We start from the raw sequence: 55721 nt of genomic DNA, 5'->3' as shown, positions 1-55721 counted from the left end.
CATGAAACAGCGTGTGGCAGCCAAGCTTCGGGCCACGCGTGCCGTCGATTTCCAGATCGCCGTTGTTGAGCGAACCACCGAAACCGGCTTCGACGAACAGGAAGTCGGTGATGTTGGCCGTCCAGGAAAAGCCGGCATAGATCTGCGAGGCTTCGCCGGCAGTGGCGATGTCTGCGCCGACGTGAACGCGCGGACGGACCAGCTTCTCAAAACCTTGCGCTTCGTCGTGATTCCAAGGGTCGAAAAACACCATGCCGGTGACGAAAGAACCTTTTTCGTCGTTGGTCGGTGTCTTGTCGGCAGCAACAAGCGCGCCAAAGCGAATTTCGTCAAAAATTGGCTTCTGGGAGACTTCCATGTCCGCAGCGAAGGTCGCGGTCACTGAGATCATCAGAGCGCTGGCTGCGAGGAGGGAAGTGATGGATTTCGACGCCGCGGCTTTCGACATGTATGGATGCACCCTTGCAAGATCCGCTCGAGAACAGACACGCTCTCGTCTTAGTGTGCAGACCATAGGCCGCTGAATTGTGATCACGCAACTGAAAACAGGACGTGATCACGCGCAATGTCAAAATGTTGCGCAAGTGTTGCAGGAACGGGACGTTTCAGCCGAAACGATGGATTTCACAGTAACTTTTGCAGGGGCTAAATCTCTTTTGAGACGAATGGCTTGCCGTATTTAAGCTGGCATATTGCCACAATTGCCTTGTCAGGCCCGACAATCAGCAGCCGGTGCCGCCCGCGGCCCAGCGTAGGACGTCAGCTTTGATTCGTCCACCTGCCGGACCCTGCATGAGCGGCCCAAAAGCGTCGAGACGCGCAGGGCTGCCTTCTGCCTGCACGACCAGCAAAGGACGTGATTCGGGGCTGTGGCGTGGAACGGCGAGGATGCGCGGGCGACCGGAGAAGGAGTTCAGCTCCGGTGCGAGGCGATAGTCGCGGAAAGCCGGGTCGTTGGATTTGAACCAGCAGGTATTCGCTGCAACGGCAACACGTTCCATCGTCGGCAGGGCGGCACGCTGCGGCGATGATGCCGCAGGTTTCTTGTCCGACTGGCAGCCGGCGAGAAGTCCGAGAGTGGCAACAAGAATGCCGGAAGCGGCATATGTGCGAAGGCGCATGCTGGTACTCCCGGCAGGTTTCAAGATCAGGCTGCGATGACGTCGAGGGCGGACGCGAAAATGCCGCGACCGTCCTTGCCGCCATGGGCGTGCTCGATCAGGTTTTCCGGGTGTGGCATCATGCCGAGAACGTTGCCGCGGGCATTGATGATACCGGCGATATCGTTCAGCGAGCCGTTCGGGTTGGTGCCTTCGGCATATTTGAACACGACCTGGCCATTGCCTTCCAGCGATGCCAGAGTCTCTGCATCGGCGAAATAGTTGCCGTCGTGATGCGCGACCGGGCAGCGGATGACCTGACCCTGTTCATAGGTGCGGGTGAAGTCGGTATCGGCATTGACGATCTCGAGTTTCACTTCCTTGGAAACGAACAGAAGCGAGGAATTGCGCATCAACGCGCCGGGCAGAAGCTGCGCTTCAACGAGGATCTGAAAGCCATTGCAGACGCCCAGAACCTTGACACCCTTTTCCGCTTTCTCGCGGATCGCCTGCATGACCGGCATGCGAGCGGCAATGGCACCGCAGCGCAGATAGTCGCCATAGGAGAAACCGCCCGGAATGACGATCAGGTCGATGTCATTGGGGATTTCCGTTTCCGTCTGCCAGATGGTGACGGGCTCATGACCGGAAATCTTGGTGAGGGCGGCGATCATGTCGCGGTCGCGATTGAGACCGGGAAGCTGGACAACGGCGGACTTCATGGGTGTGGTTCAAACCTTGCCTGTGCCTCGGAGAGCTCGCGCAACTCGAGGCGGTTTTCAATACGGTCGAGGCGCAACTCATGCCGCGCCAAGGTCGTGTGGATACTTTGGATATCCTGATGAAGGGCCACCATTGCTCCCCTCATCGCATTCATCTCGGCTTTTAACTCGCGTTGGCCGAGTTTTACATCAGAAATGTCGGCCTGCATGCGCTTCATCAGTTCATACATCAACTCATTGGTGATGTCGGCCATGGCGTCCTCCGCAACCGTCAGTCGATTGCGATAGTATAGTTCTCGATCACCGTGTTTGCCAGAAGCTTGTCGCACATGGCCTTGAGGTCGGCTTCGGCCTTTGCCTTGTCGCCTTCTAGTTCCAGATCGAAAACCTTGCCCTGACGGACCTGGCCGACGCCGGAAAAGCCGAGACTGCCGAGCGCGCCTTCAATGGCCTTGCCCTGCGGATCGAGAACACCGTTCTTCAATGTGACGGTTACCCGTGCCTTGATCACTTGATCGCTCCTGATTGCTTACTGGACCAGAACCGGGCCGGTGCCGCGGATCGGTTCGTTTTCGTTGATGATGCCGAGGCGGCGGGCCACTTCGGAATAGGCTTCGACAAGACCGCCGAGATCCTGACGGAAACGGTCCTTGTCCATCTTTTCGCGGGTCTCGATATCCCACAGACGGCAGCTGTCCGGCGAGATTTCGTCCGCCAGGATGATGCGCATCATGTCGCCTTCGAACAGGCGGCCGCATTCGATCTTGAAATCGACGAGCTGAATGCCGACGCCGAGGAAAAGACCGGAAAGGAAATCATTGACGCGGATGGCGAGTGCCATCACGTCGTCCAGTTCGGCCGGGTTGGCCCAGCCGAATGCGGTGATGTGCTCTTCCGACACCATCGGGTCGTTGAGCTGGTCCGACTTGTAATAGAACTCGATGATCGAGCGCGGCAGAACCGTGCCTTCCTCGATGCCGAGGCGGGTGGCAAGCGAACCGGCGGCGACATTGCGCACGACGATCTCAAGCGGGATCATCTCGACTTCCTTGATCAACTGCTCGCGCATGTTGAGGCGGCGGATGAAATGCGTCGGAATGCCGATCTTGTTGAGATGCGTGAACAGGTATTCGGAAATACGGTTGTTCAACACACCCTTGCCGTCGATGACATCATGCTTCTTCTTGTTGAAGGCGGTGGCATCGTCCTTGAAGAACTGGATCAGCGTGCCTGGCTCGGGGCCTTCATACAGGATCTTGGCCTTGCCTTCGTAGATACGGCGGCGACGGTTCATTCGATTTGTCTCGTTGTTGGCGCGCTCGCGTGGGCGCGATGGAAACTATTGAAGCGGTCCCTTAACGGAAAAGTACGGCTTTCACAATGCGGGCCGGAAACTTCTCAACCGTGATGGTGCGCTCGTGCGACCTGCTGGATGCGGTTTGCCTCTCACCCCGCTGATGACGGTTTCGTCCGGCCATCATCCAGCAGTCATCTTGTGCGGCGCTTGCTTGGGCGCAATGAGAGCTAGAACCTTAATTGCGACGGTAATTCGACCTGCGGAAGCTTCACCATCCGAAAACGGCATGCCTGACGCAAATCAGGTCTCCGGCGCCTTCAGCTTGGCAAGGAACTGCGCGAACACCATCGTGCCTTCCGGCCAGGGGCCGTGACCCGACTCTGCGTTGATATGACCAGACTCGCCGGCATCGACCAGAGCCGAACCCCAGGCATTGGCGATCTCGTCAGCGTGCTCGTACGATCCGAACGGATCGTTGCGGCTGGCAATCGTCAGCGTGGGGAAAGGCAGTGGATCGCGCGGGTAGGGGCCGAAGGTCATCAGATGTTTCGGCCGGATCGCCGGGTTGGCGACATCAGGCGGCGCCACGAAGAAGGCGCCGGCGATCGGCTTTTCGAAATGCGGGATGGCATGGATTGCTGTGGCCACGCCCAGCGAATGGGCGACCAGCACGACAGGCTTTGTCGAGGCATTGACCTCTTCCACCAGCCGCGCGACCCAATCTTCCTTCACCGGCTTTGCCCATTCCGCCTGTTCGACACGGCGTGCGGAGGCAAGTTTCTGCTCCCAGCGGGTCTGCCAGTGGGTCGGGCCGGAATTGGTATAGCCGGGAACGATGAGGATTTCTGCGTCTGAAGCTTTCATGCCGCTTATCTGTGTTCGCTCGTCAGGGAGATCAACCCTCGGCGCACCGAGGGTTGATCGATCTTGGTGGTGAAATTACGCCTCGCCAAATACGCGACGGAAAATCGTGTCGACATGCTTGGTGTGGTAGCCGAGGTCGAACTTTTCGCGGATGTCGTTTTCCGAAAGCGCTGCGCGCACTTCCGCATCGGCCAGCAGCTCTTCCAAAAAGTCCTTGCCCTGTTCCCAGACCTTCATGGCGTTGCGCTGCACCAGACGGTAAGCGTCTTCACGCGAGGTGCCGGCCTGCGTCAGTGCCAGCAGCACGCGCTGCGAATGCACGAGGCCGCGGAACTTGTTCATGTTCTTCATCATGTTGTCGGGATAAACGACAAGCTTTTCGATGACGCCGGCCAGACGGTTCAGCGCGAAATCGAGGGTCACGGTCGTGTCAGGACCTATGGCGCGCTCGACGCTGGAATGGCTGATGTCACGCTCGTGCCAGAGGGCGACATTTTCCATGGCCGGGACGACCGACATGCGCACCAGACGGGCGAGGCCCGTTAGGTTTTCGGTCAGGACTGGGTTGCGCTTGTGCGGCATGGCCGACGAACCCTTCTGGCCCGGAGAGAAGAACTCTTCGGCTTCCAGAACTTCGGTGCGCTGCATGTGGCGGATTTCGATCGCGACATTTTCGATCGACGAGGCGATGACGCCGAGCGTTGCGAAGAACATCGCGTGACGGTCACGCGGGATGACCTGCGTCGAGACCGGCTCGGCGATGAGGCCCAGCTGCTCGCAGACATATTCTTCCACGCGCGGGTCGATATTGGCAAATGTGCCGACGGCACCGGAAATGGCACCGGTGGCGATTTCGGCGCGTGCTGCAACGAGGCGCGTGCGGTTGCGGTCCATCTCGGCGTAGAAACGGGCAAGCGTCAGGCCCATCGTCGTCGGCTCGGCATGGATGCCGTGGCTGCGGCCGATACGCACCGTGTCCTTGTGTTCGAAGGCGCGGGTCTTCAAAGCTGCCAGAACGCGGTCGACGCCGGCCAGCAGGATGTCGGTTGCGCGCACCAGCTGGATGTTCAGCGTGGTGTCGAGCACGTCGGACGAGGTCATGCCCTGATGGACGAAGCGGCTGTCGGGACCGATGAATTCGGCCAGATGCGTCAGGAAGGCGATGACGTCATGCTTGGTGACGGCTTCGATCTCGTCGATGCGATCGACGTTGAAGGTGGCGGCATTGCCCTTTTCCCAGATCGTTTCGGCGGCCGATTTCGGAATGACACCGAGTTCGGCCAGTGCCGTGCAGGCATGTGCCTCGATTTCGAACCAGATACGGAACTTCGTTTCCGGCGACCAGATGGCGACCATTTCGGGGCGCGAATAACGGGGGATCATGGGCGGAGCCTTCCTGACGTCTTGAGAGTTGGCGTCCCTGTAGCAAAGTGTTCCCGGAATCTCAACGCATGCGACGAAGCATGATCCATGTGCCGGCAAACAGGAACAAGGGCCCGAGCGGCAGATAGAGGCGCGTAGCCATCACGGCGAACTGGTAAAATGCCGAGGCCGAGGTGAATATGAACTGCAGGAACCAGATGCCGCTGAGTGTTTCCGCATGCCATTGGGCGTAAAAGGAGCGGTATTCCAGCGCGAACAGGCCAGCGGTGACAAAGACGGTCGCGGCGGCCAGACCGGCAAACGCCAGAACAGCCAGAACGCGCCGTCTTATGACGATGCGTTGGAAAAAATGGCCAACCAGGTCGGCCAGCCACCAACCCAATACGCCACCGGCGAAAAACACCAGCAGGATCGTCGGTAGATGAAAGCTTTCCACGCGTCCGCGCAGCAACAGGCCGGCGGTCGCGGTGATCATCATCGCCAAACCCCAAAGGAAGGCCGCTGCCGTCGAGCAGCCGATCGCCTTCATCCGGGGCAGGGCGGCGGGCATCAGGCCCGCGCGGTTTCGGCGTTGCGGCGCAGGATGTCGATCTCGGTGCGATAGGCGACCTTGTCGGCCTTGCCGAAGATCGCCGAACCGGCGACGAACACATTGGCGCCGGCCTTTGCGGCTGCACCGATCGTCTCAGCCGTGATGCCGCCATCGACCTGGATTTCGATCGGACGGTCACCGATCAGCGCCTTGGTGGCGGCTATCTTGTCGAGCATGGCCGGAATGAATTTCTGGCCGCCGAAACCGGGATTGACGCTCATGATCAGGATGAGGTCGATATCGTCCAGCACGTTTTCGAACACCGACAGCGGTGTTGCCGGATTGAGCGTGACGCCGACCTTCTTGCCGAGGCCGCGAATGGTCTGAAGAGAACGGTGCATGTGCGGGCCAGCCTCCGCATGCACGGTGATGCTGTCGCAGCCAGCCTTGGCGAAGGCTTCGAGATAGGGATCGACCGGCGCGATCATCAGATGGCAATCGAAGAAGGCCTTGGTATACGGGCGAAGCGCCTTGATGACATCCGGGCCGAAGGAGATGTTGGGGACAAAATGGCCGTCCATGATGTCGAGATGGATCCAGTCGGCGCCGGCTTCGACTACATCGCGGACTTCCTCACCCAGACGAGAGAAATCAGCGGCAAGAACGGAAGGGGCGATACGGATCGGCAGCGTCATGCGAAAAATCTCCGGCGGCGACTTGAATTTTGGTGGCCTTAGCAAAGTGACTGACCCGAGACAATGACCGCAAACCGTATCAATCGGTTCGCATGCGCGGGTCGAGAAAATTGTTGTCGCGCCATTCGAGCAGGCGCAGCGGATTGGCCTGCAATTCGTGGTCCGTACCAAAACCGACCGGGCCGATGACGGTTGCAAACGACTGACCGGACAGGTGGTCCGCAACGCTGCCGCTGGTCGCGGCCTGACGCACGATTTCAACCGCGGCATAGGCAGGCAGCGCATATCCGTCCGGTTCTGCACCACGTTCGCGGAATTCGCCGACGACGATCTTGGCTTCCGGCAAGGTCGTATAATCCGGCAGGGTGACCGCCAGAGTGCCGTCACGCAACGCAATGGGCCGATTGGCGGCTTTCAGCGCGTCGCCGCCGATCACCGTCAGGGAAATCTTGTCGGCCGCGGCGTCGCGGGCGATGGTAGCGGTGTCATTGTGATCGCCGCCGACAAAAACATGGGTGGCGCCGGCCTTGGCGAGACGGCGCACCAGCGCCAGTTGCTGCTCCTGACCGGGACGATAGGTGTCGGTGAAGACGGGTTTTATACCGCCCGCTTCCAGCTTCTGGCGGATGACGCTGGCAAGATCACGGCCATAGATCGTCCCGTCTTCGACAAGTGCGATCGGACGGTTCTGCCACTGGCCCAGCATCACTTCCGCAAGCTTTTCCGCTTCGTCGCCATCCGCCGGCGCCATTCGGAAGAACGGCCATTGGTAACGCTGCGCATCCTCCATCAGGATTTTCGAGCGCACCGACAAGGTGATGGCGGCGATGCCGGCATCCTTCAGATCCGGCAGGGATTCAGACAGGGTCTCGACGCAGAGAAAACCGATGGCGGCCACGGCCTTTTCTGCGCGCAACCGCTCGGCGATGACTTTTCCAGCACCCTGATCGCAGGTCTCATTGATTTCCACCAGTCGATCACCGGCCTTGGCTGCTGCGGCGCGGGCGCCTTCCAGCACCTGTGTACCAAGGCCTGCATAGGGACCGCTCTGCGGCGCGACGACACCGATGGTGGCCGCAATGGTCGGGCCAGCGCTCGCCAGCAACAGGCCGGCAACGGCAAATATCGGGGCTTTTAACGTCACGATCATGGTGTTCAACTGTTTCACTCTGCCGGTTCGTGCAATCTGGATCTGTCAACCGGTTGCGTCAAAGGTATTCGCCTATAACACGAAGATGTTTGCCATGGACAATGGCAGCGATGAAATCCTATCGATAGGCGGGTTGATTGGAGTTCCGCATGGATATCGTTGCAATCGAGGAATTGTTCGAAGGGCTCGGGCCTGTCACCGTCAAGCGAATGTTCGGCGGCAAGGGCATCTATCACCACGGACTGATCTTTGCGCTGGAACTGCGCGATACGCTGATGTTGAAGGCCGATGCCGTCAGCGGGCCGCAATTTGCAGCGGCGGGTGCCGAGCAGTGGAGTTACGAGGGCAAGAAGGGCAAGCCGGTGCTGATGCCCTATTGGACGGTGCCGGATGAAGCGCTGGATGATCCCGACGAGATGACGAAATGGGCGCGGCTGGCTTATGAGGCGGCCATCAGGGCGCAGGCGCAATAGGAACGTTTTCGGATATGGTCGATGTGAAAGTGAAATCGCGGCCGGTGGGGGCGCTGGCCAAGGTCGGGCGACATGGGCATCCGCGTCTGACGAGCGAGACGGGTGGCGAACTGGATGTCATCACCAGCGCTTCGATGCCGGGCTTCAACCCTTTGGACCTGCTCTATTCGTCGCTTGCCGCCTGTCTCGTTCTGAGCGCACGGATCGCTGCGAGCCGGCTTGGCATTCTCGACAAGCTGGATGAGGTTGCCGTGCACGTGACCGGGCAGAAGAGCCCTGGAGAGCCGGCGCGGGTCGAAAATTTTGATGTGAAATTCGAGCTGTCGGGGGATTTCGACGCGCAACAACGCGCCGAAATCATTCACATGGCGGAAGAAATCTGCACCGTCAGCAACACGCTGCTGGCAAAGCCGACGATCCGCATCATTTGACGCTCATTCGTCGTCATCCGGGATGTGGCTGTCGACGCCGCCAGCGGTGATGCGGCTGACGACGCGGCCGACGCCGGGCACACGCTGCACGGTGGCAACGATACGGCGGATGAGGGCGTCGTCATCGACCATGCCTTCCAGCACGACGGTCGTGTCATCGACATGGAGATCGATCATCTCCATCTGCAGGTCTTCGAGATTTTCGAGCGCATCGCTGATGCGTTCCTCCAGATCGTCGTCATTCTCGCGGCCGACAGTTTCCGGCAGGCCGCGGTCGCGCAGCCGGTTTTCCTGACCGTCGGCCTCGATGCCATCGACGCGAAAACCGCCATTGCGCTCGCGGTCGAAATTGCCGGATGCGCCATAGGCGGCATTGTCCACCTGTTTCGATGTCGCGCCCGGCTTGTCGGCATAGGGCCAGCCCTCATCGATATCGCGCGCCTCGTAGTCGCGAAAATCCTCTTCGCGCGACAGGTCGTTTTCGCTTTTCTTCAATGCCATGACAGCCTCCTGATTTTGGTCTCGGGAGGCATAACGTGCAGGTCGGCGGATTGTTCGACGTCGCGATTAATCGCGTGACGCTTTTTCCCATTTCTTGATCAGCCGCTCGCGTTTCAGGCGTGACAGGCGCCTGAGCCAGAAGATGCCATCGAGCTGGTCGATCTCGTGCTGGATGCAGATGGCGAGAAAACCTTCGGCATCTTCTTCGTGGGCGACGCCATCGAGATCCTGGTAGCGAAAACGGATCTGTTTCGGGCGTTCCACTTCATCGGTAAAGCCCGGCATGGAAACGCTGCCTTCCATATGCCGCATCACCTCTTCCGACGACGCCAGCACCTCCGGATTGGCATAGATGCGCACGCCATCCTGCGGCGAAAGCTCGATCACGGTGAGCCGCAAAAGCGTGCCGACATGGGCGGCGGTGATGCCGACACCGGGGGCGGCGCGCATGGTTTCCAAGAGGTCGTCGGCGAGGGTACGAAGGTCATCGTCGAAGCGCGTGACGGGCAGGCAGGGCTGGCTCAGCAACGGATCGGGATAGGACAGGATTTTCAGGCGTGTCACGCGGCACCTTGGCGAGAAACTATCGGTTTTTGGCTTGGCCAAAACGAGGCTGGACCCCGCTTTGGAATTGTTCTAGCAGATATCGGCGTGCGGCGGGAACCAAACCCGGCTGTTTGCGCTATCCAGTTGTTGAAAATCGGTTTTCTGCTGCAGATTCGTTCGAAAAGGCGAATGGCGGCGGGATTCTTCTTATGTGAGGGCGGCCTTATGACGAATATCGAAGACGATCGCCTTCGCCCGACCGCCGAAGAGTTTTCCGACGACATCTATTCCGAAGACGGTTCCATTCGCTCCGATGTGCTGGCCATGGTCGGCGCGGCGATCGCGGACCGCGATGTGCTGTTCCTGCGCCAGAACGTGGCGCGGCTGCACGAATCCGAACTCGGCGACCTTCTCGAAGCCATCCAGCCGGATCAGCGCATGGCGCTGGTGCGCCTTCTCGGCGACGATTTCGACCTGACCGCACTGACCGAGGTGGACGAGGCGATCCGCCTCGAAATCGTCGACCAGATGCCGAATGCGCAGATTGCCGCCGCCATCGGCGATCTCGATTCGGACGATGCCGTCTACATTCTCGAAGACCTTGACAAGGAAGACCGCGAGGAAATTCTTGCACAGTTGCCGTTTACCGAGCGGGTGCGCCTCAGCCGCGCGCTGGATTACCCGGAAAGCTCGGCCGGTCGCCGTATGCAGACCGAATTCGTGGCGGTGCCGCCGTTCTGGACGATCGGCCAGACCATCGACTACATGCGCGACGAAGAGGATCTGCCGGAAAGTTTTACGCAGATCTTTGTCATCGATCCGACCTTCAAGCTGCTGGGCATCATCGATCTCGACCGCATCCTGCGCACCAAGCGTCAGGTGAAGATCGAAACGATCATGCGCGAGACCAATTACCCGATCCCGGCCGACATGGACCAGGAAGAGGCGGCACAGCTGTTCGAGCAATATGACCTTCTCTCCGCCGCCGTCGTGGACGACAACGGCCGTCTGGTCGGCGTGCTGACCATCGACGATATCGTCGACGTCATGCAGGAAGAGGCCGAAGAGGACATCATGCGCCTCGGCGGTGTCGGCGATGAAGAACTGTCTGACTCGGTTGCCGATACCTCGCGGTCACGCGTGCCGTGGTTGCTGGTGAACCTTGTAACGGCTTTCATGGCAGCCTCCGTCATCGGCCTTTTCGATGCCACCATCCAGCAGATCGTCGCACTCGCGGTGCTGATGCCGATCGTTGCCGGCATGGGCGGCAATGCCGCTTCTCAGACGATGACGGTGACGGTGCGGGCGCTTGCCACCCGCGATCTCGACATTCACAATTCCTGGCGCATCATCCGCCGTGAAGCGGGTGTGGGCCTGCTCAACGGTGTATTGTTCGGCGTGCTGATCGGCATCGTCGCCGGCGCCTGGTTTCAGGATCCCAATATCGGCGGTATCATTGCCACGGCCATGCTGATCAACATGATGGCGGCAGCGCTGGCGGGCATCATGGTGCCGCTTCTTCTCGACAAATACGGTGCCGACCCGGCGGTGGCCTCTGCGGTGTTCGTGACGACCATCACCGATATCACCGGCTTCTTCGCATTTCTCGGCCTCGCGACATGGTGGTTTGCCATCGGCTGAGGGCGAAAATTGACTTGTACGTAAAGGTCAATTAGTTTTAGCCCTCTGAAAAGGGCAAGCACGTGCACAAGTATTATAGCATAACGGAACTCACCCGCGAATTCGGCGTTTCGACGCGCACCCTCCGCTTCTACGAGGACGAGGGCCTGATCCATCCCGAGCGCCGGGGCCGCACACGCCTGTTCCGCGCCGCCGATCGCCGCCTCATTCAGGAAATTTTGCGTGGCCGCCGTATCGGCTTCACCATCGCCGAAATCCGCGAGATCGTGCAGGTCTACAAGGAGCCGCCGGGCGAGATGGGTCAGCTGAAACTGCTGATGAAGCGGCTCGACGAAAAACGCGACGATCTGCGCCAGAAGCGCAAGGATATCGAAGAGACGCTGGTCGAACTCGACAATGTCGAGGAAGCCTGCCTGACACGTCTCGCCGAAATCGGCGTTGGCACCTGATCTTTCGAAGCCCGGTCAGCGGGCGATCATCGAACATTCCTGCGCCAGCGATTGCACGCGCTCGTCCGTCTGCGGGTTGATCTGGCCCGTGTTCATCGGCACCAGCAGCGACTGCTGCTGAAGGCGCTCACCCGTACACGCGCAGAACCTCTGGCACATGCCGATATCCTCGCCCTGAGCAGAACAGCCGCTCTCGCAGCTGCGCGTGTAGCTCGTCATCGGGTCTGGCGCCGGTGCCGGATGGATCAGCGAAAACAGATAGACGAGGCCGATCAGCACCGGCTGATGGATCAGGTAGAAGGCAAGGCTGTGCTGCCCGGCCCGCCCGAGAACGTTCGGCTTGGTCTGGACCTTGGCCAAGTGCGTCAACCAGCCGCGGGTAACCGCCAGCTTGCCGATGGCAATGCCGAGAAGCGGCGCTGCGAGCCAGGGGAACAGCGGCACGAAATCGTTGGAGCGCGGTGGCGTGGCGGCAAAACCAGTCCAGTTGAGAATACGCGGATTGAAGAACTCGCTGCTGAAAATGCCCGGAGAGACATAGCCGTTGATGTAACCCGCCGCTGCAATGGCGATGGCGATCAAGGCCGTGACGACGGCCGGCAGGCGCAGGAAGGCGAGACCAATCAGGCCCGACAGCGCAATATTGTGCAGGATGCCAAAATGGATCCATTCATCCGGCAGGGCGAACAGCGTGCCGAGACTGATGACGAGGGCAGCCCCCGCCACCATGCCGAATCGTTTTGCAAAGGATTGCCAGCGAATGGCCGAAAGATGCGCCAGAACGAGGCTGAAACCGGCCAGAAACAGGAAGGAACTGGCGATGCAGCGGGCATAAAGTTTCCACGCGCCCTGCGTTGCCGTTTCCGGATCGATATAACCGAAAAAGCCGAGGTCCCAGGTGAAATGGTAGGAGGCCATGGCGATCAGTGCCAGACCGCGTAGGGTGTCGATCAGAAGGATGCGCGGCCTTTTGGGCGCGCCCGAAATCGTCTCTGCAATTGCCACGAAAACTCTTTCCGGCTGGATATGTCGTTCAGGGCCGTTCGTCTTCCATCACCGCTAGACGCGCCTCCGAAAAATACTGGCGGCGTGTCAGGGCGACGATGACGACGATCGTCATTGCCATGAACATATAGGGCCCGGCGAACCAACCGAGATAGCCGATCGACAGAAAAAATGCGCGAAGCCCCGAATTGAAGTGGCTGGCGGCAATCGTGTTCATGCGGATCACCTGATCGGCAGCGCGTTCGGCGGCTTCGCGGTTGCCGTTGGTCTCGTGCATCATCGGCAGCGCGCCGAACAGGATCGTGCAGTAGTTGAACAACCGGTAGGACCAGCCGAACTTGAAGAAGGCATAACCGAAGATGACGGTGAGGCCGGCGACCTTCAGTTCGAACGAGGTGCGTCCGCCATAGGATGCGATGGCGAGGTCCCGGAAGACGGCTTCGACCTGATCGGTGGCGCCCAGAAGCGCGAAACAGCCGCCGATGGCCAGAATCGATGTCGATGCGAAAAACGCGGTACCGTTCTGTAGTCCGGCAAGGATCTGCGTATCGATCATCTTCAGGTCGCGGGTCAGCGAATTGTAGATCCAGTTCCTGCGACGTGCCGCCATCACCCGGTTGAGGCTCTGGCGCGGCAGGTATTTGCCGCCGGAGCCGGCGGAGAACCAGCTGTAGAGCGCCCACAGGACGAGAAACAGGACAAGAGCGATATAGTCGGCATTCGACATGGGCGGAACCAGAACTGGAAAGGACCGAATTTCAACGAATTCTTCTGTAATGCTTCAGTTCGCCATGCCCGGCAAGCGGCAAGCATGATCACGATCATCCTATCCACATTGCGCGGGCGTAATTTTGTTCCTATGTCGCTGCGACAAAACCCGATGTCGGGCGATCGCCGTGACGTGTCTTTCGTCAAGCGTAGCCTGACCTCATCATTCTCGCGATATGGATAGCCATGTTTCTCTCCGTCTTCGACGTCTTCAAGATCGGCATCGGCCCTTCGAGTTCCCACACGATGGGACCGATGTCGGCCGCCAACCGCTTTCTCGACCTGATCCTGTCGGATGACTGGCCAAGGCCCGCAGGCGCGCATGTGGCGGCCCTGAAGGTCAGCCTGCACGGATCGCTCGCCTTTACCGGCATCGGCCATGGCACGGGCAGGGCAGTTGTGCTCGGCCTGATGGGCGAGGCGCCGCAGAGCGTCGATCCAGACAAGATGGATGCGATCATCGCCAAGGTGGAGCGTACCGGCCGTGTCACACCGCCCGGCCATCCGGCTTATGATTTTCAGCCGAAGACGGACCTGATCTACGACAAGAAGGTGCCGCTGCCAGGCCACGCCAACGGCATGGCTTTCGAGGCGCTCGACAAGGATGGTCGTCTGCTTCTGAAGCGCATCTATTATTCGATCGGCGGCGGTTTCGTGGTGACCGATACCGAGCTGGAAGCCATGCGCGGCCACAAGAAGGTCAGTTCCGACCGTGTGCCCTATCCCTTCGCCTCGGCCAGGGAGATGCTGGAGATGGCACGTGGCGCGGGCCTCAGCATCGCCGCCATGAAACGTGCCAATGAAGAAACCAAGATGAGCCGCACCGAGCTCGACGAAGGGCTCGACCGTATCTGGGATGCGATGAGCCGCTGTATCGATCGCGGCCTGCAGGTGGACGGCATCATGCCCGGCGGCCTGAAGGTCAAGCGCCGCGCCCGCGCCATCCACGAGAAGCTGGAGGCCGAATGGCGCTCCAACCGGCTGAACCCGCTGCTCGCCAATGACTGGCTGTCGGTCTACGCCATGGCCGTGAACGAGGAAAATGCCGGCGGTGGCCGCGTCGTTACCGCCCCGACCAACGGCGCTGCCGGCGTCATTCCGGCGACGGTGCGTTATTTCCTGCATTTCCACGAGGATGCGACGCGCGAGGATGTTCATACCTTCCTGCTGACGGCAGCGGCTGTCGGTGGCATCATCAAGCACAATGCCTCGATTTCCGGCGCCGAGGTCGGCTGTCAGGGCGAGGTGGGGTCGGCGGCCGCGATGGCGGCGGCGGGCCTTGCCGCGGTGATGGATGGCTCGCCCGAGCAGATCGAGAATGCCGCCGAAATCGCGCTGGAACACCATCTCGGCATGACCTGCGATCCGATCGCCGGTCTCGTGCAGGTGCCGTGCATCGAGCGCAACGCGCTGGGAGCGGTCAAGGCGGTCACTGCTGCATCGCTGGCGATCAAGGGTGACGGCACGCATTTCGTGCCGCTCGATGCCTGTATCGAAACCATGCGCCAGACCGGCAACGACATGAGCGAAAAATACAAGGAAACCTCGACCGGCGGCCTCGCCGTCAACGTCGTGGAATGTTGATCGCCAATAGCGGGCCTGTGGATGCAGGCCAGCCATGCCGCGCCCTTGGCTTGACGTGGCGCACTTATGGGTCTTGAAGCAGGGCATGGCACTCAATCTCGTCAAACTCTGCGTCGGCGCCGATTCCATTCAGGATCTGAGGGATTGGGTAGCCGAGCGCGCCTTGAGCGCAATCGCTGCCGGCCTTGAGCCGCATTCGGTGCATACCACCCGCATGGTTCCCAAGCGCGTCGATGAACTGCTGGCCGAAGGATCGCTCTATTGGGTGATCAAGGGGCAGGTTATGGCGCGCCAGAAACTGCTCGGCATCGAGACATTTACCGGCGGTGATGGCATCGGTCGCTGTCATCTCGTTCTTGGGCCGGAAGTGATCGAAACCTTGCCGCAGCCACGGCGCCCGTTCCAGGGCTGGCGTTATCTGACGCCGGAAGATGCGCCGGCCGATCTCGGCAGCCTTGGCGAAGATGTTATGGCGCTGCCGGAAGATCTGCGGCGGGAACTCGCCGAACTCGGCCTTCTCTGAAACGAAAAAAGCGCACCGTCAGGCGCGCTTCAATGGCAATCGGCTCTGCTCAGCGCAGGCGGATATGGATCGGTGCCCGGCCGGAATGGCTGCCGATATGCAGGTGAATGCTGGCCTCCGGCTGCGTGTATCGCCATGCGCGCGCGGCATGCGTCAGAAGCAGGCCGACGAGATCACGCGTCTTTTCTCGCGGCCGGTTCATGCCGAGACCGGCGATCCGCATCGCGGCCTCGTGGAGCGGATGCAACGAAGGGCCGCGGGCATTGCCTTTCAACGTCGTCGGAAATTCACGTTCGATGTTGTTTTCGTTCACTGCCATGTTTGACCTCGTACGCATTACAATTCGAGGGCTGAAACGGCGCCGGGAATAACTCTGCCCCGGCTGCTGCCGCCGGACATGCCGACGGCAGTGTTAAGCCAATGAGATTACTGGAGCGATGCCCAGCACTTGATGCCCTTTTTCTTCAGGGCGTTGCAGGCGTTGACCGCCGTCTTCTGGTCGTCGAAACCGCCGAAGCGGGCACGGTAGAGCTGGCTGCCATTGGTGCTGACGGCAACCGTGAACGGCTTTGCACCGCGCAATGCGCTGCCGCCCTTGTCCTGGGCGCTGGAAAGCAGTTCCATTGCCATGTCCTTGTTCGGCGAGACGCCGATCTGCACAACCCAGCCGGCAATCTGCTGGGCCGAGGATGCCTGTCGATCGGAGCGAGTCGAAGCGGTCGTGACCGCATCGGTCACGGTCGCGACCTTCTGTTCCGATGTCGGTTCCTTCAGGTAGCCGGCAGCGGGTGCGAGACCGCGCGGAGGTACCGGAGCGTTGCTGGCGATTGCCGACGAAACGGCCTCACGAGCGGCCTGCGATTTCGGCTCTGCTGCATAGGCGGATGCGCCTGGAACCTTCTGGTCGTAACGGGCGCCCGGCAGCGGGCCGGCATTCGGCAGGTCCATGGAGGCCAGCTGGCGAACGTCGACCGAAGGCGTGCTCGGCTTCGGCGCATCGACGACCGGAAGCGACGGTGCGGGTGCGGTCTGGGCGATCAGGTTGCTGTTACCGCCACGCGAAGCCTGCGGCAGATAGGTGGCGACCAGCTTGCGCATCTGCGCATCGCGGGCGGCACTGCCCTTGGCGCCGAGAATGACGGCAACGATCGAGCGGCCATCGAGCTGTGCGGAGGTGGCAAGGTTGCTGCCTGCCGCCTGCGTATAACCGGTCTTGATACCGTCAACGCCCTTCACATTGCCGACGAGGCGGTTGTGATTGCCGATGACCTGACGTCCGAATGTGAAGCTGCGGGTGTTGAAGTAGCCGTAATACTGCGGAAAGTGCTGGCGCAGCGCGATGCCGAGGCGGGCCTGATCGCGCGCCGTCGTCATCTGCGCGGTGTTCGGCAGGCCGTGGGCGTTGCGATAGGTGGTGCGCGTCATGCCGAGCGCACGTGCCTTGTTGGTCATCATCTGCCCGAAACGTGTTTCCGAGCCACCCAGGAATTCACCCATGGCCGTGGACATGTCGTTGGCGGAGCGCGTGACCAGCGACAGGATGGCCTGTTCGACACTGACCGAACCGCCGGCGCGAACGCCGAGTTTCGACGGCGGCTCCTTGGCGGCATTGGCAGACACCGTGACGCGGTCACTCAGGGAAATCTTGCCCGATTCCAGTGCTTCGAACGTGAGATAAAGCGTCATCATCTTGGTGAGCGACGCAGGGTAACGAAGGCCGTCGGCATCTTCGTTGTAAAGAACCTTGCCGGTCTTGGCGTCGACGACGATGCCGGCGTATTTTGCAGCAAGAGCGGGACTGACGAAAATCGTCGACGCTACGATCGCCGCTACGAACCGACCGGCAACCCGAGCGGTTTTAGATGCGCCATCCTTGGGGAGAGATGAACTAAAGAGGGTTTTCAACACGCCTGCACTCGCTACTTGCAACTCGATTTCAATAGGTCCGGTCGCGCCCCCGCAGCGTGCCGTTGGGGGCACTTTAGGTCAGCAGCGTTACCAACTCGTTTATGATGAAGCTGTGGTTGCGACGTTCGATCGAATTTTAGCGGTTTATTGGGGTGTTTTTCGTGTCGCGACGCGCTCTTTCACAAAGCGGGCAATCGCGGCATCAATATGGACCCAGTCGCGCAAAAGTGTCGGCGAGAATCGGTAAAGCACGGTCAGGTCCTGGCCAGCGCGAATGTCTCTCTGGCAACTGGCGCTGTTGGTCGCAACGGGGGAAGTCTGTTGGCCGGTCTGTCGTTCGGGGCCTTTGTCGCGCGGCATGAGGCAGCGGACGGCATAGGCATCACCGGTGGAAGTCGGCGCTGTCAGGATGACTTCGTCGCCATAACCGCTATCGGCACGCAGATGGTGCGCAGTGAGCCCATAAGGTCCCGGAATAGCGTCGCCGTCGAACAGTCGTGAATAGATCGGTTCGAGCCGGCCGGACATGTCGCGCGACATCGTGCTCTGTGACAGTTGCAGGAAGATGAGGCCATCGGCGCTGCCCGAATCGTCAAAACGTCGCTTCTGGGCGACGCTGTAGCCCTGCATTTCGGGCCATGTGAGGTAAAGATCGATCCTTTCGCTGTCGCCTGCATGGCGCTGTTCGCTGAAGCGGATGGTGTTGGCCGGCAGGCGCAGTTCATCCTGACCGATTCTGACCCTGATCTCCTCACGGCTGTCGGTATGGCTGCCGAGCGCAAGCTTCGGGCCGATCCAACTGCCGCCGAGATTGACGGCGAAGGTCGCCGCGGCCATCAGGGCGAGGGCAAGGGTGATACCCAGCGCCATGCGATTGCTGATCAGCGGTTCCTGAAAATTGTCCTGCGCCATGATGACCTGCCTGCTTTCGACGAGCCATGGCATATGAGGCTTGCGCGGGGCGGGGCCGGCTGGCGAAAACGAAAAAGTCCGGCGCCACGTTTCCGTGGGCCGGACAAGTCTTCAGTGAGATAGAAAAACTGTTACTGGCTGACGCTGCCGACAGCGATGGCGCGGCCATCCTGCAACTTGACCCAGCGGCCCGGATCGTCGTTCGACTGGCGCTTCAGGTAAGTGTATTCGGTGTCGGCCCAGAGCATGACCTTGTTGCGCATGTTGTCGAGAATGAAGTCGCCGCGATCGGTGCGGACGGTCAGCACGGCATGGCCTTCGCCATTCGGCTGCAGCACGACGGTGATCAGCAGCGCCGAGGCATCAAAACCCTTCTGCATGAGCATCTTGCGCTTCAGCAGAACGAAATCCTCGCAGTCGCCGACAGTCTTCGGGTAGGCCCACTTTTCCTCGACGCCGTAGATTTCCTGGTCAGTCATCGGCTGGATGGCGGTGTTGACGGTGTAGTTGACGTCGAGCAGCGTGCGCCACTTGTCTTCGGTGAGCGCAACCGGGCCGCGGTCGCCATTGGTGCGGACGCATTCGCTGCGATAGGCCTTGCAGAATTCGTAATGGCCGATCGGCGGGTTTGCCTGACCGATGATCTTCATGTCTCCGCTGACGGCAAATGCGGACTGCGTCTGGAAGAGGGCGATGAAGGTGGCGATAGCGGTGATCACCAGGGCTGTGCTTTTCGTCATTTTTCTTGTCTCCCCGTTGGTGAGGAGACAATCGCAGCAAGGTTTTGATCCGGTGGAAAATACCGAAGTAAAAACAAGTGCTTATTTGAATTCAATTCGGCTAAAACATGCAGAAAATTGCAATCGAATTCGACGAAAATTCGCGGTGTATTTTCGCAAAGTTTGTTTCAAATTATAACGAACTGTCGGGTCCTGCGCCCGGCTCATTTGCCTAAATTGCTGACATGGCTGATGTTTTCGGAATGGTGGCAATTGATGGCCGAACCTGCCGGATGCGCTGAGGAGGTCCTGGTTTTCGATGATAAACGCCACGTAAACCGTGTTTTCCATCGTGCCAGACGGCTGTTTCGCGTTGAAACACCCCGTTTTGGGGTCGAAAAATCGTCCCGAAACGAGAAAATAATTCGATATCGGCCGATTATTTTCGAGATTTGCGGCTTTGTCATCCCGTTGCGGCACGAAAAAGCCGGCGGTGAGTGCCGCCGGCTGCGAAAATGTTAAGGCTGAATGGCTGTCTCCGTCGCCTAAAGGAAGGCGCGCAGCGACTCGCGCGACTGGACCGAGGCGAATTCGATCGCCACGCCTTCGATGAAATGGCGGACGATTCGGCCGCGCATGTTGCCGAGCATGACGGGTGTGCCGAGCGCCGGACGGATTTCGATGTCGACGGCCGCGCCTGAGAGCGAGAGATCGACGATCTTGCACGGATATTTGCGGCCATCGTCGAGCACAATCTCGGTGCGGGTGATGCGCGGCGTCAGGCGATCGTGTCGACGATCTTCCGGCAGGCCGAGTTCGTGCTTGTTGGCGAGCCATGTCAGCTGCGCCGCCAGTTTCTCGCGCTTGCGGTCCGTGGCGTTGATCGACATGTAAAAACCATCGGCATTGACGCCGATGACATTGCCTTCGATGCGGCCGAGATTTTCGATATAGGCGATCACGCGTTCATTGGCGGATGGTCGCGCTTCACACGAGAACACCACGTCGCCCGGAGACATCTCCACTGCCGTGCAGGGGAATTCGTCGTGGCTCTCAAGCATCAGGCGCCCGCTCATGCCGACGGTCACCCGCTGGAAGGAACGCTCCTGCGCGCCTTGCGGTGGTGTCGATTGTTGAGCTGGCTGGAAAGAGTACATGCTCGTTCTCTCAAGTCGCGATTTGCATATTCTAAAATGTATGATGCCCATTATGCGCCGAGCGGTGCAGAGCACTGTAATGGATATCGCATCGCGGTTAATAGAACGTTCTGACGGGCTTGTCAGCTTCTTCCAGAAAGCCCGTCATCTACTATTTCGACAGAGAGAAGACGCCGCATGAAGCGGGTAAAACGCTTGCCGTCCGGCTGAATCTCAGCGCTCTCCTCGGCGATACTGCGCGATTCGCCGGCATAAAGGCATGAGATCGTCTCAAGAATAACCCCCGTGCGTGGCTGGCGGGGAAGAATGGCGCCCAGAATCCGGTCCGGCTCCGCCTCAGACGATCGCATCGGCAGAAGCACCATCTGGTAGTCGTGGTTACTCTCGGTGCCGACACCGGTCACATCGGTCACCATCGGACGACCGCGGGCCAGCATCGCCTGAATGCCGATATTGGCCTGCCGACGTTGTGACCTGTGCCACAGGCAGGTGAACGGGCGCCCCCGCAATTCATGGCCGAACAATGCACAGAGGCGTGTGCCAGCCAGGCGAAAAGAGAGAATGCCGGCATCGTTTTTGCCGAGAATAAAAAGGTCGGGAAGCATGTGGCGCACGCGTGCGGGTTCGAACTCCCGCTGCACGGGGAGCTTGCCATCTCGCTTCAGTTCGAGCCAGTAGCTGAATAATTCGTTTCCTGCTGCAGTCTGCATCGTATCCATGTGTCTTATTTCGGAACAAGATTCATTCTTTCCCGAGCCCTTGTGGTTACCGTAGCGAAAACCATGCCAACTGAGCCGACGCTTCCGTTTGTGCTGGCCGTCCTGTAAGGCTTGCGGGTGAAAACGAGCAGGTGATGGATGAGTGACAGACCGGATATGCCCACGCACCCGACGGCGGATGAAGCCCTGAGGGAAGAGGCGCTGATCGAGGATGAGGGCAAGCAGCCGATCTTCAACCTGCCGGGCGTACTGACCGCAACCGTGGCGCTGCTGGGAGCCATCTATCTGGTCGATGCCTATCTGTTGCCGGATCTCTGGCGTGAATGGCTGCTGGTCACTTTCGCCTTTATTCCGCTTCGTTATCTCTACCCATTCGCGGAGGAGGGCATGCGGCAGATCTGGACGCCGGTCACCTATTCGCTGATGCATGGCAGCTTTCAGCATCTTGGCTTCAATGTATTGTGGCTGCTGGCGTTCGGCGCTCCGGTGGTGCGCCGCATCGGTACCGCTCGTTATCTGCTGTTCTGGATATTCTCCGCTGCCGCCTCGGCTTTCTTTCATGCGGGCCTGAACTGGGGTGAGCAGACCGTATTGATAGGCGCATCGGGCGTTATTTCGGCGCTGATGGGCGCCGCCTGCCGATTCGCTTTCCCGAGGCATGGCGGTTACGACCGCACTTTTGGTCATCTTTATCCCCGCCAGTCGATTGTCGGGGCGCTGATGAACCGTACGGTCGCCGTTTTCGTGGGGCTCTGGTTTGCCGGCAACATCCTCATTGCCGTCGGCCTGCCGCTGCTCGACACCGGTTCCGATGCGATCGCATGGGATGCGCATATCGGCGGTTTCCTGTTCGGATATCTCTTGTTCGGATTGTTCGATCGGGTCAGGTAAGGCGAACAGCTCACAAGATGTTGCTTTTGCGCTGCCAAAGGGGCACCATTCCTATGGTTGCATCGCTGGCCGGGGAGGGCTTTTGGCGGCGCAACGATTGCAAAAAGTGAGGAGAGAACAATGCCCCAGACCGTGAAGAGCATGCTGGATGCAAAGGGTCGCAATGTCGTGTCGGTCAGCCGCGAGCAGACCCTGAGCGAGATCGCGACCATTCTCAACGAAAAACACATCGGTGCCGTCGTGGTGACGAGCCTCGAAGGCCGAATTGCCGGAATTTTTACCGAACGTGACCTTGTCCGCGCCATAGCCGGCGAAGGTGCGGCGGTATTGGAAAAGCCCGTATCATCCGCGATGACAACGAATGTCACCCACTGTCGGGAAGACAATACCAATGACGACCTGATGGAGATGATGACTGCCGGTCGTTTTCGTCACGTGCCGGTGGAAACCGATGGCAAGCTTGCCGGCATCATCTCGATCGGCGACGTGGTGAAATCGCGCATCAGCGAAATCGAGCACGAAGCCGAACAGATCAAGGCCTATATCGCCGGCTGATTATCGGGCGCAGATTTCCTGCATGCGTTTCAACGCGCCGATCTGCGCCTTGGTTTCCTCGTAGCCGCGCCGGATGGCTTCACCGGCGCGGTGGAATTCCGACAGACCGATATCGCTGAGGCGTGGATTGAGCCCCAGATCCGGCGGGTCGCCGGCAAGGCGGGCCCGGGAAATGCGTTCCTGAATTATGTTGAAGGCCTGCACCATCGTGCCGGTCATGCTGATGCGGCTGGCGGCCCGACCGCCGGCATCATCCATGCGCTGACGCTGCTCGATGTCCTGAATGCTGGCATTGTGGCGCACCACGGCGGCGCGGCCAAAGATGTCGTAGTTGAGATTGACGCCGACGACGAGCGGCTGCTCGTAGGCGCGGCAGACGGAGGTCGGCACCGGATTGACCAATGCGCCATCGACCAGCGTGCGATTGTTACATTTGACCGGTTCGAAAATGCCGGGCAGGGCGTAGGAGGCGCGTAAGCCGGTGATCAGCGAGCCGCTGGCGATCCAGACTTCGTGACCGCTCTGCAGTTCTGTGGCAACGGCGACGAAGGGACGGCTCAGGTCCTCGATGGCGATGCCTTCCATATGCTCCTGCATGCGCTTGGTCAGCCGCATTCCGCCAAAAAGTCCGCCGCCGCCGATAGTGAGGTCCAGCAGGCCGGCAATACGGCGCATGGTCAGCGAACGGGCGAAGCTTTCAAGTTCATCCAGCTTGCCGGCAAGGTAACAGCCGCCGACCAGCGCGCCGATCGAGGTGCCGGCGATCATGCCGACTTCGATACCCTCTTCATCCAGCGCCCGCAGCACGCCGATATGCGCCCAGCCGCGCGCGGCACCGCCGCCCAGTGCCAGTGCGATCTTCGCCTTGCGGTGTTGAGTGTGTTCGGGAGGTCTTGCGGGCGGAGCTTCGAGAACAGCCGCACCTCCGGTATCCGATGCGGGAGCGGGGCGCGGTTCGTTTCTGTTCCAGGACCAGTTCATGTCTTCCGCGTCTCCTCCACGCCGGATCATCAACCCAGATGACCATTAGGCGCCCGAATGGGTTTCGAAAGTATTGATCAACGGCAAATGTGACAGGAAACGGGACGAAAGGAAATTGCGTTCCTTAGCTCGCGTAAACGGATCCGGGATCGAAATGGCGTTCGTCGTCGGCAATCTCGACGAAGGCCTTGCCGTCGACCTGCTTGACGCTGCGATAGAAGCACGAACGGCGACCGGTGTGGCAGCTGGCATCATGACCGGCGACGCTGACCTTCAGCCAGACGGCATCCTGATCGCAGTCGGTGCGGATTTCCTCGACCGCCTGCAGATTGCCGGAGGTCTCACCCTTTTTCCAGATTTTTGCGCGCGAGCGGCTGTAGTAATGGGCAATTCCGGTTTCTATCGTCAGCGCCAGCGCTTCGGCATTCATATGCGCGACCATCAGCAATTCGCCGTCGCGCGCATCGGTAACGACGGCGGTGACAAGGCCATGCGCATCGAATCGCGGCGTGAAATCACCGGCCTCTTCGAGTGCATGCTTGTCGGCGGAAGGTGCGGCAAAAGTCAGCGTCATGATAGGCCTCGGACCGGCAGGCTCAGCTGCGGATAAGGGTCAGGAAACGCGCCTGCTCGGCGGCATTGTTCTCGAACTCGGCGGTAAAGGTCGTCGTCAGCGTGGTCGAACCCTGCTTCTGAACGCCGCGCATGGCCATGCACAGATGCTCGGCATCGATCATCACGGCAACGCCACGCGGATCGAGTACGCTCTGGATGGCATCGGCGATCTGTGCGGTGAGTGCTTCCTGCGTCTGCAGGCGGCGACCGAACACTTCGATAAGACGGGCGATCTTCGACAGGCCAAGCACACGACCCTTCGGCAGATAGGCGACATGCGCCTTGCCGATGATCGGCACCATGTGATGCTCACAGTGCGAATAGAACGGGATGTCGCGCACCAGAACCATGTCCTTGTAGCCCGACACTTCTTCGAACGTGCGGCCTAGAATGTCCTCGGGCGACTGCTCATAACCGGAAAACAGTTCGCGATAGGCGGCGGCAACGCGCTTTGGCGTATCGAGCAGGCCTTCGCGCGACGGATCGTCGCCGGTCCAGCGCAGCAACACGCGCACGGCGTCCTCGGCCTCCTGCTGGGTCGGGCGGGCGTCGGCTTGGCCAGCGGCCGGAAAGTTCTTCACAATGGCATCCATTTCAGGTCTCCTGATCCTGATGCGGGTCAAGGCCGCATCCGATCCTAGTGCAGTGACGCCGGGCAATTTAGCCGTTAGACGTCATTTTGGGGCTATCTGACGCCGCCGAAGTCATTTTACAAGACATTGCATTCCGATTTTGACGTTCGTCACGCAAAAGCACATGTCTTGATGCGGGCTTTCAGCGGTAGCATATAATGGTAAAACAATCGGCATGACAGGATCATCTGCGAAGACGCAGTGTTCGACATGCGCCGCGCAGGCGATGGCTGCGAGCAATCCGGAAACTGGTGATTATGGACGACATCTACAATAGCCGCATTCTCGAACTGGCCGGCAATATCGGCTTTTCGGGAGAACTGGAGGATGCTGATGGCGTCTCCGAAAAACATTCGAAACTGTGCGGCTCGAAGGTCAAGGTTTTTGTAAAGCTCGACGGTGGCATCGTTTCCGACTTCCGCCACAAGGTGCGCGCCTGCGCGCTCGGTCAGGCGTCTTCGGCGGCGATGGCCAAACATGTGATCGGTGCAAGCGTTGAAGAACTGCGCCAGGCGCGGGCCGATATGCTCGCCATGCTGAAGGATGGCGGCGAAGGCCCCGAAGGCCGTTTCGAAGAAATGCGGGTTCTCAAACCGGTTAAGGACTACAAGGCCCGCCACGCCTCCACCATGCTCACCTTCGATGCCGTGGTCGACGCGATCGAACAGGCGGAAGCGAAGACCCAATCCACCGCCGCGACGGCCTGAGCCATGTGTGGCGCCTGTGGCCAGCCGGATGAGGACGAGCCCAAGGAGCGCCCAAAATATGCCGGGCGCAACTGGCGCGGCCCGTTTCGCAAGACGCCCGGCCGTCTGTTCGGCATGGGCTTTATCCGTCTCTACCAGCTGACGCTGTCCGGTTTCATCGGTAATGGCTGCCGCCACATCCCGACCTGTTCGGAATACGGATACGAAGCCTTTGCCCGGCACGGTTTCTGGTCCGGCTTCTGGCTGACGCTGTTTCGTGTCGGGCGTTGCGGGCCGGGCGGCACCGGGGGGCTGGATCCTGTGCCGGAAGCGCTGGATGACGATTATCGCAGATGGATGCCCTGGGCACTCTGGCAGTTCGGCAAAAAGGCCTGAAACCTTTACTCGCCAGCGATTTTTGACTAAGACGCCGGCGTTCATTGCCGCAGACGCGGCCCTTTTTTGACCACCCGCATTCGTTGGCGGGACTGGCTAGGAGAATTCAACATGTCCGTTTCCCTTACATTTCCCGATGGTTCCGTCCGCGTTTACGACGCCGGCACGACCGGCTCTGCCGTCGCCGAGTCGATTTCGAAGTCGCTGGCCAAGAAGTCCGTGGCGATCACCATCGATGGCGAGCTGCGCGATCTCTCCGATCCCGTCACAGACGGTGCGATCGAGATCGTTACCCGCACCGATCCGCGTGCACTGGAACTGATCCGTCACGATGCCGCCCACGTCATGGCCGAGGCCGTGCAGGAACTGTGGCCGCATACGCAGGTGACGATCGGCCCGGTCATCGAGAACGGTTTTTATTACGACTTCAAGCGCATCCATCCGGATAGCGGCGAAGACTGGCCCTTCACGCCCGACGATCTGCCGAAGATCGAAAAGAAGATGAAGGAAATCATCCAGAAGAACGCAGCCTTCACCAAGGAAATCTGGACGCGCGAAAAGGCCAAGCAAGTATTTGGCGACAAGGGTGAGGCCTACAAGGTCGAGTTGGTCGACATGATCCCGGAAGGTCAGGATCTGAAGATCTACAATCAGGGCGGCTGGTTCGACCTCTGCCGTGGTCCGCACATGGCCTCGACGGGCCAGATCGGCACGGCCTTCAAGCTGATGAAGGTTGCCGGCGCCTATTGGCGTGGTGATTCCACCAAGCCGATGCTGACGCGCATCTACGGCACGGCATGGGCCAGCCAAGAAGAACTCGACCAGTATCTGCATATTCTGGCTGAAGCCGAAAAGCGCGATCACCGCAAGCTCGGCCGCGAGATGGATCTTTTCCATTTCCAGGAAGAAGGTCCAGGCGTGGTGTTCTGGCACGGCAAGGGCTGGCGCATGTTCCAGACCCTGACATCCTACATGCGCCGCCGTCTGGCCGGCACCTATGAGGAAGTCAACGCGCCGCAGGTGCTCGATGCCTCGCTGTGGGAAACGTCCGGTCACTGGGGCTGGTATCAGGAGAACATGTTTGCGGTGAAATCCGCCTATGCGTTCACGCATGCGGATGACGAGGAAGCCGACAACCGCGTTTTCGCGCTGAAGCCGATGAACTGCCCGGGTCACGTGCAGATCTTCAAGCACGGCCTGAAATCCTATCGCGAACTGCCGATCCGTCTCGCCGAATTCGGTCTCGTGCACCGTTACGAAGCGTCCGGCGCGCTGCATGGTCTGATGCGCGTGCGTGGCTTCACGCAGGACGATGCGCACGTATTCTGCACCGACGAGCAGCTGGCCGACGAATGCCTGCGTATCAACCAGCTGATCCTGTCGGTCTACGAGGATTTTGGCTTCGAGGAAGTCGTGGTCAAGCTCTCGACCCGCCCTGAAAAGCGTGTCGGCACCGACGATCTGTGGGATCGCGCCGAAAGCGTAATGACGGACGTCCTGAAGACGATCGAGGAACAGTCGGGCGGTCGCATCAAGACCGGCATCCTGCCGGGCGAGGGCGCGTTCTACGGTCCAAAGTTCGAATACACGCTGAAGGACGCCATCGGCCGTGAATGGCAGTGCGGCACGACGCAGGTCGACTTCAACCTGCCGGAACGGTTTGGTGCCTTCTACATCGACCAGAACTCGGAAAAGACCCAACCGGTGATGATCCACCGCGCCATCTGCGGTTCGATGGAGCGGTTCCTCGGCATCCTGATCGAGAACTTTGCCGGCCACATGCCGCTGTGGTTCGCGCCGACGCAGGTCGTCGTCGCCACAATCACTTCGGATGCCGACGATTACGGTCGTGAAGTGGCCGAAGCGCTGCGCGATGCCGGTCTGCAGGTCGAAACCGACTTCCGCAATGAGAAGATCAACTACAAGGTCCGCGAACACTCGGTCACCAAGGTTCCGGTGATCATCGTCTGCGGTCGTCAGGAAGCCGAAAACCGCTCGGTCAACATCCGCCGTCTCGGCTCGCAGGCGCAGACGCCGATGTCGCTGGAAGACGCGATCACCTCGCTGTCCGATGAAGCGACACCGCCGGACGTCAAGCGCAAGCTGGCGGCCCGCAAGGCCAAGCTTTCTGCCTGATCTTAAAACAAAACGGCGCCTGTGTCTCACAGGCGCCGTTTTCGATTCATGTTGGACATTCGACGTGATCGGCGAAGCGTTGCCCGGATCATTCGAGGTCGGCGTTGGCCGTCTGGGCGTGTGCCGAAAGCAGAACGTCCACATCGGCGTTCTGGCCCGATTTCACGGTGAAGTCGCGCTGATAGATCTTGTCCTTGTTGCGGGCGACGGCGAGATAGTCGCCTTCGGACAGAACCATGGTCGAAAATGCGCTGACGCTTTCGTTGACGATATCGCCCGATGCGGTCAGCACCGACCATGCGGTATCGGCAATTGCCTCGCCGCCCGGCTGCGAAACCAGCTTCAGGGTGATCTGGGCGGCGCGGTGCTGCAACGTCGCTGTGGTCAGCTTGCCGGCCTCGACCTGAATATCGGCGCGGGCAACCGCGTTGACGCCGCCATATTCCGATACGACGTGATAGGTGCCGGCGTTAAGCCGCACGATGCTGTTCGGTTTGACGTCGGCAATCACCAGTCCGCGTTCGCCATCCTCGCGGGTTTCCGACGAATAGACGGAAAAGCTGAGCTGTGCGGGCGGAATACGGACATCGGAGCCGGTGACGGCGTTGAGCACGAAGCCGCCGGCATCGAGCACGACGGTCTGCTTGCTGACCTGACCGTTTTCCGGCACGGAGAGCTTGCGCGTCACACCGGCCCGGCCGAAGGCGACATTGACGAAATAGTCACCGGGCGCGAGCTGGAAATCGGCAGTGCCGCCATCCGAACTGGCCAGCAGCGGCAACTTGCCATCGGCGCCCGGAATGGGGCCGAAGACGCGCCATGCCAGCCCGTCCTTCATTGCTTCGCCGTCCTTCGTCAGCTTTGCTTCAAAGGCGATGTTACGGGCGGGCACGCCTGCCGGCGCGCCTGGCGTTGCTGAGAAGGCGTTGAGCTTCGGCATCTTGGTCGAGCCGCCGAGCTGCTTGAAATTCTGGAATGCGTCCTGGGCAAAAGACGGCGTGACCGACGCTGTCATCAGCGCGGCGCCAAGCATCACATATGCGGCAATGGAGGTTCTGGTCATTTCGCCCGGATTGACTCTTGCTGTTGCAGACTTCACTTGAAAACCAACGCCAAGGCAAATTCAAGGCCTGTGTCAAAAACGGTCCTGTATGCCGGATGCGTCCGTCATCGAACTGTCAATAATGCGAGTGTGACCATGGGCAATGATATCAAGCTGATCGACTACCTGCGCCAACGCCATTCCACGCCGGTGGCGCAGTATAGGGAGCCCGGTCCTTCGCAGACGGAACTGGAAGAAATTCTCCGTTTTGCGTCACGCGTGCCCGATCATGGCAAGATCGCCCCCTGGCGCTTCATCGTTTATCGCGGTGATTCGCGCGCCAGGCTCGGTAAGGAGTTTCTCCGGCTGTCTCTGGAAAAGGCTCCGGACATGCCAGAGGCTGCGCAGCAGGCGGAACTCAATCGCTTCACCCGCGCGCCTCTGGTCGTCGCCGTGGTGAGCACGGCTGCCCCGCACGGAAAAATCCCCGAATGGGAGCAGGTGCTGTCTGCCGGTGCGCTTTGCCTGAACATGGTGATGGCCTGCGAAGCGCATGGTTATGTCGCCAACTGGCGCACCGAATGGATCACCTATGACGCGCGCGTGCAGTCTGCACTCGGCATCATGGAAGGCGAAAAGGCCGCCGGCTTCATCCATATCGGCTCCAGCGATTTCAATACGCCGGATCGCCCGCGGCCGGAGCTTGCCGATATCGTCACCTGGACGGAGTGAGCATGTTTTACAGCACAGATGACAACCGCCACGGTCTGGCGCATGATCCGTTCAAGGCGATCGTGTCGCCACGGCCGATCGGCTGGATCGGCACCAAGGGGCAGGACGGCTCGTTGAACCTGTCGCCCTATTCGTTCTTCAATGCCATTTCCGACAATCCCAAGCTGGTGATGTTCGCATCGAGCGGCCACAAGGACAGTCTGCGCAATGCCCGCGACACCGGCGTCTTTACCGCCAGTCTCGCCAGCCGCCATCTGGCCGAACAGATGAATGTTTCGTCGATCAGCGTCGAGTACGGCGTCGACGAGTTTGCCATCGCGGGGATGACGCCGAAATTCGGCACGCTGGTCGATGCGCCCTTTGTGGGCGAGGCCTATGCGGCGCTGGAGTGCCGGGTGACCGAGATTGTCGAGCCGAAGACGATCGATGGTTCCAAGGCCGAAGCGATCGTTGTGTTCGGACAGGTGGTCGGCATTCACCTCAGCGAGGACATTCTTCGTGAGGGCAGGGTGGATATGGGCATCGCCCGGCCGCTTGGCCGCATGGGCTATCGCGATTATGCCGATGGCGGTGCCGATGTTTTTGAAATGACAAGGCCTTCGACGCCAAAGCGCTGAGCGGTCAGTCTGCGAAAACCGATTGGATGACCGGCACCTGCCAAGGCGTGCCGGTCATTTTTCCTGAAAAACCTTGCGCCCTGGCGTGCAGGCAGTTTGTCCGGAATGTGTCTGTATCGGGTTCCACTTCAGCGGTGTCGATTGCAACGACGTTTGTTGCTGCCGCTGCGAGCAGCAATGTCGCCCGCGCATTCGAGGCGACGTCGGCGCCAAGTTCTGCCTTTGCCCCCATAGCGACGGCAAGCGCTGCCGAATCCCAGCCGAGACCGATCAGACGGGCGCTCTTGTCCGCAAAACTCGCCGCCGCCAGCAGGCCATGCGGATTGTCACCTGCCATTGCAACGATTCGCGTCGCCCCCGCCGTCATGCCGGCGCGGGCTTCCGCCACCTGCAGAAGAACATCGAGATGCTGCAGGTCCGCGCCATGGCGTGCGCCGGACAGAAAAACGATGCCGGCACCTTTTGCCAGGCAGATGTCGAGCACCTGCGTCATGGCCGATGAAGTTACAGGCGGTAGCAGCGCGGCTCCGCGGTGATCGAGCGCGTCGGAACGTGGAGAATCGGCCACGTCACCACCATCACGCGCCTCCCGAAGGTCGGTGACCAGCGTGCCGGTGCCGGTTTGCGCGGCAGCGGAGAGAGTATTGGCGAATGGCACGATCAGCCATGATGTCGGCAGTAAAACAGACAGAAATACTCTCCGGGCGTGGTTAAGTCTTATGGTGAACCAATCTTAAACGATTTGTCCGTAGCGTGCAGTTCGTAGGGTGAATGCGGCTAACGCTCCTTTTGTATTGGGGTTTCGGGGTGATCGTACAGGCTTTTCTTCGTTGGGCGGAAACCGCCAGACCAGCAGACCGGGCAAAGGCTGCCCATGCGCTGGCACGGGGCTATCTTGCCTCATCCGTGCAGGATGAGAAACGTCAGGCGGCCGTCATGGCGCTGACGCATCTACTGGATGATTCCTCGCCCGTCGTACGCGCCGCACTGGCCGAGGCCGTGGCCGATTCTCCCGATGCGCCGCGTGGTATGATCATGTCGCTCGCCGAAGATCAGCCGCTGATCGCCTCCTCCGTGATCACACGTTCGCCGGTTCTGACCGATACCGATCTGGTCGATCTGGTCGGTCGCGGCAGCATCGTCACGCGGGCGCTCGTCGCTTCACGCCCCAACCTTTCACGCGGCATCGCTGCCGCCATTGCCGAAGTGGCGGGCGAAGAAGAAGCGCTGCTGCTGCTGGAAAATGAAACGGCTTCGATCACGCGTTTTACGCTGCGGCGTATTGCCGAGCGCCACGGCCACAATGCCGATGTGCGCAACATGCTGCTCGATCGCGAAGACCTGAGCGCCGATGCCCGTCACCTGTTGGTCAGCCATATCAGCGAGGCGCTCGCCGCCAGCGGCCTTATGCGCACGACACTGACCGCTTCGCGTATCGAATATGTCACCCGTGAGGCAAGCGAGGCGGCAACAGTCGCCATTGCCGGGACGGTGCGGCATCACGATATCGCGTCTCTGGTCGAACATCTTCGCCAGCAGGGGCGGCTGACGCCGGCATTCCTGATCCATGTCCTGTGTGGCGGCAAGGTGGATTTCTTCTCCGGCGCCATCTGCAATCTCTCCGGTCTTGAAGATCAACGGGTCCGCTCGATCCTCGCCACAGGCCGCATGCACGCCGTGCGGGCGCTGTTCGAAGCCGCAGGGCTTGAGCGGTCCATTGCCGTGGTTTTCGTCGAGGCCGTGCTGTTGTGGCGGGAAGCGGCGCGTTCGCCGATCGGTTTTTCGCTGCAGAGCATCTGCCAGCCTTTGATCGAACGTTTCAGGGCGCAGGCGCAGCCGATGACACCGCTCGCCGAGATGCTCGACATGATCGAAAAACTGCATCTGATGGAAGAGCGCCTGCTGGCGCGCTCCTATGCCAGCGATCTGGCCTTTGCGGCCTGATCGTCAGGCGGTCAGTCCCTGAATTTCTTAGCGACCCAGGAATAGCTGTTTTCCACCAGGCGGACAGGCTTGCCGAGCAGCGTGCGCATGCCGTCGCTGCTCGGCAGGGCCGAGGTTACGCGGTTGATGGCGCGTGCGGCCATGCCGCGCTCTTCCTCGCGTTTTTCCGCCTCCGTTGCGGGTGTCTTTTCAGCCGGTTTGGCCGCAGTCTCGGTGTCCGGCTGTTGCGGGCGCGGCACGATGTTGTCGGCTGTCTCCGGCGCAGTCGGATCCTGACAGACGGCGATGACGACGGGGTAGGAGACGTTGGCGAAGGACGCCAGCTGCTGTTCCGAAACCGCGTTGCACATCTCGATGGAGGGCCAGCGCTGCTGCAGCGTGGCGATATACTGGCAATCCTTCACAGCGTCGTCGCAGCCGAGAATGGTCATGGCGATGATGGCGGCGTTCATAAGCGTCCCGGTTCTGTTTCCTGTCCGAGCTTATGACAAGGATCGTGACGCCAGCAAGGCAGGCTGGCGTCGTGCAGATCAGGAAGAAGCGGCTTCGCGACGCGCCGCCGGTGTTTCGGTCGCTGGAATGTTTGCGGCCTCGGCTTCACGCGGTTCCGACAGCTCCACCTCGCGCACCCATTCGCGCCAGACGGCAACCAGCAGCGCCATTAGCACCGGGCCGATGAACAGGCCGAGAAAACCCATCGTCTTCACGCCGCCGATAAGGCCGAAAAAGGTTGGCAGGAATGGCAGCTTGATCGGGCCGCCGACGAGACGCGGGCGCACCGTCTTGTCGACGATGAACAGCTCGACACTGCCCCAGACAAGAAGTGCAATACCGGCAAACACCGAACCGCTGGCAACGAGGTAGATCGATACGAGCGTGAAGGAGAGCGGCGCACCGCCGGGGATCAGTGCCATGATGCCGGTGATGACGCCAAGCGTCACGGGTGAGGGCACGCCGGCGATCCAGTAGGCGATGCCAAGCACGATGCCCTCGCCGATGGCAATCAGCGTCATGCCTGTGACGGTGGAGCTGATCGTGGCGGGCACGACGCGCGAAATGCGCTCCCAGCGCGACGGCAGGATGCGTTCGCCGATCAGGTCGATCTGGCGGGAGAAGGAAGCGCCGTCGCGATAGACGAAAAACAGCGCGATCAGCATGAACAGCAGCGTCAGCACGAGGTGGAAGGCGCCGCCGCCGGCCGCCACCACCGCGCGGTAGATATTGCCGATATTGGCGCCGCTGACGATCTGGATATATTCGCCGATCGCTCCGGGCTGGCCGATATGGCTGGCCCACTGGACGTTCAGCCAATCACCGACATAAGGCAGGGCGATGATCCATTCCGGTGTCGGCGAACCGATGCGGTTTGCCTCCAGTGCCCAGCCGACCCATTCGCGCACTTCGCCGGTCGTGTAGGAAATCGCGATGCCGATCGGCACAAGCAGGAAGGTGACGATGAACAGGATGGCAATCGTCGCGCCGAGCGTGGTGCTGCCGCCGATGCGGGCAAGAAGGCGACGGTAGAGCGGCCAGCTGGCAAAACCGATGACAAGGGCTGCCAGCACCGGCACGATGAAACCATGGAAGAAATAGATGCCGGCGAAAACGACCAGAACCAGCAGCCAGCGCGCCGCCGAAATCGATGGAATTAAAGCAATACTCGAAGAAGCAACCGGGCCAAGCCAACGCGGTTCTCTGGATGGTGTCTTTTTGTCAGATGCACTCACAGCCGCTTGCTCTTCCCTAAAATGTTGATCAGCATATGGGCCATGTGACCCCGCTGCGCAAGGGAACCCCATGTGGGCCGGATCGCAACCCTCTCTCTTGCGATTGATCAAGTTTACGATAGAAATATGAAGATCGTGACAAACGGGCCGGCTGTGCTTCAGCCATTTCGTCGATGTTTCATGAAACCTTCGGCGTAATCTGGAAAACCGGAAGGTCATGCTCTATCTGCTCACGTGCTAAAGCGCTGATATCCGCCTGTATTGTCTGGTATCGGTCGGCTTATGCCTTCGGGAGGAATTCGAGACGTACTTGCCGGTCGGCAGCGTCGGGAGGTTTTTCGGAGTTTCTGGGATTTGGTGGCGCGTGAACCTGTCGATGACGATGGGCCAGCCGCATCGGAGGTGGGATCGAGTTCCGCCTTCAGGGAAAATGTATATGCCTGACAAGATGACGGTCGATCTAACCAACTGCGACCGCGAACCGATCCATATTCCAGGCAGTATCCAGCCGCATGGTTGCCTTCTGGCATGCGATGCCACCGGTGCCGTTGTTCTGCGCCATTCCGCCAATGCGGCCGAAATGCTCGGCGTTTCCGGGCAGATCAACGGTCTTCGTCTCGATGAAGTGATCGGCGGTGAGGCGGCACACACGCTTCGCAACGCGCTGGCGACTTCCGATGACCCGAGCCGCGCCGCATTGCGCATGGGCGTGCGCGTCAACGAGACCGGCGCATTTGACGTTTCCGTGCACCGTATAGAAACCTCGGTCATCATCGAGTTCCAGCCCGCGGCCGAACATTCGGACCAGCCGCTGGAAACCGCACGCATGCTGATCAGCCGGGTGCGCAGCATTTCCAGCATCAACCAGTTGATCGAAAAATCGACGCGGCTGATGTATGCGATGCTCGGCTACGACCGGGTGATGGTCTACCGTTTCGAGCAGGACGGCGCCGGCCAGGTGGTCAGCGAATACAAGCGTCGCGACCTCGAAAGCTTCAAGGGACAGTATTTCCCGGCAAGCGATATCCCGAAACAGGCGCGCACGCTCTACCTGCGCAATACGATCCGAATCATCTCCGACGCCGAAGGTCACCGTGTGCCGGTCGTGCCGATACTGGACGAGGCGGGCTTGCCGCTCGACCTGTCGTTTGCGCATCTGCGCAGTGTTTCGCCGATCCATTGCGAATATCTGCGCAATATGGGCGTCGGCGCCTCCATGTCGATCTCGATCGTCATCGACGGTGAGCTGTGGGGTCTGATCGCCTGTCATCACTACAGCCCGAAAACGCTGTCTCTGACGCAGCGTGTGGCTGCCGAAATGTTCGGCGAGTTCCTGTCCATGCACCTGAGCGCACTGCGCCAGAAGCAGATCCTCGACACCACCAACGATGCCCGCCGTTTCCTTGACCAGTTCCTGCAGACCGCATCGCATCATACCGATCTCGGCGGCCTGCTGCGGCGCTCCGTCGCCGAATTCCGGGCAATGGTGCCGTGCGATGGCATAGGCCTCTGGCTTGAGGGCGAATGGACGCCATCCGGCATGACGCCACCGCTCGAAGCGATCGCGCCGCTGGCCGATTTTGTCGGTTCGGCCGCCAATAGCCGTATCTGGTCGACGCATAATCTGGTGGGCGATATTCCCGACGCGGAAGCCTATGCGGGCGAAGTCTGCGGCGTACTGGCGATCCCATTGTCGCAGCGCCCGCGCGATTACCTGTTCTTCTTCCGCCGCGAAGTCGTACAGACGCTCAACTGGGCCGGAAACCCGGAAAAATCCTACGAGACGGGACCGCTGGGCGACCGCCTGACGCCCCGCAAAAGCTTTGCGATCTGGAAGGAAACCGTTCACCGCCAGTCGCAGCCGTGGACCGATGGCGAGGAAGAGATCGCCGAGGCGATCCGCTCCGTGCTCGTCGAGATCGTTCTGCATCACAACGAGCTGCTGGAGGACGAGCGCGGCAAGGCCGACGTGCGTCAGCGCATGCTCAACGAAGAACTCAACCACCGCGTCAAGAACATCCTCGCCGTCATCAAGGCGTTGATCGGCCATCCGGTGCAGGAAGGCCGCAATCTTCAGGATTACATCGCCACCTTGAAGGGCCGCATTCAGGCGCTCGCCTTCGCGCATGATCAGGTCGTGCGTGGCGGCGATGGCGGTGCCTTGCACGAACTTCTGGAAGCCGAACTGAAGCCCTATCGTGATGGTGCGCGTACGGTGTCCTTGCTCGGCCCCTATGTGTGGCTCGACAGCCGCGCCTATTCGGTCATGGCGCTGGTGCTGCACGAACTGGCAACGAATGCCGCCAAATACGGGGCCCTGTCGGTGACCGGCGGCCTGCTGGAAATCAACTGGCAGAAGCTGGATAATGGCGATTGCGAGCTGACATGGGGCGAAAGCCATGGCCCGGCCGTGGTGCCGCCCAAGCGCGCCGGCTTCGGCACCGTGCTGATCGACCGCAGCGTGCCGTTCGAACTCGGCGGCAAGAGCAAGGTCGAGTATGCAGCAGAGGGAGTGCAGGGACGGTTTCTGATTCCGGCCCAGCATATCCACATCGCCGAGACCGAAATTATTCCGGAACTGGCCGAGCAGGCGGCCGAACAGCATGGCGCATCCACGCCGCTGATGTCGGAGCTCGCCCTTCTGCTGGTCGAGGATCAGATGCTGGTGGCGGCCGATGTCGAAACCATGCTGGCCGACCACGGCATCTCCAAGGTGACCACCGCGCCGTCCGCTTCGGAGGCGCTGCGCCGCCTGCGTGATTTTACGCCCGACGTTGCCATTCTCGACGTCAATCTCGGTTCGGAAACCTCGCTGCCGATCGCCGAGGAACTGACGAGGCGCAATGTGCCTTTCGTTTTCGCCACCGGCTACAGCGACCGCGCGATCATTCCGGCAAGTTTTGACGCGCCGGTGGTTCGCAAGCCCTATGAGGCGGCGGCACTGATCTCGGCTGTGATGAGAGTGCTTGAAGAGCACAGAAAAACGCCGCCCCAGCAGGACTGAGGCGGCGTCTTAAAAATCGTCCATCCGTAAAAAAATCAGATGTCGAGATTGTCGGCAAAAGCCGCGCGTTCCTGAATGAACCGGAAGCGTGCTTCCGGCTTTGTCCCCATCAGGTTGTCGACGGCCTCGCGCGTGCCTTCGAAATCGACGTCGTCGATGGCGATGCGCAAAAGCGTGCGCTTGCCGGGGTCCATCGTGGTTTCCTTCAGCTGCGCCGGCATCATTTCGCCGAGGCCTTTGAAGCGACCGATTTCGACCTTCTTGCCCTTGAACATGGTTTCCATCAACTCCGCCCGGTGGGCGTCATCGCGTGCGTAGGCGCTCTTGGCGCCCTGGCGAATGACGTAGAGCGGCGGCACGGCCAGATAGAGGTGATTGCCGCGGATCAGCTCCGGCATTTCCTGATAGAAGAACGTGATCAGCAGCGAAGCGATATGCGCGCCGTCGACATCGGCATCGGTCATGATGACGATACGCTCATAGCGCAGGTCCTCGTCGCGGTATTTCGTCCGCGTGCCGCAGCCGAGCGCCTGGATCAGGTCGGAAATCTGCTGGTTGGCCGACAACTTGTCACGGCTGGCCGAACCGACATTGAGGATTTTGCCGCGCAGCGGCAGGATCGCCTGGTTCTTGCGGTTACGCGCCTGTTTGGCCGATCCGCCAGCCGAGTCGCCCTCGACGATGAACAGTTCGGCACCTTCGGCGGTGTTCTGCGAGCAGTCGGCCAGCTTGCCGGGCAGGCGCAGCTTGCGCACTGCCGTCTTGCGGTTGACTTCCTTTTCCTTGCGGCGGCGCATGCGCTCTTCGGAGCGCTCGATCACCCATTCGAGCAGCTTTGCCGCTTCGTTGGGATTGCCGGCAAGGTAGTGGTCGAAGGGGTCACGCAGCGTGTTTTCGACGAGGCGCTGGGCCTCGACGGTCGCCAGCTTGTCCTTGGTCTGACCGACGAATTCCGGCTCGCGGATGAACACGGACAGCATGCCGACGGCGGAAATCATCACATCGTCGGTGGTGATGTCCTTGGCACGTTTGTTCTGAGTCAGGTCGGCGTAGTTCTTCAGGCCCTTGGTCAGCGCGATGCGCAGACCGGCCTCGTGCGTTCCACCTTCCTGCGTCGGAATGGTGTTGCAATAGGAGTGTACCTGCGGATCACCACCATACCAGGTGATCGCCCATTCCATCGCGCCGTGACCGCCGGTCTTTTCCGTGCGACCGGAAAAAATGTCGCGGGTAACGGTAAATTCCTTGCCGAGCGTCGCGGCCAGATAATCCTTCAGACCACCCGGAAAATGGAAGACGGCCTTTTCGGGGATCTCGCCACCTTCCGGAACGACGCCGGGATCGCAGCTCCAGCGGATTTCGACGCCGCCGAACAGATAGGCTTTCGAGCGCGCCATACGAAAGATGCGGCCGCCATCGAATTTGGCGCGATCGCCAAAGATCTGCGGATCAGGATGGAAACGCACGCGGGTGCCGCGACGGTTATGCACATCGCCGAGTTCCTGCAGTCCGCCCTGCGGCACGCCGCGGGAAAAGACCTGCTTATAGAGCTTGCGGTTACGGGCAACCTCGACTTCGAGAACGTCCGACAAGGCATTGACGACCGAGACGCCGACGCCGTGCAGACCGCCCGAGGTCTCATAGGCATCGCCGTCGAACTTGCCGCCGGCATGCAGCTTGGTCATGATCACTTCGAGCGTCGACTTGCCAGGAACCTGCGGGTGGTTTTCCACCGGGATACCGCGTCCGTTATCGCTGACGGTCAAGAAACCTTCGGCATCGAGATGCACTTCGATGAAATTGGCGTGGCCGGCCACCGCTTCGTCCATCGAGTTGTCGATGACTTCGGCGAAGAGGTGATGCAGCGCCTTTTCGTCGGTACCGCCGATATACATGCCGGGCCGCATGCGCACCGGTTCCAGACCTTCCAGAACGCGGATCGACGACGCGCCGTATTCCTCGCCACTCGATGTGGTGGGAGCACGCGGCTCGGTCTTTTCGCGCACGGGCGCCGGAGCTGGTTCTGCTGCCGCGGGCTTGGGTTGCGCGGGCATGCTGGCGAAGAGGTCGTTGTCATCCATAGGCGGCGTCGTTACACCCTGTCTGCGTGAGAGCCAAATTTTTTCGCGATAATGCGATGTGAGGCCGTCCCGTTTGCGTGACGTTTCGAATCACCCGCAATTCTGCCAGAAAGCAGGGCTTTTCGCGATGCCGTACGCAACGGTCATAAAAGCGGCCTTTGGCGAAGTGATGCTTTGCCGGTCGTTCGAAGGCAAGATTGAAAGGGTCACAGTCACCATGAAACGCCGCATGTCCACAGCTCTTTTGTCGCGTGTCACGCTGGTTCTGGCCGTTTCTTTGGGAGGTATCGCGCCGGTATCGGCAGCTGAAGGACCGCTGAAGCCGTTCAAGGACGAGCTGTTTTCGAAGCAGACGGTGCTTGAGACCAAAGATGGCGGCGCTTTCAAGGCCATCGATTACCAGGAAATGCGCGATATCAACGGTCGCGATTCCGAACCGGAACGACGGGTGAAATCGCAATATGTGTCGCTCGGCGTGCGTCGTGCCCAGGAAAACGAAACGCTCACCCTTGGCAGCCGCAGTCTCGATGTGACGCGCGTCGGCAAAAGCGAAGGTGCTGCCTTCACCGTGATTTTCATTCACGGTCGGGGAGGGGATCGCCGCCTCGGCGTCAACGATTACTCGTTTGGCGGCAATTTCAACCGGCTGAAAAACCTCGCCGTCGAAAACGGCGGCACCTATTATTCGCCGAGCGTGCGCTCGTTCGATGACAAGGGCGTGGCCGATATCGCCGCGCTGATCCGCTATGCTTCTGAAAAATCCGGCAGCCGGCCGGTGATCCTTACCTGCGCTTCTATGGGTGGTTTCATCTGCGCCGGCATCACGCGGGACAAGGCAGCCGTTGCGAACCTCGCCGGCATGGCCGTTCTCGGCGGCCCGCCGGATCCGGATTTTCCGGCATCGGCGGCAGCGAAGGCGCGTATCCCGGTATTCTTCACCCATGGCAGCGTCGACAAGGTCTACAAGGCCGAGGACCAGATGGGCATCTACCGGGCACTGCTGGCCAAAAACTATCCGACCCGCTTCACCCTGTTCGCCACCGGCGGCCACGGTACGCCGGTCCGCATGAGCGACTGGCGCGAGATCCTGAACTTTCTGCTTGTTAACGCGAAAAAATGATCAGTGTTAACCACTGTTCTGAACCGTTTTCACGTTTTTGAATACCAATTTGCCGCTGAACTGTCTAAGTACGTCTTGTCCGTCTGGCGTGAGCATTTTTGTGCCGGCGGATGATACGGAACAGGGATGAGGACAGAGCTTACATGACGCCAGACATACGCCCGCTGATCGCCGGAAACTGGAAGATGAACGGCACCCGCGCCGAACTCGATCAGATCAAGGCCATTGCGGATGGTGTGAAGACGCCGCTTTCGGAAAAGGTCGAAACCCTTCTCTGCCCGCCGATCACCCTGCTTTATGTAGCGACCGCGCTCTGCGACGACAGTCCGCTGCTGATCGGCGCACAGGATTGCCACCAGAAGGTTTCGGGCGCCCATACCGGCGATATTTCCGCCGACATGATCGCCGACTGCTTTGGTACCCATGTCATCGTCGGCCATTCAGAGCGCCGTGGCGACCATGCAGAGACCGACCATCTGGTGCGCGCCAAGGCCGAAGCTGCCCATGAGGCGGATCTGGTTGCCATCATCTGCATCGGCGAAACGCTGGATGAACGCGACGCCTACCAGACGCTCGATGTTCTGAAACGTCAGATTTTCAATTCCATCCCGGCCGGCGCGACGGCCGAAAACACCGTTATCGCCTATGAGCCCGTCTGGGCGATCGGCACCGGCCTGACGCCGACCAAAAGCGATATCGAAGTGGCGCATGCCTTCATGCGCGCCGAACTGATGGAGCGCATGGGCGAAGAAGGCCGCGGCGTACGTATTCTCTATGGCGGTTCGGTGAAGCCGGGCAATGCCGGAGAAATCATGGCAATCGACAATGTCGATGGTGTTTTGGTGGGTGGTGCGAGCTTGAAAGCGGACGACTTTCTTGCCATCTACGCCGCATGTGAACCGCTCGTGGCGGAAACAGCCTGAGGTAAAGCGCGTAAAACGTGCTGCAAGGGCTTTTAAAGCGCGCGCGCCTCGGCTAAAGAGCCGCAAAGATTTGACTGGGCCTCGGCATCCGGGGCGGACTGGATTATTATGCAGACCGTATTGATCGTCATCCATCTCCTGATCGTGCTCGCGCTTGTCGGCGTCGTGCTGATCCAGCGTTCCGAAGGCGGCGGCCTTGGTATCGGCGGCGGCTCCGGCTTCATGTCGGCACGCGGCACGGCCAATGCGCTGACCCGCACCACCGCGATCCTGGCGACGCTGTTCTTCATCACCTCGCTTGGGCTGGGTATTCTGGCTCGTTACGAATCGCGTCCGACCGATATTCTCGATCGCATTCCGGAAGCGCAGCGCGGTACGGGCGGTGGCATTCTCAACTCGCTCGGCCCGGCACCGGCGACCCCGCCGGCAAGCAATGGCGTACCGTCCGATGCCGCTCCGGCCAATGGTGGCGCCAGCGCCCCGGCGGCTGGAAACGCCACGCCGGCACCGGCTCCGGCCGATCCGTCGGCTGTCCCGACCGGTCAGTAATACCGGTCGAAAGTTTGAACCTCCGGCAGGCCAAAAGCCTGCCGGTTTTGTTTTGTGCAGATTCTCGCCGCCGCTTTTCAACAGAAGAACGGACATTAGGGGCTGGCGGAATCAATCGTTAAAAGGTAACCGGTGACTCCCATGGCGCGATATGTATTCATCACAGGCGGCGTGGTTTCTTCCCTCGGGAAGGGAATTGCGGCCGCGGCCCTCGGAGCTTTGCTTCAGGCGAGGGGTTACCGGGTTCGGCTTCGCAAGCTCGATCCTTATCTCAACGTTGATCCGGGCACTATGAGCCCGACCCAGCACGGCGAGGTCTTCGTGACCGACGACGGCGCTGAGACGGATCTCGATCTCGGTCACTACGAGCGGTTCACGGGCCGTTCGGCGACCAAGACCGACAACATCACCACCGGCCGGATCTACAAGAACATCATCGACAAGGAACGTCGCGGCGATTACCTCGGCGCAACCGTTCAGGTCATTCCGCACGTGACGAACGAGATCAAGGATTTCGTCACCGAGGGCAATGACGACTACGATTTCGTTCTGTGCGAAGTCGGCGGCACGGTCGGCGATATCGAGGCAATGCCGTTCATGGAAGCGATCCGCCAGGTCAAGAACGACCTGCCGCGCGGAACGGCGATCTATCTGCATCTGACGCTGATGCCGTATATTGCAGCGGCGGGCGAATTGAAGACCAAGCCGACCCAGCATTCCGTCAAGGAACTGCAGGCGCTCGGCATCCACCCCGACATCCTGCTCGTCCGTGCCGATCGCGAGATCCCGGAAGCCGAACGCCGCAAGCTGTCGCTGTTCTGCAACGTCCGTCCGTCGGCGGTCATTCAGGCGCTCGACGTTGCCAATATCTATGACGTTCCGGTCGCCTATCACAAGGAAGGCCTCGACAACGAGGTTCTGGCAGCCTTCGGCATCGAGCCGGCGCCCGCGCCGCGTCTGGATGCCTGGGAAAATGTATCCAGCCGTATCAAGCAGCCGGAAGGCGAAGTGACGATTGCCATCGTCGGCAAGTATACGGGCCTCAAGGACGCCTACAAGTCGCTGATCGAAGCCCTGCATCACGGCGGCATCGCCAATCAGGTCAAGGTCAAGCTCGAGTGGATCGAGTCGGAAGTTTTCGAAAAGGAAGACCCGGCGCCATACCTCGAAAAGGTCAACGGCATTCTCGTGCCGGGCGGCTTTGGCGAGCGCGGTTCGGAAGGCAAGATCAAGGCGGCGCAGTTCGCCCGTGAGCGCAACGTACCTTATTTCGGTATCTGCTTCGGCATGCAGATGGCGGTCGTCGAAGCGGCGCGTAACCTTGCAGGTATCGAAAACGCATCCTCGACCGAGTTCGGCCCGACCAGCGAGCCAGTCGTCGGCCTGATGACGGAATGGGTGAAGGGCAATGCGCTTGAAAAGCGCGCGGCAGCCGGCGATCTCGGCGGCACGATGCGCCTCGGCGCTTACGCTGCGAGCCTGAAGAAGGACACGCGGATTGCCGAGATCTACGGATCGACCGACATTTCCGAGCGTCACCGCCACCGTTACGAAGTCAATGTCGACTACAAGGACAAGCTGGAAAGCTGCGGCCTGGTATTCTCCGGCATGTCGCCGGACGGCGTTCTGCCGGAGACGGTGGAATACCCGGATCACCCGTGGTTCATCGGCGTTCAGTACCACCCGGAACTGAAGAGCCGTCCGCTCGATCCGCATCCGCTGTTCAAGAGCTTCATTGAAGCGGCTCTGGAACAGAACCGGCTTGTGTAAAACAGTTCAAGACCCGGCCTCGGCCGGGTCTTTTGTTATGTGCGCGCAGACATTGCCGCATTTTCGTCGCTGATGGTTGTTAGCAATGCCAGCATGGCGCCGTTGAGCGGCGTGGCAACGCCGTGACGCTGTCCGGCCTCGACGACGGCGCCGTTCAGCGCCTCGATTTCAAGCGGACGTCCGGCAAGGCAGTCGAAATACATCGAGGTGCCTGCTTCCGGTGGATAACCGAGAAACGTCTCCAGGATTGCCTCAGCCTCATCCTCACGCAACTGCGCGCCCTCGGCTCGACCAACCGCGACGGCCTCGCGCAGAATGCCAAGCGAGAGATCCTGTATGTCCGTGCGCTGGAAGACACCGAGCCTTTGACGTGTGAGAGCCGTGATCGGGTTGGCGATGACGTTGACGAGCAGTTTTCGCCATTGATAGGTGATGAATTCGGCGCTCTGGCCGACATCGATCGGCGTGCCTTCGAACAGGGCTACAAAGGCATCGGCTTGCGGCACGGCGGGAACCAGCAGGTCGTGCCCGCGGATATGGCGGAGCCGCACATGGTCCGGTGCCAACCGCTCGCCGTTGTAATAGACAATCGCCGGCAGCACCGTGGCAGCATTCACATGAGGACCAACGCGCTGCTCATGCGCAATGCCATTCTGCAGCACGGCGACTGTCGTCTGCGGTGTGCAGAGGCGTTCGAGCCATGGAGCGGCAGCTGCAACGTCTTGCGCCTTGGTGCAGAGGACCACCCAATCCACCGGTTCGGCAAGGCGCGGGTCGGTCAGCGTCGTCAGTGGTATATGCGCACGTTCCTCGTTGTGGTCGAACGTCAGCGCATCGATCTGCCTGCGGGCACAGGCGATGACATGGTTATCCGGTGACAGGCTCAGGCAGGCCGCGGCGACACCACCGATCCCGCCAAGTCCGACGACTGCAATTGTTCGCTTCGCCATGCCTGCTCCTCCGTTCTGGAAGAAACAGCGTAATCGCAGAAGACCTTCGTTGAAACGTCAATCCTGCCACATGCGGTACGGGTTCAGCCTCTAAGGCCCTTATACGCCGCCAGCGCCCGGTCGCGCGCCAAACCGTGGTTGACGATTGGCCTGGGATACTGCTTTCCAAGCTCGACGCCGGCATCGGCCAGAACATGGTCCGGTGCATCGAAGGGCTTGTGAATGTATTTTTTCGGCAGCTTTTCCAGTTCCGGCACCCAGCGACGCACATAATCGCCATCGGGATCGAATTTTTCACCCTGCAGAATCGGGTTGAAGATGCGGAAGAAGGGGGAGGCATCGGCGCCCGAGCCGGCCACCCATTGCCAGTTGGCGGTGTTGCTGGCGGGATCGGCATCGAGCAGCGTATCGCGGAACCATTCCTCGCCGCGCCGCCAGTCGATCAGCAGGTCCTTGATCAGGAAGGATGCCGTGATCATCCGCACGCGGTTGTGCATGTAACCGGTCTGCCAGAGCTCGCGCATGCCGGCATCGACGATCGGGTAACCGGTCATCCCCTTGGTCCAGGCGGCAAAATCCCTGGCATCGAACTCCCATTCGAACGCATCGAACTTGTCGTCCCAGTTCTTGGTGCGCAGCTCGGGAAACTCGACCAGCAGATTGTAGCAGAAATCCCGCCAGGCCAGTTCCTTGCGGAAATGCACGAGATCGTCCTTGTGGCGTGCGGCAAGCCCGTTGGTGGCATGCCAGATGCGGGCCGGAGAGATTTCGCCGAGCGCCAGATGCGGCGACAGTCGTGATGTCGATTCAGTGCCCGGAAAATCGCGACCGTGTTTGTAGTCGTGCAGATCGGCATCGATCAGGTCTTCGAGCTTTTCCTGCGCGCCGTCCTCGCCGGGTGTCCAGAATTCTGGAAAGCCAGCGGCCCAGTTCGGTCTGGTCGGCAGCAGGTTCCAGCCATCGAGCGATTCCGAACGGGGATGGGTGTCAGGTGCGGCAATGGCGTCCGGTGCGTCGGTTGGCTCGCCCGGCTCGCCGAGCTTCTGCATGGCGTTCCAGAATGGCGTGTAAACCTTGAAAGCATTGCCCGAGCCGGTGCGGATGGTTTTCGGATCGTGCAGCAACTGGCCATGAAAAGCGCGGATGCCGATGCCGGCTTCCTTCAGCGCAATGGCGATATCGCGATCCACCGATGTGCGTTCATAGGCGCGGTTGACGAAGACCAGATCGGCGCCGGAGGTGCGGGCGATATCCTGCAGCACCTCTTCGGCGGCACCCGAGCGCAGTGTCAGATCATTGCCATGGGATTTGAGGTTTTCCCGCAGATTGACCAGCGAGTGATGCAGCCACCAGGCCTGTGCACCACCCAGCGGACCGATGTCCGGCATTTCCGGTTCGCGGATATAGACGCAAATGACCGGACGGCCGGTTTCGACGGCGGCGTGCAGTGCGTGATTGTCATCGAGCCGCAGATCGCGGCGGAACCAGAAGATGACCGGCGTCTTTTTGTCTTCAGCCACACGGGCCTCCTTGGATTGGATTACCGGGGACTAACGCGCGAGCCCGGCAAAGGCTCAACGCCAAAAGATCAGGGACGCAGTAACAGGACGGAGCAGGGGCTGCCGGCCGGCAGTTCCGGCGCATACGGCAGCCGCAACACGAGGCAGTCGGAATGGGCAAGGATCTTCATCATCGAGGAATCCTGCTTGCCATAGGCATCTGCCACCAGCTTGCCCGCATCATTGCGGATAAGCTTTGCGCGCAAAAAATCCTGCCGCAAATCATTTGCCGCAAGCGTTCGCGCTGTAATGGCTTCCGCCTCGCGGTTGCGCTCCGGCAGATGTGCCAGCTTTCGCAGTGTCGGCTCGAGAAACAGCAGGCTGCAGACGAGGCTTGCGACAGGATTGCCGGGCAGGCCGAGCACCTGCATGCCACCCAGTGTGCCGACCATCAGCGGTTTTCCGGGGCGCATGGCGATACGCCAGAAGTCCAGTTCCATGCCGGCGGATTTCAGCACGCCCTGCACGAGGTCATGATCACCGACCGAAGCGCCGCCAATCGTCACCAGCACGTCGGCACCGGCGTCACGCGCGGCCGAGATCGCCTTTCCGATGAGTGCGGCGTCATCGGGCACGATGCCGAGATCGAGCACCTCGCAGCCATTGTCACGCGCCAGCGCGGCAACCCCAAACGTGTTGGAGGCGACGATCTGCGCCGGTCCCGGTGTCGTGCCGGGCTGCACCAGTTCGTCACCGGTCGCGAGGATCGCGACCAGCGGCTTGCGATAGACCGGAAGTTCGGCGTTGTTGGTGGCGGCAGCCAGTGTCAGCGTTGTGAAATCCAGCCGCGTGCCTGCTGTAATGACCGCCTCGCCCTCGGCAAAATCCTGCCCGCGTGGGCGGATATGGCGGCCGGCAGTGACGGCAAAGGTCGTGCGGATGCGGTTGCCGTCGAGTTTCTCGGCATCTTCCTGAATGAGGATCGTATCGGCACCTTCCGGCACCGGCGCGCCGGTAAAGATGCGGACTGTTTCGCCTGTGCCGATTCGGCCATCAAAGGCATGACCGGCGGCGGCACTGCCGATCACCGTCAGTTCGCTGCCGATCTCCGGCGCGTCAACGGCCCGTAGCGCGTAACCGTCCATGGCCGAAGCATCGAAGGGCGGCTGGGTGAGGTGGGCGACGACATCTCGGGCCAGAATACGGCCATCTGCCTGCGCAAGCGGCACCATCTCGATCCGGACAACCGGCGTGGTGAGCGCCGAAAAACGCGCCTTTGCCTCGGATACGGGCAGCAGAGCCGGTTTCATGGTGCCTCGCGTTGCCAGTCGCCGGATTTGCCGCCGCTCTTGGTCAGAAGTTTTATGCCGCCGATTTCCATGCCCTTGTCGGCGGCCTTGGCCATGTCATAGATCGTCAGGCAGGCAACCGACACGGCGGTCAGTGCTTCCATCTCGACGCCAGTCTTTCCCGAAAGTTTTGCTGTGGCGGTGACGCGCAGGCCGGGCAGGGCGTCATCTTCCTCGATTTCGACCGAAACCTTGGTCAGCATCAGCGGATGGCAGAGCGGGATGAGATCCGACGTTTTCTTGGCGGCCATGATGCCTGCCAGACGCGCCGTGCCGATCACGTCGCCCTTCTTGGCGTTACCCTCGCGGATCAGCGCCAGGGTTTCCGGCAGCATGCGCACAAAACCCTCGGCCGTCGCAATGCGGGTCGTCTCCGCCTTGTCGCCGACATCGACCATATGGGCTTCACCGGCGGCATCGATATGGGTGAGTTTTCGGTCGCTCTCGGTCATCTCTGGGCGGCCGCAGTAACAGCATCGCCTTTCAGCAGCAGCCGTGTGGCGGCGGTCACGTCGTCCTTGCGCATCAGGCTTTCGCCGACGAGGAAGGTCGAAATGTTCGAGTTCTGCAGGCGCAGGCAATCCTCATGCGTGAAGATGCCGCTTTCACCGACCAGCAGACGATCGCCCGATACCATCGAGGCCAGACGCTCGCTGACATCGAGGTTGACCTCGAATGTGCGAAGGTTGCGGTTGTTGACGCCGATCATCGGAGACGCAAGTTTCAGCGCCCGCTCCATCTCGGCCTCGTCATGCACCTCGATCAGAACATCCATGCCGAGCAAAAAGGCGGTGTCCTCAAGCGCGCGGGCTTCGTCGTCGGAGAGCGACGCCATGATGATCAGGATGCAATCGCCGCCCCAGGCGCGCGCCTCATGCACCTGATAGGGCTCGAACAGAAAATCCTTGCGCAAAGCCGGCAGCGCGCAGGCATCGCGGGCAGCCCCCAGAAACTCGGGCGCACCCTGAAAGCTCGGGCCATCGGTCAGCACGGAGAGGCAGGCGGCACCACCGGCTTCATAAGCCTTGGCCAGTGCCGGCGGATAGAAATCCGGGCGGATCAGGCCTTTCGAGGGGCTGGCCTTCTTGATTTCGGCGATCAGGCCAAATTCGCCGGCATCACGCTTCGCGATAAGTGCCTTGTAGAAACCGCGCGGAGCGGAAACGTCCCTGGCCATCGCCTTCAAGTCTTCGAGCGAGGTTTTTGCCTTGGCAGCAGCGATTTCCTCGCGCTTGTAGGCTTCGATCTTGCGCAGGATGTCGGTCATGCGCCGGTTCCTTCCTTGTCGGTATTCTCGTTGGAAACGGCAATCAGGCGGTCGAGCACGGCCGTGGCCTTGCCGCTGTCGAGCGATTCGGAGGCGACTGCCATGCCGTCCATGACATTGTCCGCCTTGCCGGCGATAACGAGTGCCGCGGCTGCATTGCAGAGCGCGATGTCGCGATAGGCATTGCGGGCGCCGGCGAGAACATCGCGCAGGGCAGCCGCGTTGACCACACCATCGCCACCCTTGAGGTCATCGATGACGGCGCGTGAAACACCAAAATCTTCCGGTGTCAGCTCGAAGCTGCGGATCGAACCATTTTCCAGCGCCACGACCTGCGTCGTGCCCGTGGTGGTGATTTCGTCCATGCCGTCGCCATAAACGACCCAGACCCGTTCCGAGCCGAGATCGCGCAGCACTTCAGCAATCGGCAGCAGCCATTGCGGGGCAAACACGCCGAGCAACTGACGTTTGGCACCGGCCGGATTGGATAGCGGACCCAGCAGGTTGAAGATCGTCCGGGTGCCGAGTTCGACGCGGCTGGCGGTGACATGCCGCATGGCGGCATGGTGCTTTTGCGCGAACATGAAGCCGATGCCGGCTTCCGAAATGCAGCGGCCGATCAGGTCCGGCCCGATGTCGAGATTGACGCCAAGCGTGCTCAGCGCATCCGCCGTGCCGGATTTCGAACTCTGGGCGCGGTTGCCGTGTTTGGCAACTGGAACGCCGGCCCCTGCCGTTATGATCGAGGCAAGCGTCGAGATGTTGTAGGTGCCGATGCCGTCACCACCGGTCCCGACGATGTCGACGGCGTCGGACGGTGCCGAAACCGGCACCATCTTGGCCCGCATGGTCGAAACGGCGCCGGCAATCTCGTCGACGGTTTCGCCGCGCACCCGCAGCGCCATCAGAAAACCGCCGATCTGCGATGGCGTGGCTTCGCCCGACATCAGGATGTTGAAGGCTTCCAGGGCTTCCGGCCGGCTCAGGCTCTCGCCGTTGGCAACCTTGGCGATGAACGGTTTCAGAACCGGCATGTCATCTCTCCTCGGTCCACGTTCAACGCATCGTTGCCAGAGCCTGCTCGGCGGCAGTCTGGTTGATCTGCACGCCAAAATCCTGTTGCAGGCGGGTCACCATCTGGTCGAGCATATCGTCACCAGCGGCACGGGCCATCTGCTGCACCTGCTGATCGTCGGCGCCACCGCCGGAGGCCGGCTGGTGTTCGACGCTGGTAACCTTCATCAGAAGGCGGCTTTCATTGTCGGCGGCAAGCGCGCTGGCGGTCGAATCGACCGGGCCGGCAAAGGCGGCCTGCACGGTCGGCTGGCCGAAGACGGCATCGGTGCTGGCGCGGCGCAGGCCCTGCTTGTTCTCGACGGTGATGCCGATCTCGCTGGCGATCGTTGCAAGCGGCTCGCCGCTGTCGATACGCTTCTTGTATTCGTCGGCCTTGGCGGCAAGCGCAGCCTTCTGCTGTTCGCTGGTCCAGTCGGCCACAGCCTTTTCGCGCACTTCCGCCAGCGGGCGATCACGCTCGGCAATCACGTCATCGACGTTGAACCATACGTAACCGGTATTGCCTAGATTGACCGGCAGGGTGTCCGCACCGATTTCCGCGCGAAAAGCTTCCGGCAGGAAATTGTCGGACTGGGGCAGGGTGGCAACGCGGTTGCCGCTTTCGTCATTGCCGCTCTGGTCAATGGTGACTGTCGCGGTCTTGAGTTTCAGCTCGTTAGCGGCTTCCTGCAGGGTGGCGCCGGTGCCGCGCAGGTCGTCGAAACGGTCATGCGTTGCGGTGAGGCTGCGCGAGGCGGCCGACAGCGCCAACTGGCCACGGATCTCTTCCTTGACCTCGTCAAAGGTCTTGGTGGTGGCCGGCTTGACGTTGCTGACGCGCAGGATGACAGCGCCAAACGTGCCCTGAATGGCCGGGCTGGTGCCGCCGGTGACCGGCAGCGCAAAGGCGGCAGCGCCAACCTTCGGGTCCGGCACCTGTTCCTTGGTGAACTCGCCGAGCAGAACGTCGCCTTCAGTCTTGCCCTGATCCTTCACCAGCTGGTCGAAGGTGACGGCACGCGAGGCAAGCTGGCCGGCGGCCGCATCGGCCATTTCCTTGGATGGGAAGGTCAGCTGTTCGATCGAGCGGGTTTCCGGCGTGCCGAATGAGTCCTTGCGGCGGTCGTAATCGGCCTGCACCTGTTCATCGGTAATCGAGGTCGGGTCGGCCACGTCGGACGGCTGCAGCGTCACATAGGTGACCTTGCGGTATTCCGGAGCGCGGTAACGCGCCTTTGCGCCTTCGAACCATGCGGCCAGAACGTCGTCTGCCGGCGCCTTGACCGGCGGAATGTTGGCATAGGAAAGGATCAGGTAATCGACCGCACGTGCCTCGTCGGCATACTGGCGCAGCGCATCGACCATGACGGCCGGCGGCGTGAACCCATCCGAAACGGCGTCGACGATCTGGCTGCGGACAGCGATCTTCTTGCGCTCCTTGATATATTCGTTCTCGTCGAGGCCGGCAGCCTGCAGACGCGAAGAAAACATCTGGCGGTCGAACTGGCCGTTGCTGTTCTTGAAGGCCGGGTCGTCGGCAACAAGAAGGGCGAGGCGGTCGTCCGACAGGCCGAGGCGCATGTCCGAAGCCAGCTGATCGAGTGCGGCGCCGGCTGCGAGCTGGCTGAATACCTGCTGGTCTATGCCGAAGGCGCGAGCCTGCTCCGCCGTCAGATGCGTGCCGAACTGGCGGCTGAGCTGCGACAGCTGGCGCTGCATGGCGAGGCGATATTCCTGCGGCGTGACGCTCTGGTCGCCCACCGTCATCACCGAGTTGCCGCCGGCCGGCGCCATGATAGAGGCCGAAACACCCCAGATGCCAAATGACACGCCGAGCAGCATAAGAAGCGCTTTGGCAACCCAGGAGCGGGAGGCTGTTCTGAGGGAATCGAGCATGGACTACATCACCTTGCGAATATTGTGCGCCGCCCTTTGAAGCCGGCCAGCGTCATTGAGAGATTGTCTCTAGAACAAACCGCTGCGGAAATGAAGGGATTGCGTGCAAAAGCGATGCACAGGTGTGTTATGCGGCCGAGCCATTCGATGCATCACTGTCTGAACTGCCTTTTCGAGCCCGAAAAACCGCTTCCGTGACCAGCGAGAACGGCAGGCCGATCGCCAGCGGAATCAGGAAATAGATCACCCGGAACGCCACCAGCGCGCCGATCGAAGCCTGATCGCCCATCACATGGCGCACGGTGACTTCCAGCACGCCAAGCCCGCCCGGCGCATGGGTGATGAGGATCGCGACATTGGCGAGCACGAAGGCGGTTGCCGCCTTCAGGTAACTGACGTCTGCCGAAGCCGCCATCACCTCGCGCAGACAGGCGGACACAAGCGCGAAATTGATCGTGCCGACGACGATCTGCATGACGGCGATGCGCCATGTCGGCATGCCAAACGTCCATTTCCAGATCTTCAGTGGTGCCCGAACTGTTGCAGCCAGGACGACATAGAGCAGGGATGCCAGCAACAGGCCGATGCCGATCGCCACCACCATGGTCTCGCTGAGGCGCAGCACGCCCGCCGTATCTGCCGGGTTGAGGATCATCACCACGCCGCCCAGAACTGCGAGCCCCAGCCCGACTGTGACGCCGGACAGAAGCACGATCTTTGCAACGGCCTCGGCATCCAGTCCCCAATGAGCGTAATAACGATAACGGATGGCGCCGCTGCTTAAGCCCGCCAGACCGACGCTCTGGCCGATCGACAGCGCCAGGAAGGAGGCAAGGGCGATTTTCGGGTAGCCGAGGCGGCCGCCGACATAAAGTACGCCGGCCCAGTCGAAAAATGTCAGAAACAGATAGGAACCGGCGGCATAAATCAGCGCCATTGCCAGATTGGCTGTCGGAATGGCCTGCACGGACTGGACGATGTCGGCAAGACTATACTGGCTGAGACCGGCATAAAGCAGATAACCGGCAAGGCCAAAGCCGACAATAATCATGGCCCATGCGAGAACCTGTTTTCCGCTCACGCTGCCACCTCCGTGGTCCGGCAAATGCGACTTGATTCGCACGGGCACGGCTCTCGATGGCGATGTGAAACTGGGGCAGTTGAAGCGATAAGCCGGGCGAAAAAGGTCGCCATATATATTTCTCCAGGAAGGAGACCGCTCAACGGCGGTTTGCCGTTTTTGTTCCATGATTGGGGCGTAGTTCGCCAGACGGGAGTGATGCCTGGAGAGATGCCACGAACGATGCCGGGAAATGTGCATCGTTCAGCGTGCGTTAATCAGAATATGTGCATCTTATCAAAATATCGCAGGGTTTCCGGTTTTCGAAACCGCGACTGGAACAGGACGTGTGCAATGAACAAGACAATTCGCGTCGCAATCATTCTGGCCCTTTCGGCCGGCAGCATTCTGGCGCAGACCGCGCCTGCCAGCGCCCAGTGGCGCGATGATGGTCCGCGCCGCTGGGATGACCGCCGTGGCCCGCCGCCACCACCGCCACGTCGCCATCGTGACAATACCGGCCGCATCATTGCCGGCGGTGTCGCGGCAGGCGTCATCGGCGGCCTGATCGGCGGCGCACTCGCCAACGGCAACAATGGCGGTCCGCGTTACATCGAGGAAGCCCCGCCGCCGCCACGTTGCTGGTATGAAGATCGCCGCGTCGGCAACGCCTATGACGGCGGCTGGCATATGGAAAGCGTGCGCGTCTGCAACTGAGTGCATGTTACTGTAAATATTGAACGCAGCCGGCTTTGTCAGCCGGCTGTTTTCGTTTGTGCTTCATGGAAATGGCGAGTGCCCCAGAGCGTCACCGTGCTCTACGCGGCTGACACTATCAAGATATCAGCACGCCGACGTGACAACTTGTGAAACCTTTGGCTTCATCCGCCGTTGAAGCCGCCATGGATAAATCAGAGCTCAAGCCGCACCAGGCAGACGTCATCGATCCCCATGCTTCTGGAAAGGAGCATCCGAGGGAAGAGCAGGGGGAGGCCGAGCTACCACCTCCGCCGGATATCAGCGAGACCGATACCGGCATGACGCCGGAAGACATTGAGCGCGCCCGCAGAAAATACCTGCTCCGCCGCTTCTGGATCAGTGCGCGCGGGTATTGGAGCCGTCGCGGCGACGGCATTGCCTGGCCCTTCTCGTTGGGTTTGTTGGCTTTGATCTGCATAAATGTCGGTTTTCAATACGGTATCAACGTCTGGAACCGTGGCCTGTTCGACGCCATCGAACAGCGTGACGCGCCGACAGTCTACTATCTCGGTGCATTGTTCCCGCCACTGGTTCTGGGAAGTGTCGGCATTGTCACATCCCAGGTTTATGTACGGATGTTGATCCAACGTCGCTGGCGCTCCTGGCTGACGAAATCGACGATTGCGCGCTGGCTTGCCAATGGCCGCTATTACCAGTTGAACCTGATCGACGGTGATCACCAGAATCCGGAGGCACGCCTCTCGGAAGACATGCGGATCGCCACAGAGGCCCCGGTTGATTTCGTTGCGGGCGTTGTCGCAGCCTTCCTGTCCGCATCAACTTTCATCGCCGTATTGTGGACGATAGGTGGAGCGCTTACGGTTTCGTTTGGTGGCTCCGAAATCACCATTCCGGGTTTCCTTGTTGTGGCCGCGGTCCTCTATGCGGTCATCACCTCGACGTCCATCGCGTTTATCGGACGCAGGTTCGTGCAGGTGTCGGAAGTGAAGAACCAGCTTGAGGCGGAGTTTCGATACACGCTGACGCGCGTGCGTGAAAACGGTGAAAGCATCGCGCTTCTCGGTGGGGAGGAGGAGGAGCGCAATGATCTCGACAGGAGATTTGGCGCGGTGCGCCAGCAATGGCGAAAGCTGGCCAGCCAGTACATGCGCACGACACTCGTTTCGCACACGTCCCTGCTGGTTGCGCCTATTGTCCCTGTCCTGCTTTGCGTGCCGAAATTTCTCGATGGCAGCATGTCGCTGGGGCAGGTGATGCAGGCGGCATCCGCCTTCACGATCGTGCAGGGGGCTTTCGGATGGCTGGTCGACAACTATCCGCGTCTGGCGGACTGGAACGCTTGCGCCCGCCGCGTCGCGTCTTTGATGATGTCACTCGACGGACTTGAGCGGGCAGAACAAAGTGACACGCTTGGGCGCATTGCCCGCGGAAACACCGAGGGCGAAACAATGCTCACGCTGCGTGACCTCTCGGTCAAGCTTGGCGATGGCACTGCCGTCGTCAAGGAAACGCATGTCGAGATCGAGCCCGGTGAACGCGTTCTCGTTGCCGGCGAGTCCGGTTCGGGAAAGAGCACGCTGGTGCGGGCGATCGCAGGACTGTGGCCATGGGGCAGTGGCAGTGTCAATTTCCACCCCGAGAGCCGATTGTTCATGCTGCCGCAAAAGCCATACATTCCAACCGGCACACTTCGTCGTGCGGTATCCTATCCACAGTCGGCGGATGTCTGGAGTTTCGAAGATATCGCCGCCGCCCTTGAGAAAGTGGGCTTGGGTCACCTCGTGGACAAGATCGAAGACGATGCGCCGTGGGATCAGACATTGTCCGGCGGCGAGAAGCAGCGGCTCACATTCGCGCGGCTTCTGCTGCACAATCCCGACATTATCGTCATGGATGAAGCGACTGCCGCACTCGACGAAAAGAGCCAGGACCGCATGATGGAGATCGTTACCGAGGAACTGCCCAAGGCAACGATCGTCAGCGTGGCCCACCGTCCAGAACTGGAAGCATTCCACAGCCGCAAGATTACCCTGGAGCGCCGTGACGGTGGCGCGCGGCTGGTCAGCGATGTCGATCTTGTCCCTTACAAAAGCCGATCGCGCTCGCTGCTGCAACGGGTGGTCAAGCGCACGCCATGGCCGAGGGCGGGTTCAACCTCGAAATGACGGCTATGGCATCAGTCAGCAGATGGTGGAGGCGCCGACGATCGGCGAGGTGATCTGCGTATAGCATCGGGACATGCCAAAATCTCCAAAGTGAAGCCATTGAAATTACTGGCATGTCGCACTTGGAAATAGAATGTGCCCGTGTGAATTCATGCTGAAGTGCGACTTGCGGGCCTGATCAAGCTAACCGGCATAGCGCATCTGGGCGAGCAGTTTCTTGCGAAAGACCTCTGCCGGCGTTCGATAGCCGAGGCATTTGCGTGGCGTTCCGTTTAGTCT

The 55721-nt window shown here is 60.5% G+C and carries 58 protein-coding genes (1 of these 58 running past the window's edge); 21 read left to right on the top strand and 37 right to left on the bottom strand.

Annotation, left to right across the window (positions count from 1 at the left end):
* From AAIH70_RS27945 to AAIH70_RS27895, 11 genes are all read right to left on the bottom strand, one after another.
* Window positions 1–448, bottom strand: partial view of an acyloxyacyl hydrolase gene (locus tag AAIH70_RS27945; RefSeq protein ID WP_245519130.1) — the 5' portion only. It extends 140 nt beyond the left edge of the window; 448 of the gene's 588 nt are visible here — the first part of the coding sequence; it begins with the start codon at window positions 446–448; its stop codon lies beyond the left edge, outside the window.
* A 274-nt stretch (window positions 449–722) separates the two neighbouring features.
* The gene (locus AAIH70_RS27940; protein WP_132273609.1) at window positions 723–1121 is read right to left on the bottom strand and encodes a hypothetical protein; all 399 of its coding nucleotides are present in this window, start codon (window positions 1119–1121) and stop codon (window positions 723–725) included.
* Between the two features lie 26 nt (window positions 1122–1147).
* Window positions 1148–1822, bottom strand: a complete 675-nt coding sequence (purQ, locus tag AAIH70_RS27935; RefSeq protein ID WP_132273610.1) for a phosphoribosylformylglycinamidine synthase subunit PurQ — start codon at window positions 1820–1822, stop codon at window positions 1148–1150.
* A complete protein-coding gene (locus AAIH70_RS27930) occupies window positions 1819–2076 on the bottom strand; it encodes a hypothetical protein (RefSeq protein WP_132273611.1) in 258 nt (85 codons plus the stop codon). The genes purQ and AAIH70_RS27930 overlap by 4 nt, the downstream gene beginning before the upstream one ends.
* Before the next feature lie 17 nt (window positions 2077–2093).
* Window positions 2094–2333 carry a phosphoribosylformylglycinamidine synthase subunit PurS gene (gene purS, locus AAIH70_RS27925; RefSeq protein ID WP_112733336.1) on the bottom strand — a complete coding sequence of 80 codons (240 nt, stop codon included), beginning with the start codon at window positions 2331–2333 and terminating at the stop codon, window positions 2094–2096.
* Between the two features lie 18 nt (window positions 2334–2351).
* Complete coding sequence (gene purC, locus AAIH70_RS27920) at window positions 2352–3116, bottom strand: phosphoribosylaminoimidazolesuccinocarboxamide synthase (protein ID WP_112733334.1); 765 nt, start codon at window positions 3114–3116, stop codon at window positions 2352–2354.
* A 303-nt stretch (window positions 3117–3419) separates the two neighbouring features.
* Complete coding sequence (locus tag AAIH70_RS27915) at window positions 3420–3983, bottom strand: RBBP9/YdeN family alpha/beta hydrolase (protein ID WP_430037179.1); 564 nt, start codon at window positions 3981–3983, stop codon at window positions 3420–3422.
* Between the two features lie 75 nt (window positions 3984–4058).
* Window positions 4059–5366: an adenylosuccinate lyase gene (purB, locus tag AAIH70_RS27910; RefSeq protein ID WP_430037176.1), complete on the bottom strand. Its 1308-nt coding sequence runs from the start codon at window positions 5364–5366 to the stop codon at window positions 4059–4061.
* 61 nt (window positions 5367–5427) lie between these two features.
* Complete coding sequence (locus AAIH70_RS27905) at window positions 5428–5916, bottom strand: hypothetical protein (protein ID WP_132273614.1); 489 nt, start codon at window positions 5914–5916, stop codon at window positions 5428–5430.
* Window positions 5916–6593 carry a ribulose-phosphate 3-epimerase gene (rpe, locus tag AAIH70_RS27900; protein ID WP_132273615.1) on the bottom strand — a complete coding sequence of 226 codons (678 nt, stop codon included), beginning with the start codon at window positions 6591–6593 and terminating at the stop codon, window positions 5916–5918. The genes AAIH70_RS27905 and rpe overlap by 1 nt, the downstream gene beginning before the upstream one ends.
* Window positions 6594–6672: 79 nt before the next feature.
* Window positions 6673–7740, bottom strand: a complete 1068-nt coding sequence (locus tag AAIH70_RS27895; RefSeq protein ID WP_430037236.1) for a branched-chain amino acid ABC transporter substrate-binding protein — start codon at window positions 7738–7740, stop codon at window positions 6673–6675.
* 152 nt (window positions 7741–7892) lie between these two features.
* Between AAIH70_RS27895 and AAIH70_RS27890 the strand changes: the two genes are divergently transcribed.
* Together AAIH70_RS27890 and AAIH70_RS27885 are read left to right on the top strand one after the other, a co-directional pair.
* Window positions 7893–8216 (top strand): TfoX/Sxy family protein, encoded by a 324-nt coding sequence (locus AAIH70_RS27890; protein ID WP_132273616.1) that lies wholly within the window; start codon window positions 7893–7895, stop codon window positions 8214–8216.
* Window positions 8217–8230: 14 nt separating this feature from the next.
* Entirely contained in the window at window positions 8231–8647 is a 417-nt protein-coding gene (locus AAIH70_RS27885) for an OsmC family protein (RefSeq protein WP_132273617.1), read from the top strand.
* Between the two features lie 3 nt (window positions 8648–8650).
* On the opposite strand, the gene AAIH70_RS27880 is transcribed toward AAIH70_RS27885, so the two are convergent.
* Together AAIH70_RS27880 and AAIH70_RS27875 are read right to left on the bottom strand one after the other, a co-directional pair.
* Window positions 8651–9148 (bottom strand): BON domain-containing protein, encoded by a 498-nt coding sequence (locus AAIH70_RS27880; RefSeq protein ID WP_132273618.1) that lies wholly within the window; start codon window positions 9146–9148, stop codon window positions 8651–8653.
* A gap of 66 nt (window positions 9149–9214) precedes the next feature.
* Window positions 9215–9712 carry a peptide deformylase gene (locus AAIH70_RS27875; protein ID WP_132273619.1) on the bottom strand — a complete coding sequence of 166 codons (498 nt, stop codon included), beginning with the start codon at window positions 9710–9712 and terminating at the stop codon, window positions 9215–9217.
* A 207-nt stretch (window positions 9713–9919) separates the two neighbouring features.
* Between AAIH70_RS27875 and mgtE the strand changes: the two genes are divergently transcribed.
* Complete coding sequence (gene mgtE / locus AAIH70_RS27870) at window positions 9920–11335, top strand: magnesium transporter (protein ID WP_132273620.1); 1416 nt, start codon at window positions 9920–9922, stop codon at window positions 11333–11335.
* A 62-nt stretch (window positions 11336–11397) separates the two neighbouring features.
* The gene (locus AAIH70_RS27865; RefSeq protein ID WP_132273621.1) at window positions 11398–11784 is read left to right on the top strand and encodes a MerR family transcriptional regulator; all 387 of its coding nucleotides are present in this window, start codon (window positions 11398–11400) and stop codon (window positions 11782–11784) included.
* A 15-nt stretch (window positions 11785–11799) separates the two neighbouring features.
* Here the strand turns inward: AAIH70_RS27865 and AAIH70_RS27860 are convergent, their stop codons facing one another.
* Window positions 11800–12789 carry a heparan-alpha-glucosaminide N-acetyltransferase gene (locus AAIH70_RS27860; protein ID WP_132273622.1) on the bottom strand — a complete coding sequence of 330 codons (990 nt, stop codon included), beginning with the start codon at window positions 12787–12789 and terminating at the stop codon, window positions 11800–11802.
* Window positions 12790–12817: 28 nt separating this feature from the next.
* On the bottom strand, window positions 12818–13516 hold the full coding sequence (locus AAIH70_RS27855) for a DUF599 domain-containing protein (RefSeq protein WP_132273623.1): 699 nt from the start codon (window positions 13514–13516) through the stop codon (window positions 12818–12820).
* Between the two features lie 227 nt (window positions 13517–13743).
* On the opposite strand from AAIH70_RS27855, the gene AAIH70_RS27850 reads away from it, so the two are divergent.
* Together AAIH70_RS27850 and AAIH70_RS27845 are read left to right on the top strand one after the other, a co-directional pair.
* Entirely contained in the window at window positions 13744–15141 is a 1398-nt protein-coding gene (locus AAIH70_RS27850) for an L-serine ammonia-lyase (protein ID WP_430037168.1), read from the top strand.
* Window positions 15142–15226: 85 nt separating this feature from the next.
* Window positions 15227–15664, top strand: a complete 438-nt coding sequence (locus AAIH70_RS27845) for a DUF1489 family protein (protein WP_132273625.1) — start codon at window positions 15227–15229, stop codon at window positions 15662–15664.
* A gap of 49 nt (window positions 15665–15713) precedes the next feature.
* Here AAIH70_RS27845 and AAIH70_RS27840 read toward each other — a convergent pair whose 3' ends face one another.
* From AAIH70_RS27840 to AAIH70_RS27815, 6 genes are all read right to left on the bottom strand, one after another.
* Complete coding sequence (locus AAIH70_RS27840; RefSeq protein WP_132273626.1) at window positions 15714–15983, bottom strand: hypothetical protein; 270 nt, start codon at window positions 15981–15983, stop codon at window positions 15714–15716.
* A gap of 107 nt (window positions 15984–16090) precedes the next feature.
* Entirely contained in the window at window positions 16091–17488 is a 1398-nt protein-coding gene (locus AAIH70_RS27835) for an SPOR domain-containing protein (RefSeq protein ID WP_245519156.1), read from the bottom strand.
* A 228-nt stretch (window positions 17489–17716) separates the two neighbouring features.
* Window positions 17717–18517 carry a hypothetical protein gene (locus AAIH70_RS27830; protein WP_245519132.1) on the bottom strand — a complete coding sequence of 267 codons (801 nt, stop codon included), beginning with the start codon at window positions 18515–18517 and terminating at the stop codon, window positions 17717–17719.
* 98 nt (window positions 18518–18615) lie between these two features.
* Window positions 18616–19224 (bottom strand): transglutaminase-like cysteine peptidase, encoded by a 609-nt coding sequence (locus AAIH70_RS27825; protein ID WP_132273628.1) that lies wholly within the window; start codon window positions 19222–19224, stop codon window positions 18616–18618.
* A 524-nt stretch (window positions 19225–19748) separates the two neighbouring features.
* A complete protein-coding gene (locus tag AAIH70_RS27820; RefSeq protein ID WP_132273629.1) occupies window positions 19749–20360 on the bottom strand; it encodes a PilZ domain-containing protein in 612 nt (203 codons plus the stop codon).
* A gap of 122 nt (window positions 20361–20482) precedes the next feature.
* On the bottom strand, window positions 20483–21079 hold the full coding sequence (locus AAIH70_RS27815; protein ID WP_132273630.1) for a PAS domain-containing protein: 597 nt from the start codon (window positions 21077–21079) through the stop codon (window positions 20483–20485).
* Between the two features lie 156 nt (window positions 21080–21235).
* On the opposite strand from AAIH70_RS27815, the gene AAIH70_RS27810 reads away from it, so the two are divergent.
* Window positions 21236–21970: a rhomboid family intramembrane serine protease gene (locus AAIH70_RS27810; protein ID WP_132273827.1), complete on the top strand. Its 735-nt coding sequence runs from the start codon at window positions 21236–21238 to the stop codon at window positions 21968–21970.
* Window positions 21971–22090: 120 nt separating this feature from the next.
* Window positions 22091–22525: a CBS domain-containing protein gene (locus AAIH70_RS27805; protein WP_132273631.1), complete on the top strand. Its 435-nt coding sequence runs from the start codon at window positions 22091–22093 to the stop codon at window positions 22523–22525.
* Here the strand turns inward: AAIH70_RS27805 and AAIH70_RS27800 are convergent, their stop codons facing one another.
* The 3 genes from AAIH70_RS27800 to folE all read right to left on the bottom strand — a co-directional run bounded on the left by AAIH70_RS27800 (window position 22526) and on the right by folE (window position 24714).
* Window positions 22526–23506: a patatin-like phospholipase family protein gene (locus tag AAIH70_RS27800; protein ID WP_132273632.1), complete on the bottom strand. Its 981-nt coding sequence runs from the start codon at window positions 23504–23506 to the stop codon at window positions 22526–22528.
* A 124-nt stretch (window positions 23507–23630) separates the two neighbouring features.
* A complete protein-coding gene (gene hisI / locus AAIH70_RS27795; RefSeq protein ID WP_132273633.1) occupies window positions 23631–24080 on the bottom strand; it encodes a phosphoribosyl-AMP cyclohydrolase in 450 nt (149 codons plus the stop codon).
* Between the two features lie 22 nt (window positions 24081–24102).
* On the bottom strand, window positions 24103–24714 hold the full coding sequence (gene folE, locus AAIH70_RS27790) for a GTP cyclohydrolase I FolE (RefSeq protein ID WP_132273634.1): 612 nt from the start codon (window positions 24712–24714) through the stop codon (window positions 24103–24105).
* Between the two features lie 296 nt (window positions 24715–25010).
* Here folE and AAIH70_RS27785 point away from each other — a divergent pair, with 296 nt between their 5' ends.
* The 3 genes from AAIH70_RS27785 (at window position 25011) to thrS (ending at window position 27971) form a co-directional block, all read left to right on the top strand.
* On the top strand, window positions 25011–25460 hold the full coding sequence (locus AAIH70_RS27785; protein WP_132273635.1) for an iron-sulfur cluster assembly scaffold protein: 450 nt from the start codon (window positions 25011–25013) through the stop codon (window positions 25458–25460).
* A gap of 3 nt (window positions 25461–25463) precedes the next feature.
* Complete coding sequence (yidD, locus tag AAIH70_RS27780; RefSeq protein ID WP_132273636.1) at window positions 25464–25835, top strand: membrane protein insertion efficiency factor YidD; 372 nt, start codon at window positions 25464–25466, stop codon at window positions 25833–25835.
* A 111-nt stretch (window positions 25836–25946) separates the two neighbouring features.
* Window positions 25947–27971 carry a threonine--tRNA ligase gene (thrS, locus tag AAIH70_RS27775; RefSeq protein WP_132273637.1) on the top strand — a complete coding sequence of 675 codons (2025 nt, stop codon included), beginning with the start codon at window positions 25947–25949 and terminating at the stop codon, window positions 27969–27971.
* Between the two features lie 88 nt (window positions 27972–28059).
* Here the strand turns inward: thrS and AAIH70_RS27770 are convergent, their stop codons facing one another.
* Window positions 28060–29034 carry a hypothetical protein gene (locus tag AAIH70_RS27770; protein ID WP_132273638.1) on the bottom strand — a complete coding sequence of 325 codons (975 nt, stop codon included), beginning with the start codon at window positions 29032–29034 and terminating at the stop codon, window positions 28060–28062.
* A 135-nt stretch (window positions 29035–29169) separates the two neighbouring features.
* On the opposite strand from AAIH70_RS27770, the gene AAIH70_RS27765 reads away from it, so the two are divergent.
* Together AAIH70_RS27765 and AAIH70_RS27760 are read left to right on the top strand one after the other, a co-directional pair.
* On the top strand, window positions 29170–29745 hold the full coding sequence (locus AAIH70_RS27765; RefSeq protein ID WP_132273639.1) for a nitroreductase family protein: 576 nt from the start codon (window positions 29170–29172) through the stop codon (window positions 29743–29745).
* Window positions 29746–29747: 2 nt separating this feature from the next.
* On the top strand, window positions 29748–30362 hold the full coding sequence (locus tag AAIH70_RS27760; protein ID WP_132273640.1) for a flavin reductase family protein: 615 nt from the start codon (window positions 29748–29750) through the stop codon (window positions 30360–30362).
* 4 nt (window positions 30363–30366) lie between these two features.
* On the opposite strand, the gene AAIH70_RS27755 is transcribed toward AAIH70_RS27760, so the two are convergent.
* Entirely contained in the window at window positions 30367–31020 is a 654-nt protein-coding gene (locus tag AAIH70_RS27755) for an aldolase/citrate lyase family protein (RefSeq protein WP_132273641.1), read from the bottom strand.
* Between the two features lie 113 nt (window positions 31021–31133).
* On the opposite strand from AAIH70_RS27755, the gene AAIH70_RS27750 reads away from it, so the two are divergent.
* Complete coding sequence (locus tag AAIH70_RS27750; RefSeq protein WP_132273642.1) at window positions 31134–32306, top strand: DUF2336 domain-containing protein; 1173 nt, start codon at window positions 31134–31136, stop codon at window positions 32304–32306.
* Window positions 32307–32317: 11 nt separating this feature from the next.
* On the opposite strand, the gene AAIH70_RS27745 is transcribed toward AAIH70_RS27750, so the two are convergent.
* Together AAIH70_RS27745 and AAIH70_RS27740 are read right to left on the bottom strand one after the other, a co-directional pair.
* Window positions 32318–32758 carry a hypothetical protein gene (locus AAIH70_RS27745; protein ID WP_132273643.1) on the bottom strand — a complete coding sequence of 147 codons (441 nt, stop codon included), beginning with the start codon at window positions 32756–32758 and terminating at the stop codon, window positions 32318–32320.
* A gap of 78 nt (window positions 32759–32836) precedes the next feature.
* The gene (locus tag AAIH70_RS27740) at window positions 32837–34033 is read right to left on the bottom strand and encodes an AI-2E family transporter (RefSeq protein ID WP_165932001.1); all 1197 of its coding nucleotides are present in this window, start codon (window positions 34031–34033) and stop codon (window positions 32837–32839) included.
* 436 nt (window positions 34034–34469) lie between these two features.
* Here AAIH70_RS27740 and AAIH70_RS27735 point away from each other — a divergent pair, with 436 nt between their 5' ends.
* Window positions 34470–37037 (top strand): HWE histidine kinase domain-containing protein, encoded by a 2568-nt coding sequence (locus AAIH70_RS27735; RefSeq protein ID WP_430037155.1) that lies wholly within the window; start codon window positions 34470–34472, stop codon window positions 37035–37037.
* 35 nt (window positions 37038–37072) lie between these two features.
* Here AAIH70_RS27735 and parE read toward each other — a convergent pair whose 3' ends face one another.
* Window positions 37073–39118, bottom strand: a complete 2046-nt coding sequence (gene parE, locus AAIH70_RS27730; RefSeq protein WP_132273646.1) for a DNA topoisomerase IV subunit B — start codon at window positions 39116–39118, stop codon at window positions 37073–37075.
* 229 nt (window positions 39119–39347) lie between these two features.
* On the opposite strand from parE, the gene AAIH70_RS27725 reads away from it, so the two are divergent.
* The 4 genes from AAIH70_RS27725 (at window position 39348) to AAIH70_RS27710 (ending at window position 43480) form a co-directional block, all read left to right on the top strand.
* A complete protein-coding gene (locus AAIH70_RS27725) occupies window positions 39348–40238 on the top strand; it encodes an alpha/beta hydrolase family protein (RefSeq protein WP_132273647.1) in 891 nt (296 codons plus the stop codon).
* A 143-nt stretch (window positions 40239–40381) separates the two neighbouring features.
* Window positions 40382–41161 carry a triose-phosphate isomerase gene (gene tpiA, locus AAIH70_RS27720; RefSeq protein WP_430037151.1) on the top strand — a complete coding sequence of 260 codons (780 nt, stop codon included), beginning with the start codon at window positions 40382–40384 and terminating at the stop codon, window positions 41159–41161.
* 108 nt (window positions 41162–41269) lie between these two features.
* Window positions 41270–41710, top strand: a complete 441-nt coding sequence (gene secG / locus AAIH70_RS27715) for a preprotein translocase subunit SecG (protein ID WP_132273649.1) — start codon at window positions 41270–41272, stop codon at window positions 41708–41710.
* Window positions 41711–41851: 141 nt separating this feature from the next.
* Window positions 41852–43480, top strand: a complete 1629-nt coding sequence (locus tag AAIH70_RS27710; RefSeq protein ID WP_132273650.1) for a CTP synthase — start codon at window positions 41852–41854, stop codon at window positions 43478–43480.
* A 35-nt stretch (window positions 43481–43515) separates the two neighbouring features.
* Here AAIH70_RS27710 and AAIH70_RS27705 read toward each other — a convergent pair whose 3' ends face one another.
* The 8 genes from AAIH70_RS27705 to AAIH70_RS27670 form a co-directional block, all read right to left on the bottom strand.
* The gene (locus AAIH70_RS27705; protein WP_132273651.1) at window positions 43516–44430 is read right to left on the bottom strand and encodes a 2-dehydropantoate 2-reductase; all 915 of its coding nucleotides are present in this window, start codon (window positions 44428–44430) and stop codon (window positions 43516–43518) included.
* Between the two features lie 83 nt (window positions 44431–44513).
* On the bottom strand, window positions 44514–45950 hold the full coding sequence (locus AAIH70_RS27700) for a cryptochrome/photolyase family protein (RefSeq protein WP_132273652.1): 1437 nt from the start codon (window positions 45948–45950) through the stop codon (window positions 44514–44516).
* Between the two features lie 68 nt (window positions 45951–46018).
* A complete protein-coding gene (locus AAIH70_RS27695) occupies window positions 46019–47239 on the bottom strand; it encodes a molybdopterin molybdotransferase MoeA (protein ID WP_132273653.1) in 1221 nt (406 codons plus the stop codon).
* Window positions 47236–47730 (bottom strand): cyclic pyranopterin monophosphate synthase MoaC, encoded by a 495-nt coding sequence (gene moaC / locus AAIH70_RS27690; protein ID WP_132273654.1) that lies wholly within the window; start codon window positions 47728–47730, stop codon window positions 47236–47238. The genes AAIH70_RS27695 and moaC overlap by 4 nt, the downstream gene beginning before the upstream one ends.
* Window positions 47727–48545: an indole-3-glycerol phosphate synthase TrpC gene (gene trpC / locus AAIH70_RS27685; protein WP_132273655.1), complete on the bottom strand. Its 819-nt coding sequence runs from the start codon at window positions 48543–48545 to the stop codon at window positions 47727–47729. Before trpC ends, moaC begins: the two co-directional genes overlap by 4 nt.
* A complete protein-coding gene (trpD, locus tag AAIH70_RS27680) occupies window positions 48542–49579 on the bottom strand; it encodes an anthranilate phosphoribosyltransferase (protein WP_132273656.1) in 1038 nt (345 codons plus the stop codon). The genes trpC and trpD overlap by 4 nt, the downstream gene beginning before the upstream one ends.
* Window positions 49580–49601: 22 nt before the next feature.
* The gene (locus AAIH70_RS27675) at window positions 49602–51497 is read right to left on the bottom strand and encodes a peptidylprolyl isomerase (RefSeq protein ID WP_132273657.1); all 1896 of its coding nucleotides are present in this window, start codon (window positions 51495–51497) and stop codon (window positions 49602–49604) included.
* A 127-nt stretch (window positions 51498–51624) separates the two neighbouring features.
* Complete coding sequence (locus AAIH70_RS27670) at window positions 51625–52578, bottom strand: lysylphosphatidylglycerol synthase transmembrane domain-containing protein (RefSeq protein WP_430037142.1); 954 nt, start codon at window positions 52576–52578, stop codon at window positions 51625–51627.
* A 333-nt stretch (window positions 52579–52911) separates the two neighbouring features.
* Between AAIH70_RS27670 and AAIH70_RS27665 the strand changes: the two genes are divergently transcribed.
* Window positions 52912–53274: a hypothetical protein gene (locus AAIH70_RS27665; protein ID WP_132273658.1), complete on the top strand. Its 363-nt coding sequence runs from the start codon at window positions 52912–52914 to the stop codon at window positions 53272–53274.
* Between the two features lie 185 nt (window positions 53275–53459).
* Window positions 53460–55442, top strand: a complete 1983-nt coding sequence (locus AAIH70_RS27660) for an ABC transporter ATP-binding protein/permease (protein ID WP_132273659.1) — start codon at window positions 53460–53462, stop codon at window positions 55440–55442.
* Window positions 55443–55721: the final 279 nt, after the last annotated feature.

Source organism: Neorhizobium sp. BT27B, from assembly GCF_050455485.1.
Lineage (GTDB): Bacteria > Pseudomonadota > Alphaproteobacteria > Rhizobiales > Rhizobiaceae > Neorhizobium.
This window is presented reverse-complemented; position numbering and strand designations above follow the sequence as displayed.

What these genes read in the sequence shown, in the direction of transcription:
- AAIH70_RS27735 (WP_430037155.1), top strand. Translation starts at nt 34,470, where the DNA reads ATGCCTGACAAGATGACGGTCGATCTAACCAACTGCGACCGCGAACCG.
- AAIH70_RS27695 (WP_132273653.1), bottom strand. Translation starts at nt 47,239, where the DNA reads ATGAAACCGGCTCTGCTGCCCGTATCCGAGGCAAAGGCGCGTTTTTCG.
- AAIH70_RS27745 (WP_132273643.1), bottom strand. Translation starts at nt 32,758, where the DNA reads ATGAACGCCGCCATCATCGCCATGACCATTCTCGGCTGCGACGACGCT.
- AAIH70_RS27710 (WP_132273650.1), top strand. Translation starts at nt 41,852, where the DNA reads ATGGCGCGATATGTATTCATCACAGGCGGCGTGGTTTCTTCCCTCGGG.
- mgtE (WP_132273620.1), top strand. Translation starts at nt 9,920, where the DNA reads ATGACGAATATCGAAGACGATCGCCTTCGCCCGACCGCCGAAGAGTTT.
- AAIH70_RS27760 (WP_132273640.1), top strand. Translation starts at nt 29,748, where the DNA reads ATGTTTTACAGCACAGATGACAACCGCCACGGTCTGGCGCATGATCCG.
- AAIH70_RS27890 (WP_132273616.1), top strand. Translation starts at nt 7,893, where the DNA reads ATGGATATCGTTGCAATCGAGGAATTGTTCGAAGGGCTCGGGCCTGTC.
- AAIH70_RS27800 (WP_132273632.1), bottom strand. Translation starts at nt 23,506, where the DNA reads ATGAACTGGTCCTGGAACAGAAACGAACCGCGCCCCGCTCCCGCATCG.
- AAIH70_RS27770 (WP_132273638.1), bottom strand. Translation starts at nt 29,034, where the DNA reads ATGACCAGAACCTCCATTGCCGCATATGTGATGCTTGGCGCCGCGCTG.
- AAIH70_RS27785 (WP_132273635.1), top strand. Translation starts at nt 25,011, where the DNA reads ATGGACGACATCTACAATAGCCGCATTCTCGAACTGGCCGGCAATATC.
- AAIH70_RS27885 (WP_132273617.1), top strand. Translation starts at nt 8,231, where the DNA reads ATGGTCGATGTGAAAGTGAAATCGCGGCCGGTGGGGGCGCTGGCCAAG.
- AAIH70_RS27850 (WP_430037168.1), top strand. Translation starts at nt 13,744, where the DNA reads ATGTTTCTCTCCGTCTTCGACGTCTTCAAGATCGGCATCGGCCCTTCG.
- trpD (WP_132273656.1), bottom strand. Translation starts at nt 49,579, where the DNA reads ATGCCGGTTCTGAAACCGTTCATCGCCAAGGTTGCCAACGGCGAGAGC.
- AAIH70_RS27765 (WP_132273639.1), top strand. Translation starts at nt 29,170, where the DNA reads ATGGGCAATGATATCAAGCTGATCGACTACCTGCGCCAACGCCATTCC.
- hisI (WP_132273633.1), bottom strand. Translation starts at nt 24,080, where the DNA reads ATGACGCTGACTTTTGCCGCACCTTCCGCCGACAAGCATGCACTCGAA.
- AAIH70_RS27725 (WP_132273647.1), top strand. Translation starts at nt 39,348, where the DNA reads ATGTCCACAGCTCTTTTGTCGCGTGTCACGCTGGTTCTGGCCGTTTCT.
- AAIH70_RS27825 (WP_132273628.1), bottom strand. Translation starts at nt 19,224, where the DNA reads ATGACGAAAAGCACAGCCCTGGTGATCACCGCTATCGCCACCTTCATC.
- AAIH70_RS27810 (WP_132273827.1), top strand. Translation starts at nt 21,236, where the DNA reads ATGCCCACGCACCCGACGGCGGATGAAGCCCTGAGGGAAGAGGCGCTG.
- yidD (WP_132273636.1), top strand. Translation starts at nt 25,464, where the DNA reads ATGTGTGGCGCCTGTGGCCAGCCGGATGAGGACGAGCCCAAGGAGCGC.
- purC (WP_112733334.1), bottom strand. Translation starts at nt 3,116, where the DNA reads ATGAACCGTCGCCGCCGTATCTACGAAGGCAAGGCCAAGATCCTGTAT.
- rpe (WP_132273615.1), bottom strand. Translation starts at nt 6,593, where the DNA reads ATGACGCTGCCGATCCGTATCGCCCCTTCCGTTCTTGCCGCTGATTTC.
- secG (WP_132273649.1), top strand. Translation starts at nt 41,270, where the DNA reads ATGCAGACCGTATTGATCGTCATCCATCTCCTGATCGTGCTCGCGCTT.
- AAIH70_RS27750 (WP_132273642.1), top strand. Translation starts at nt 31,134, where the DNA reads ATGCGGCTAACGCTCCTTTTGTATTGGGGTTTCGGGGTGATCGTACAG.
- AAIH70_RS27845 (WP_132273625.1), top strand. Translation starts at nt 15,227, where the DNA reads ATGGCACTCAATCTCGTCAAACTCTGCGTCGGCGCCGATTCCATTCAG.
- AAIH70_RS27855 (WP_132273623.1), bottom strand. Translation starts at nt 13,516, where the DNA reads ATGTCGAATGCCGACTATATCGCTCTTGTCCTGTTTCTCGTCCTGTGG.
- parE (WP_132273646.1), bottom strand. Translation starts at nt 39,118, where the DNA reads ATGGATGACAACGACCTCTTCGCCAGCATGCCCGCGCAACCCAAGCCC.
- AAIH70_RS27660 (WP_132273659.1), top strand. Translation starts at nt 53,460, where the DNA reads ATGGATAAATCAGAGCTCAAGCCGCACCAGGCAGACGTCATCGATCCC.
- tpiA (WP_430037151.1), top strand. Translation starts at nt 40,382, where the DNA reads ATGACGCCAGACATACGCCCGCTGATCGCCGGAAACTGGAAGATGAAC.
- AAIH70_RS27830 (WP_245519132.1), bottom strand. Translation starts at nt 18,517, where the DNA reads ATGCCATGGCTCGTCGAAAGCAGGCAGGTCATCATGGCGCAGGACAAT.
- AAIH70_RS27815 (WP_132273630.1), bottom strand. Translation starts at nt 21,079, where the DNA reads ATGGATACGATGCAGACTGCAGCAGGAAACGAATTATTCAGCTACTGG.
- purQ (WP_132273610.1), bottom strand. Translation starts at nt 1,822, where the DNA reads ATGAAGTCCGCCGTTGTCCAGCTTCCCGGTCTCAATCGCGACCGCGAC.
- AAIH70_RS27675 (WP_132273657.1), bottom strand. Translation starts at nt 51,497, where the DNA reads ATGCTCGATTCCCTCAGAACAGCCTCCCGCTCCTGGGTTGCCAAAGCG.
- moaC (WP_132273654.1), bottom strand. Translation starts at nt 47,730, where the DNA reads ATGACCGAGAGCGACCGAAAACTCACCCATATCGATGCCGCCGGTGAA.
- AAIH70_RS27880 (WP_132273618.1), bottom strand. Translation starts at nt 9,148, where the DNA reads ATGGCATTGAAGAAAAGCGAAAACGACCTGTCGCGCGAAGAGGATTTT.
- AAIH70_RS27840 (WP_132273626.1), bottom strand. Translation starts at nt 15,983, where the DNA reads ATGGCAGTGAACGAAAACAACATCGAACGTGAATTTCCGACGACGTTG.
- AAIH70_RS27930 (WP_132273611.1), bottom strand. Translation starts at nt 2,076, where the DNA reads ATGGCCGACATCACCAATGAGTTGATGTATGAACTGATGAAGCGCATG.
- folE (WP_132273634.1), bottom strand. Translation starts at nt 24,714, where the DNA reads ATGGATGCCATTGTGAAGAACTTTCCGGCCGCTGGCCAAGCCGACGCC.
- AAIH70_RS27665 (WP_132273658.1), top strand. Translation starts at nt 52,912, where the DNA reads ATGAACAAGACAATTCGCGTCGCAATCATTCTGGCCCTTTCGGCCGGC.
- purB (WP_430037176.1), bottom strand. Translation starts at nt 5,366, where the DNA reads ATGATCCCCCGTTATTCGCGCCCCGAAATGGTCGCCATCTGGTCGCCG.
- AAIH70_RS27820 (WP_132273629.1), bottom strand. Translation starts at nt 20,360, where the DNA reads ATGTACTCTTTCCAGCCAGCTCAACAATCGACACCACCGCAAGGCGCG.
- thrS (WP_132273637.1), top strand. Translation starts at nt 25,947, where the DNA reads ATGTCCGTTTCCCTTACATTTCCCGATGGTTCCGTCCGCGTTTACGAC.
- trpC (WP_132273655.1), bottom strand. Translation starts at nt 48,545, where the DNA reads ATGACCGACATCCTGCGCAAGATCGAAGCCTACAAGCGCGAGGAAATC.
- AAIH70_RS27915 (WP_430037179.1), bottom strand. Translation starts at nt 3,983, where the DNA reads ATGAAAGCTTCAGACGCAGAAATCCTCATCGTTCCCGGCTATACCAAT.
- AAIH70_RS27905 (WP_132273614.1), bottom strand. Translation starts at nt 5,916, where the DNA reads ATGCCCGCCGCCCTGCCCCGGATGAAGGCGATCGGCTGCTCGACGGCA.
- AAIH70_RS27805 (WP_132273631.1), top strand. Translation starts at nt 22,091, where the DNA reads ATGCCCCAGACCGTGAAGAGCATGCTGGATGCAAAGGGTCGCAATGTC.
- AAIH70_RS27940 (WP_132273609.1), bottom strand. Translation starts at nt 1,121, where the DNA reads ATGCGCCTTCGCACATATGCCGCTTCCGGCATTCTTGTTGCCACTCTC.
- AAIH70_RS27705 (WP_132273651.1), bottom strand. Translation starts at nt 44,430, where the DNA reads ATGGCGAAGCGAACAATTGCAGTCGTCGGACTTGGCGGGATCGGTGGT.